We start from the raw sequence: 42888 nt of genomic DNA on the forward strand, positions 1-42888 counted from the left end.
GGAACCGCCGTACCCGCCGGGTGTACCGGTGCCACCGCCTGCGCCGGAGCCGCCGTACCCGCCGGGGCCACCTGGACAGCCGAATCCTCCGTGGCCTCCGGGGGTTCCGCTGCCCCCGTCGGAACCACCGCAGCCGCCGGGTACGCCTCCGCCCGGCTACCCGAACCCTCCGGTGCCGCCCGGTCTTCCGCAGCCGCCGGGTACCCCGCCTCCTGGGTACCCGAATCCTCCGGTGCCTCCGGGTGTTCCGCAGCCGCCGGGTATACCGGTGCCGCCGGGTACGCCCGAGCCGCCACCGGCGCAGCCGCCGGGTAGTCCGCCCCCCGGCTACCCGAATCCTCCAGTGCCCCCGGGGGTTCCGCTGCCCCCGTATCCGCCGGGTGCGCCGTGGCCTCCGGGGGTTCCGGTGCCTCCGCCTGAGCCTCCCGCGCCGCCGCAAGCGCCGGTGCCGCCGGGTGCGCCCGAGCCTCCCGCGCCGCCGTGGCCGCCCGGTACGCCTCCGCCTGGGTATCCGAATCCTCCGGTGCCGCCGGGTGTTCCGCTGCCCCCGTATCCGCCGGGTGCGCTGTGGCCTCCGGGGGTTCCGGTGCCCCCGTCGGAACCTCCGCCGCAGTTGCCGGTGCCGCCGGGTTATCCGAATCCGCCGGGTGTTCCTCCTGTGCCGTCGTGGCCTGCGGAGCCGCCTGGGCCAGGGGCTCCGGAGTCGCCGCATGCTCCGGTGCCGGGCGGCCCGGCGCAGCCGCCGGGCACGCCGCAGGAGCCGCACGAAGGTGCTCCGCCTTCGGGGGATCGTCCGCCGATTCCGTTGCCGCCCAGCGGGTCCGGAGGTTCGGGGCCTCCGGGGTGGCCGCAGCCGCCCGCGTCGTCCGGGGTGCCCGCGTCGGAGAGTCCGCTGCGGGACAATGAGCCCGGATGGTTGCCCGATGCCGAGCAGGGGCGAATGCCTTCGGGCCCCGTGGATTCCGGATCGGGCTACGGCCACCGTCCCGACGCCGGGACATCCGGAATGCCGAATCCGCCGGGCAACGGCGAAACCGGGGCATACAGCAACCCCGGCGCTCCGGGCGGGAATCACGGCACGCTGCCCGACCCGCCCGGGAACGGACATCGGGTCGGGGCGCCTGCGCCGCAACAGGATTCGGGCACACCCCCGCCGATGATGCCGCCACCCGGTCCACCCGGGATGCCCGCGCCACCCGCGGACAACGGTAAGCGCAGGCGGATGTTCACCAGCGCGCCGAAGCCCGCCGGTGCGGACATCCTGGTGCAGGCCTACGGCGGCTTCGGTGAGCTGTCGCAGTTCCGTCCCGCCACCGGAGGGCTGCAGCCCGCCGCGCTGGCCATGCAGGCGCCGGGGGGCGTGTACGGCGAGCTCGACGGGGTGTCGGTGGTGTTCTATCGCGGCGCCGCCGGACTGGCGCTGCGGGTGGGTGACCGGGCCGTCGACCTGGAGTCCGGCATGGTGTCGATTACCTGGGAACCGTTGGCGGAGGACCGAATTCGGTTCGCGGTCACCGTCGCGGGCACGGTCGAGTGCGAGTTGCGGTATCGCGCCGTTCCCGCGGAGTACGACGTGGGGCTGCTGATCCGCGACGTCTGCGCGGACCCGGTCCGGCGCGAGCGTATCTTCGCCCGATGAGGGCGCCGGCAAACGATCAGAGCATCGTGACAACGATCATGGCACCGCAGAGGAGGAACAGTGCGCGAGGAACGTCCGTCCGACGACGAACTGCGACGCAACTTCGAGCAGGAGTTGGAGTCGGTCTCCGGGGGCGGCGGCCTGACCTCGGAGACCGGCCTCGACACCGAAACCGAGGAGGCCCTGTGGGCCGTCGCCGACGCCCATCCGAACATCCCCGACGAGCTGATCGAGGCGGCCCGCCGCGCCTTCGCGGGCCAGCTCGACGGATCGCACGCCGCCGCCCGCCAGGCGGCCCTGGCCCGCAAGCTGGAACAGTTCGACCGGCGCGGTTAGTCCGTCGCGGCGGATGTCACCGGCGCGTTCCCGGCCGGTCACCGACAGTTCGCCTGGTCTGACGAAGCTGGTCCGGATACCGTTGCACCGGCGACCGCAGGTCCCGCCGGGAACCTCGAGGAGGCATCGTGCGCCTGAAACCCCCCACCCAGGCCGAGCTGCGCCGCAATTTCGAGGAAGAGCTCACCTCGGCGTGCGGCGGCGGCGGTCTGTCGTCGGACACCGGCCTGGACATGGAGACCGAGGCGGCCCTGTGGGATATCGCGCGGGCCTACCCGGACGTCCCCGACGCCCTCGTCGCCGCGGCACACCGAGCCTTCGCCGGGCAACTGGACGGTTCGAACCACGCCGCCCGCCGCGCCCGGACGGAGGCCATGTTCGAGGAGCACCGCCGGAACCGCACGACCGGCGACGCGGACAGCTGAGTTCCGCTGAGCGGAGGCCTGTTCTCATGTCTCCCAGCGGTAGCCGTGGCCGCGGATGGTGGTGATCAGTCCCGGCCGGTCCAGTTTGGCGCGGAGTGAGGCCATGTGAACGTCGAGGGCCCGGGAGATGGCCAGGAAGGCGTCACCCCAGATGCGGTCCATCAGCTGCTGCCTGCTGACCGCCGATCCCGGCTGCTCCACCAGAATCCGCAGCAGTTCGAACTCCTTGTGTGTCAACGTGATCGGCGTCCCGGCCACGTGTACCTCGCGGGCCGCCAGATCTACCCGCACGTCCCGGGAGATCACCACCTCCGGAGCGGGTGCGGCACGTACGGCCGTGCGCCGGGTGACCACCTCCAGCCGGGCCAGCAGCTCGGCGATGCGCGGTGGTTTGACGAGATAGTCGTCGGCGCCGGCGTGCAGGCCGCGGACGATCGAGCGTTCGTCGTCGCGTGCGGTGAGGATCACCACGGGGACCGAGCTCACCCGCCGCAACTGCCGCAGCACCTGCAGCCCGTCGATATCCGGCAGGCCGAGGTCCAGGATGATGACGTCGTAACCGCGGTGTGCGAGCAGGACATCCGCCCCGCGACGCTTGAGTTCCGCCTCGTGCCCGCGGGCCTGGAGTGCCTCGATCAGCGCCTCCCCGACACCCTCATCGTCTTCGACCACCGCGAGCCTCACGCGCCGATCCTTGCAAACCGCAGGGCTCATGCGCAGCTCTTTGCGGCAACGGCCGGGCCGCGGACCGGCGCCCGATCTTTAACATTCCCTTGAGCTTTCCCTGCTCGTAACCGATTTATAAGCCCCCGTTGGGATGTCAGAATCGCATAGAGGATGAGGGGAACGTGCGAGAGCAGATATCCACACCGAGTGGTCGGTTTGGTCTAGCAATGTTACGGTTATTCAGCCGACTTTCGATAGGGACATGAACGGTGTCTGAACGAAACGGTCGGGTGCAGGTTCGGGCCGGGGTGCGGCACCGCCGGCATGGCAGGAAGGGTGCGTGATGGGGACCCAGCGTTGGCAATTGGACCCGGAATCCTTCGGGAAGGCCGCCAGTAAGACGCAGCATGTCGCCGACCGGATCGGCGAGGTCTGGTCGACATTGGAGTCCGGGGCGAACGCGCTCGGCAGCCCGTGGGGGACGTGCCGGACCGGCGAGCAGTTCAGCAAGGGCGAGGACGGCAACGGCTACATCAAGACCCAGGAGAACGTGGGGAAGGGTCTCACCGGCGACAAAGGCATCGTCAAGAACGTCGGCAGCTTGGCCGACGGACAGCGCAAGACCGGTGAACAGGTGCGCCACGAGCTCGAGGAAGACAACCGCCGCCGCTTCCGGTCGAACGGGTAGGCGGCCATGTCGGGACGAATCGGTCCGGAGGAATTCCCGGACCTGATGGACGATATTCAAGACACCCTCGAGACCATTGCCCGATTGCAGCGGGAGCGTACGGCGCTCGTGGGCAAGGCGTCGGTGCGGCGCGGCCGGGTCTCCGCCGTGGTGAATGCCGACAGCGTGCTGGTCGATCTGAAATTCGGCCGCGACGTGGAGGAACTCGAGTATCCGGACCTGGCGCGCGCGGTGATCGAAGCCGTGCAGGAGGCGTCCGCGGACGTCAACCGCAAATCGCGCGAATTGATGTCGCCGCTGGACGAACAGCGGGCGCGGCTGCCCAAGCTGTCCGATATGGTCCCGGGCATGCCGGACCTGCGCGAACAGGTCCCGCCCCCGGAGCGTGCTCCCGTGACCAAGCCCGGCGCGCAGGAGATCTTCGGAGCCGCCGACGATGCCGGGCGCCCGATGACCTTCGACAATGTCGAGGTCGTCGAGAAGCGCGATTCCCGAGAGTCAGGGATCACCGATTCCGGCTGGTGATCGGGGAATGACCGCATATGGAGTTGATGAGCGCCCTCGGCTGGGTCGCTGGGTCGGAATGGCCCAATGGCGATCCGGACAAGATGCGCGCGCTCGCACAGCTCTGGCGTAATGCGGCAAAGGAACTCGAGGAGATCGAGAAGGATATCGACGCGGCCAAGAAGGCCGCCCTCGACGCGTACCCGGAAGGTAAGGCCCGGGACCAGATCACCGCGGCATTCGATTCGCTGCGCGACGGAAACGGCAAGGCGCTCGACGATCCGGAGAACGGGTCCGTAGCCAGGCTGGCACACGACTTCGCCAATATCGCCGACGGCGCCGACAGCACGGGTGACGAGATCGAATCCGGTCAGTGGATGGTGATTTCGTCGCTGGGTCTGCTGGCGATCGAGATCGCCGCGTGCTGGCTGTTCCCGCCGACCGCCCCGGCTGCGGAGGCGGCGGCGATCGCCGGTACCCGCCTGGCCATTCGCATGTTCATTTCCCGTGTGCGCGTGCGGATTTCGGAATGGGTGGCCACCAGGATCTCGAACGTGGTGCTCCGGTTCGTGATGCGGCACGTGCTGATCAATACCCTCATCGGGGCGGGCCAGGACGCCGTGATCCAGGCCATTCAGATTGCCCAGGGGCATCGCAAGCACGGATTCGATATGGATCGGTTCCTGGTGACCACGGTGTCGTCCGGAATCGGCGGCGCCGCGGGCGGGAAATTCGGCGAAGCCATCGGCGGCAGGCTCGCGAACACCGCGATGAACCCGTTCTTCAAGGACGTCATCGCCGCGAAGGCCGGCGGGCTGATGGGCGGCGGCGCCGGGTGGGTCGCCGGGCTGGGCACGCAGTTCGGTATCGACATGTACCGCAGCGGTGGCGACTGGGGTAAGGCCTGGAACAACCTCGAGCAGGGCGTGAAGAACTTCGACCCGCGCATGCTGACGGGCGGCGTCGCCAGTGGCTCGATCTCCGGCATGTTCAAGGGCTCGATCACCCGGCACTACGGGATGTCGGAGCACTGGGGCATGGGGCAGGACGCGGGCGTCTACTCCAACGCGCCTCGGGTGGGCGGCGAGGGTGCGGACTACGGCGCCGCCGGTGCACACGGGCCCACCGGGCTGGGTGGTTCCGATGGCGCATCGCCCAGGGCGGGCCTGCCCGGCTCCCCGGACGGTTCCGGTGCCTCGGCGCGTCCCTCGGGATCCGACGGCTCGTCGGTGCGGACGGAGACCCCGCCGAGCGAGGGTGACGGCGGCCCACCGCGGTCGGCATCCGGTGAGAGCGGTTCGCCTCGGTCGGAAAGCCCCTCCGGCGCAAGCGAACACGGCTCTACCAGACCGGCTGCCGCCGGTGTCGACCAGGCATCGGCCGACGGTGGCCGATCGCACGCCGGTGGGCCGTCGGATTCGGCTCGAGCGCATGCCGGTGGCGATGGTGGGCCGTCGGATTCGAGTCGGCCGCACGCCGGTGCGGAGGGCGGCTCGTCGGATTCCGGCAGGTCCCATGCGGGAAGCGACAGTGCCGCATCGGATTCCGGTCATTCGCATGCCGGGTCCGATACCGGGGGCGCGACCGGGGCCGACCGGAGTGCCCCCGCGCACGGCCCGGTCGCGGATCACGGCGCGACTCCGGTGCGGTCGGACCCCGGTGTGACGCCGGCTCGGGCGGATTCCGGAATGGCCACGGCACGACCGGATTCCGGCGGCTCCTCGCCGATACGATCGGATGCCCCCGGCAGCAGCGATGCGAGTCGGCCCGGCGGCGAGGCGTCCTCGCGTGCGGGCGATGTGCGCCCCGGCGCCGACCAACCTCGCCCGCAGGCCGGTGCGGCCGACGCGCGACCCGCGGACCGGGCCCCGATGTCCTCGCGCGCCGGTGTGGCGGATCCGAATGCCACTCGGGCACAGCCCGATTCGGCATCGCGGATGCGGGCGGAATCGAGTGGCGAACAGGCGCCGCGGGCCTCGAGCCGCGCGGTCGATCCGGCGGGCGAACCGATGCACGCGCGTCCAGGCGGGGACGAGAGTTCCCCGGTTCGCGGGGAACACGACGTGATTCGGGACCCGGCCGAGGCCCCGGACCGCAGCGCGGGAGTGCCCGACCGGGCGCAGGACCGTCCCGACCGAAGCGCGGGGGTCGCGGAGGAGTCGCAGGCGCGCCCAGTCCGTGGTGCGGGGGATGCGGAGTCGGAGGTGCGTCCGGTTCGTGGTGCGGGGGATGCGGAGCCGGAGGTGCGTCCGGTTCGTGGCGCGGGGGATGCGGAGGAGTCGCAGGCGCGTCCGGCCCGTGGCGCGGGGGTCGCGGAGGAGCCGCAGGCGCGGCCCGCCCGCGCTTCGGACGGCGAGCAGCGGCCCGAGGGAGAGCCGGATCGTACAGGCGCCCAGGACAAGTCGGGGGAGCAGCAGCGCGCACCGCACCGGGACGAATCCGTCGATCGTCCGGAATCCGATGCGTCGGAACAGAATCGGGCACAGCGCGGCCGGGAGTCGGAGGACGCCGACAGGCCGCGGCGGCCATACGGCGAAGACCCACCGTCTCGCGACGAGTCCGCCCGGCGGGACGAGACAGAAGAACCGAAACCTGTTCGTGTCGATGATGATTCGGCAAACCGTCCGCGCGATCCGGATGCGGTGCTGCTGCCCCCCGTCGTCCACCCGGATCCGCCCGCCCATACGAGACCCTCGGCCGCGGACGCGGGCGACGGGGCCGCCCGGCCGCGCGCCCTACCTGACAGCGAGAGATCCGCCCCGCGCGGCGACGACAACCGGGGACGCTGCGGCCCCCTGTCGATACGCGCGCTGATGGACCGGTTCCCGGGCCGCCCCTTCCGCCTGCCCGACCGCGAGGTCGGCGCCGAGGGGATGAGCACCCGCGAACTCGTCGCGGCCGCAGGCGGCAAGCTGCGCAATTTCGCGGGCGGGCACGCCGAGATCGCGAGCCTGCTGCGATCGATGAAGGACGGCGCCACGGCGCTGGTGGTCGACACCTATCGAGGCCCGACCGATAAGCACGGGGTGGGCGCCCACGCGTATCTGCTGGTGCGCGAGGGCGACCGGATCGTCGTCCATGACCTGGCCCGCGGCGCCGAGCACGGCTTCCCGCCGCGGTTGACCCGGGAACTGGCCCGCAGCCAGGCCATCGTCTTCGACCACAACGGCCGCGCGGTCGACCCGATCAGCAACCGCGCCCGTGACTGGATGATGCGGGACGGCGCCGAATCGGCGGCCGCGGCCCGCGAGGGCGGGCTCCGGTTCGACCTGAACTCGGAGCGGACGCGGGCGGTGCTGTCGCAGACCCAGCTGGGTCGCGAAATCCTCGAAGCCCTGGGCGATTCGGAGCAGAGCGCGCGGGCGCGGGAGTTCCTCGCGGCCACCGAGCGCGGCCGGGAGCTGCTGGAATCCCTCGGAGAGCCGGTGCCCGAGGTGTTCCGCCCGCTCGGCGACGACGCCGGTGGCCGATGCGGCGTCGGGGCATTGGGCGAACTGATCCGGATGTACAGCGGCGCAGACGATTCCGTGCCGCCGGGACGGATGGTGATCGACGAGAACGGTGAGCTGATCCGGCTGCCGGGCCAGGACACCGACATCCGGATGCCGGGCCGGGTGATCGACGAGCGGGGCATGAGCGAGGCCGAACTCGTCGCGGCGGCGGGCGGCAAGCTGACCACGTACTCCGATCACACGGATATCGCCAACCAGTTGCGGGAACTGGGTGACAAATCGTCGGCACTGGTGGTCGACACCTACGCCACGGCGGACAAGAAGACCGGGATCGGCGCGCACGCCTACCTGATGGTGAACGAGGGCGGCCGCATCGTAGTCCGGGACGTCACCGCTCCCACGGAACCAGGTGCCGTGCGCGTTCCGCCGGAAACCGACGGTAGACCTCGGGCGATCATGTTCGACGGACGCGGCCGCGCGACCGAGCCGGTGGACGCCGCGACGAGGCGCTACCTGGCGCAGCAGGAATTCGACCCGCAGGCGGCCGGGCGGATCGGGCAGTCGCTGGATCTGGCGCCCGATCGGGTGCTGGCACTGTTGCGAGAGACCGACGTCGGCAGCGCGGCCCTCGCGAGACTCGAAGCGCTGCCGGTCCACGAGCGCTTCGCCCTCATCAGCCGAGGCGGGACCGCCGCGGGCGAATGGATCGCACACGACCATGCCGCAACGGTTTATACGTCGGGGCACGATCACCCGAATCAGGCTGTGGCGTTGCTGCACGAGCTGGTGCACGCCGAATTCTTCGTCGAAGGACGCTCGGTCCACCACCGGCCGCTGTCGATGGGCCGCGAGCAATACATCCGTGCGATGGTTGCCGAGGAGACGGAATGTTTTCTCCGAGAGGCCGAACTGTCGAGAGAGCTGCGTGATCGCGGGTTCGAGCTTCCGCACTCGGCGACCGAGTTGGCCTACGACGCGGCGTACAAGCAGGCGGTCGACGATCAGGCAGGTTCCGGGCGCACCCGCGACGAGATTCACGAGCGGGCCCATGAAACGGCAGTAAGGGCCGCCGAGCAGCGGACCGCGACCTTCCCGTGGAAGAGCGGTCGCAGCTACGAGACGTTCTACGGCGAGGCATGGGACAGCGCCGCCGACCACGCCGCCAAGAACCCGCAGCCGCAGGCTGCCCCCGCACCGCCCCCGCACCCACGCGACTACGTACCGACTACCGAAGGCGCCCAACGGTTTCGGGAGGCGGAGCTGCACCGGAGTAATGACACGGTGCAGTCTCGCGACCTGGCCCGCACGATGTCGCGACTGGCGAAGGATCTGGGCGTCCCGATGGGCGCCACGCCGGAGATTCGGGACGCGGTGACCCGCCGGATCGCGACGCTGGACGGGGAACTGACCTCCGCGCCTCCGGAACGCGCGCCCGACCTGCGCCGGGAACAACACCGGCTGCGCGAACTCGCCGATCTTGCGGATCGGCGCGACCTGCTCGACGCCAGGATCGAGTGGGACCGCACGCAGGCGATGCACGATGCGATCGTCACCGATGTCATCGACCGGATGCTGCGGGACAACCCTGGCGCGCAACGCATTTCCGACGGCGCGGTGCTGCTGCCCGGATCGCCGAAGCGTCTGGTGATCGTGGCGGCCCCGGGAGACCATCACGGCATCCTGGCCGAGCCGCGGGTGGTCGAGGCGCAGCGCGACGCCCAGGTCGAGTACCGCGCAGTGAAGGTGCGGGACACCGGTGAGCTGCACGTGTGGGAACCCGCGGGCCTTGCCGAACCGCCCCGGCCCCCGGAGGTGAATCCGCTCCACCTGGTCGACGCGGCGACCCGGCGGCGCGTCGATTTCGTCCGGTCCGAACTGGGCGATACTTCCGTCGGCGAGTGGGCGTTGCGGATGCTGCGCGATGTGGAGATCGTGCATACCGCCGATCCCGCCGAGGCGGGTTTCAAACCGTCGAGCAATCGACTGGTGCTCGACGCCGGGCGGTCCGACGCACAGCACATGGCCGACCTGGTGCACCACGCGATTCACGCGGAGACCGCGCAGCAGCGGACGACCATCGAGGCGCTGCGCGACCTGCAGACGTTGCGGCGCGAGTCCTACATCAACCGGATGATCGGCGAGGAGACGCGGGCGCATGCGATGGAAATCCATGCGGCACTGCAACTTCGGGCCGCCGGGCACGATATCGCGGAGCCGGTGGGACTTCGGCCCTACACCGAGGCGTACTACCGGACGCGCGCGGAGCTGATCGAGAACATGGGCCTGCGGGGGCAGCCGATCCCGCCGCGGCTGGTGCCGGTGCTGGACCGGATGTCCAACGAGGCCGGGCTGGCGGCGCTGCGGCCGGAGATCGACGCGCACGCGCCGGACGGCGTGCGGTATCGGGATGTCTACGGCGAGGCGTGGGACGCCGCGCACGGCGTGCAGCCGTTCGCCGAACAGGTACAGGTCGCGCTGCGAACCGGTGAGAAGTCGGTGCGGGTCATCGGCACCGACACCACGGTCACCGGCGTCCGCAAGGTGGAGCTGGTCACCTACAACAACGGCGCGGAGTACATCCGCAAGACGCTGCTCAATGCGCGCGCCGCGCATGCCGAGGTGCTGTCGTCGGAGCTGGCCCGCGCGTTCGGTGTTCCGCTGCCGGAGGTTGCCGCGGTCGGCAAGGTGGTGTACCTGGCGAAGCCGAGTTCCGAGCTGCCGATCCAGCTGGCCCGCGAGAAGTTCGGCTCCGTCGGGCTCGGCCTGCACGATGCCCTGACCGGTCTGTCCGGTCGGCCCGAACACCGCATGGTGATCGAGCCCGGGGGCCGGCTCGGCTGGAGCAACCATCACGGCGCTTTCGAGTCGCACGTCCTGACCCGCGAAACGGTCACCCGGTTCGCGGAGCGGTTCCTGCGCGTACAACCCGACGGCCGTGTCGAATTCATCGATCACGACCTGACCCGCTCGGAGGTCGAGTGGGTCCGGGGCCGTGCCCAGCGGCTGCGGGCGGTGTTCGAGACATACGGGCGCGAACGCTGGCACGAGCAGATCATGGATCGGCTCGCGCAGATCGAGGCGCATGCCCGGCCGGACGATCCGGCCGCCGCCGGTCGCGACGGGCAGCCCCCGAAGTCGTTGCGCGGGAACGTACCCCAGGGCGACGGTGCGGTGCTCCGGCTGCGGCGGCTGCCCGAGGATCCCGGCGCGGCGGGTCCCGCGAACCGCCCGGACGGTGACGGAGGACCATCGCCGCATCCGCCGTCGCCGCCGCGGGCCGAACCCGGACCGCCTGATCCGCACGGTGATTCGCTGGACGTGGGGGGCGACCGCCGCGAACCGGCCCGGCTACCGGTGCAGGACAAGCCGTATTACGGCGATCCCGGGTTTCGTGATCCCGCCGCCGAGCATGCGATCGCGCAGGCGCGCAGGGCGAATCTGTTCGGCGACGTCATCGCCGATCTGCGCATGCGGCATACCGGCGACTATCCCGAGATCGCCCGGCTCGCCGGCGCCGATATCGACCTCATCCAGCGCAACCAGGGCTATGCGCTCAACGAGCAGGTCAACGAGGCCACCCGGGGTGGCGACGCCGAGGCTCTCGAACGCTACGACACCGAGATTCGCGCGCTGATCTCGATCTACAACAAGCTGCCCGATCACCACGGTGTCGTGTATCGCTCACTGCGCATCAACGACCCGGCCGCGCTGCGGAACTTCCTCGAGGAATACCGGGCCGGTCACATCGTGGTCGATCGCGGTTTCGCGTCGGCGGACCGAGAAGCGTCGATGGGCGACGCGAATATCGAGTTCATCATCGAATCCCATAGCGGCAAAGACATTTCGTGGGCCAGCAGCCAACAGGACGAGGTCGTCTTCCCGCCCGGCACCCGATTCCGGGTCGAGTCGGTGGCCTTCGAGAACGGCAAGTACATATTCCACCTCACCGATCTAGGGAGGACCCCCGATGTCCATCAGTCCGGAGGACATGGAGCAGATCGCGCGGGAGATGCTCGGGCCCGAGCTGCGGAGCGCGCTGGATTCTTCCGAGAGCCGGGAGGCGGTGCGGCGCATGGACTCACGCCGCGCGGAGCGGGAGGCGAATGGTCGGCGGCAGGCCACCGAGGATCAGATCCGGATCTGGCAGGCATGGGCCGACGCGGAGCTGCGCCGGATAGCCCGGGAGCGGGGCGATACCCGGCCGTAGAGCCGCACGCCGCGCAGGCGCAGACACCCGGCCGCGGTGGCAGGCGTTTCCTCGACAAGTTGCGCGGCGTGTTCGGGGGAGAGCAGAGCCGGATCGCGGCCGACGGTCATCGAGACCCACTGTGGGACACGGCACGTGGATTGCCGGAGGCGGTGGGCCGCGATGCCGTGGCGGGACCGGTCGCCGATGGATCGCAGTTCGCGCGGCCCGATTCGACGATGGCGCCCGGCGATCACGCGCCCTCCGACGGCCCTGGGTTGCGGGAGCAGGCGCCACCGGCCGAGGCGCACCGGGGGCGCTGTGGTGAATGGTCGCTGGGCGAGCTGCTGCGGATGTTCGGCGAACGGTCGGGTATCCGCATGCCGCGACGGCCGGTCGGATTCGAGGGCATGTCGCGCGAGGAACTGGTCGCCGACGCGGGCGGGTACCTGCGGCGGTTCGCCGATCACGGGCAGATCGCGGATCGGCTGCGGGGGTTGGGGATCGGCTCGGCCGCGCTCGTCGTGGACATGTACGGCCGCGGAACCGACCGCTACGGTGTCGGCGGCCACGCCTACCTGCTGGTGAACCGCGGCGACCGGATCGTCGTGCGCGACCTGGCCAACGGTTTCGACCGCAACGACCTGTCCGTACTCGCGCATGCGGGCAGTACCGAGGCGATCCTGTTCGACCGCAACGGTTCTCCGGTAGACCGGGTGGATCCGGTGACACGCGAGCAGCTGGCTCAGCAGGCGCTGCGTGATCTCGGGAGTCCGGACCGGGTGGGCGTCGGGCGTTCACTGGATTCGGCGCCGGAGCAGGTGCGGGAGTTGTTGCGGCAGACCAGAACCGGTCGCGAGATACTCGAGCTGTCGGATCTGATGCCGGTACGGGAACTGTTCGAACCCGCCAGCCACGGCGAATACCTCGAGGGCCAGTTCCGCCCCGACGAGCATGCCGCGGTCGTATTCACTTCCGGCCACAATCATGTGCGGCAGGCGCTGACTCTGGTGCACGAGTTGATTCACGCCGCCCACTTCGTAGACGGTCGTTCCCCGGACCCCGCGACCATGCCGCGCGAGGACTACATCCGCGCCGGCATCGACGAGGAATTCGCGTGCTTCCAGCGGGAAATGCGTCTCGCCCAGGAACTTCGGGCCCTCGAGGGCTACGAGGGCCGGTACCTGGTGGAGGCGAACGCGCTGGAGGCGAAGTACAACGAGCGGTTCGGCATCGAGCTGATCCGGCTCGACGCCGACCCGTCGCTGTCGCCGAGCGAGGCCCGGGCCCGGGCGGACGAGCTGGCGCTGGCGGCCGCGCGTGAGCACCTCGAGCACTACCAGTGGGCCGACGGCACCTACCGCGACACCTACGGGAAGTTCTGGGACGAGGCCAATCCCAGTGGTGTGCTGTCGAAACCGGATCCGGGGCACGAGCCCGCGGACCCCGAGGTCGCCCGCGCCGTGCACCTCGACGTGCTGCACTGGCAGCTGGAGGTCAAACGGGCCTGGGAGATCTCGGATCGACTCGACGCGCTCGTCGACCAGCACAACGATCATGCCGACACCGGGCGCCTCGATACCGACGTCGATCATCCGGATCTGCTGCGGCAGGTCGAGCGGGAGCTGGATGCGGTGCGGGACAAGCTGTCCGATCCGGCCGCCGACGCGGACCGCCGGGCGGAGTTGCGGCGCGTGCAGCGGCGGCTGTACGACATGGGTGACCTGGCCGACATCCGGGAGAACATCCACGCCGAGATCGACGAGCGCAAGGATGTGGCGCACCGGCGGGCTGTCGCCGACGTACTCGCCGCCCGCGCGGGGCAATTCCCGCACGCCCGCACGATCGCGGACCTCGCCGTGCTGGTGCCCGGCCGACCGGACCGGCTGATCGTTCCGGCGAAACCGGGCGGGCACGCGGAGGTGCTGGCCGATCCGCGCGTCGCCGAGATCGTGCGGCGGATCGGCCCCGACCGGGTCGAGTACGTCAATGTCGAGGTCGGCTCGAACGCACGGATCGATACCCAGACGGTCCCGGCACCGGACGAACCCGCGGCCCCGCACACGCTGGTGGAACCGCACCACTTCGCCAGGTCGGCCGACGAGCAGCGGATGGCGGCGATCCGGGAACGACTGGAGCCGTTGGACATCGGCGCCTGGGTGTACCGGATGTTCGACGAGCGCGGCGTGATCGTGTTGCACACCCTCGACGGCGACCACGGTTACCAGCCCTCGCTGCGGCGGCTGGTGCTGGAGGCGGGCCTGTCCGACGGCGAGATCGCGGCCGCGCTGGTACATCACGCCATCCACATCGAGATGTCCGAATACCGGGCGACACCGGGTGCCGTGCACGAGCGCATGACACAGCCGCGGCCCGACTACGTCGAGATGATGGTGGGCGAGGAGGCATGGGCGCACGCCTGGGAGATCTTCGCCGCCGAAAAGCTGCGCGCCGAGGCCGGATTCGACCTGCCGCCGCTGGTGGGGGAGCGGAGCTTCCTCAATGCGTACGACGCGGCGATCGACCGCGCCCGGGAGCGCGGCGTCACCGACCTCGCCGAATTAGAGGACATCGGATTCCGGGCGGGGATCGACGCGTTCGGCCCGGAGCTGGAACGGTATGCACCGCACGGTGAGACCTACCGGGAGATCTACGGCCGGGCATGGGAGGAGGCGAACGTCCCGGACGGCGCGCGCCCGGATACTGCGCCGCACGACTCGAATCCCGGTGCGGGAGACTCGCGTTCGCCCGGTTCGCCGAAATTGGCCCTGCGCCCGCAGGCGGAGACATACGGGCCGCCCGGCGAATCGTTCCGGGAGACGTACGGCCCGGCGCGGGACGATGGTCGCGGCTCGTCCGAGCTGGTGCCGCTGAGCGAGGCCAACCGTGGCCGCTGCGGCGAGTTGTCGCTGCGCGAGCTGCTGCGGATGTTCGGCGATCGGTCGGGTATCCGGCTGCCGCAGCGGCTGATCGGGTTCGAGGGGATGTCGCGCGGTGAGCTGGTGGCGGCCACGGGCGGGCAGTTGCGCGAGTTCACGGGTCACGAGCAGATCGCGGATCGACTGCGGCAGTTGCGCAGTGGGTCGGCCGCGCTCGTGGTCGACGGGTATCGCGGTGCGACGGACCGGTACGGGGTGGGCGGGCACGCCTACCTGCTGGTGAACGATGGCGGCCGGATCGTGGTGCGGGACTTGGCCACCGGTGCGGAGCACGCGGACCTGAGCCGCCTGCCATCGGATTCCGCCGTCGAGGCGGTGCTGTTCGATCGGGGCGGATCTCCGGTCGACCGGGTGGACGATGCGACGCGAGATCGGCTGGTGCGGGAGGCCGCCGGGAGCCTCGGCACATCGGAGTGGGTGGGTGTCGGCCGCGCGCTCGACGCCGCACCGGACCAGGTGCGCGAGCTGGTGCGACAGACGCCGACCGGGCGCGAGTTGCTCGAGCTGTCGGACCGGATGCCGATCCGGGAGGAGTTCGCGCCGGAAAGCCTGAAGCGGTCGGCCGATTCGGGCGAGTTCAACCCCGGCGTGCACACCGCGTTCGTATTCACCGCGGGCAACGACCACGTGCAGCAGGCCGTGACATTGGTGCACGAGCTGGTACATGCCGAACGCTTCGTGGCGGGACGCACCGGTGACCCCCGGATCATGACCAGACAGGAGTACGTCCGGGTCATGGTCGACGAGGAGGCCGCGTGCTTCCACCGGGAGATGCTCTTCGCCCGGGAACTGCGCGCGCTGTTCGGTGGCGACGTGCCGAAGACCGAATACGAGACCGCGTACACCGAGCGCCACGACGACGAAATCCAGCGGCTGCGTACCGATCCCGAGTTCGCGGCGCGACTGCGCACCGACCCCCTGTCGACGCTGGAGGAGATGGGATTCCGCGCGGATTCGGCGGCACGCGTCGCCGCCCGCGCCGCCATCGAGCACAGCCGGTGGGCCGACGGGAGCAGCTACCACGACGATTACGCTCGAAACTGGGACGCGGAGAATCCGAGCGGTGTGGACCGGGGGCGCATCGACACGCACAGGCCGACCACTACGGATGTCGAACAGCGACTGCGCGATGCGGCGCTGCGCTGGGGCGAGGCCGGCGGGGCGGACTGGGCGCTGCAGCGGGAGGTGCGCCGGCTGTCCGAGGCGCACGGTATCGAGCACGGGCTGCTGGCGCCGGATCCGCGGCCCCGGATCGCCGAGCGGATCGCCGACCTCGACGCCCGGCTGTCCGACCCGTCCGTGACCCCCGGCGAGTCCGCGAATCTGCGGCGCGACCGGTACGGCCTGCGCGAGTTGTGGGATGCGGTGGACGGGCAGCACAACACCGAGGCCCGTATCGACGCCGCCCGGATCGCGGTGCACGACATCGCGGTCGCCGACGTGCGGGCGGCATTGCTGCGGGACCATCCCGGCGCCGTGCTCGTCGGCGACCGCGCGGTACTGGTCCCGGGACCGCCGGAGCGCCTGGTGGTTCCGGCGATGCCGGGCGAGCATCCGGCGGTGCTGTCGCATTCGCGGCTCGCGCCGGAGGTGGCCCGGCTAGGCGCCGATCGAGTCGAACTGCTCGATGTCCGCGCCGATCCGCGCGGCAACGTCGAGGTGCGGCCGGTGTCGGAATCGAGCAGCCCGCTACCGCGCGTGCCGGGCGAGATCGAGCCGCGGCACCTGGCCACGACCGCGACCGAGCAGGTGCTGACCCGGGTCCGGTCGCGCCTGGAGCCGATTCCCGTGGGCGAGTGGGCCTTCCGCGTGCTGGCCGAGCGCGGCGTCACGATCGTGCACACCTCGGATCCCCGCACCCAGGGATATCAGCCGGCGCGACAGCGGCTCGTGCTGGACGCGGGTCTGACCGACGACGAACACGCCGCCGCTCTCGCGCATCACGCGATTCACGCGGAGATCGCCGCACAGCGGGAGACTCCCGGTGGTGCGCCGGAGCGGCTGGCGCTGGACCGCGAGGACTACATCGGCCGGATGGTCGACGAGGAGACCCGCGCGCACGCGATGGAGATCATCGCGGTCGAGCAGCTGCGCCGCGGCGGCTTCGACATCCCGGAACTACCGGGGGAGCGGGCATTCGCCGACGCCTTCGAGTTCGCGGCCGAGGGGGCGCGGCGCATGGGACTTCCCGGGCACGAAGGCGATCGGATCGGGGTCGATGCCGGTCTCGCGGCGCTGCGCCCGGAGATCGAGCGGCAGCCGTTGCACGGCACGACCTACGCCGAGACGTACGGCGCGGCGTGGGACCGCGCGCACGCCGTCCGGACCTTCGACGAGACGGTGCTGCTCGCACGGCGTTCCGGCGTGCGCTCGGCGGAGAACCTCGGTTTCGACCTGCCGTCCGCCGATCGTGCGGAGCTGCTCACCCACCACGACGGCACCGGGCTGATCGCGGTGGCGATGCGCGACGCCCGGTCCGCCGACGCCGCCGTCCTGGCGTCGCTGGTGGGGCGGGTGTTCGGCCGTGACATCTCCGCGGTGCACGCGGACGGGAATCTGCTGTACCTGGAGCGGCTGGCACCCGCGACCCGGGAGGAGTTGCTCGAGGACGAATGGACGGCGCGCGGTCTGGGTCTGCACGACGTGCTCGTCGGGATGCCGGCCGACGGGACGGGACGCTGGGTGTTCGATCCGAGGGACGGCCGGATCATCGGCGGCTTCGGCCCGCGCGCATTCGAATCCGACACCCTCACCCGAGAGACGGTCAGCGACTTCGCCGAGCAGTTCGTGCGGGTGAAGAGGAACGGCCGGGTCGAGTTCATCGATCACGATCTGCCCCGGTCGCAGCTGGAGTCGGTGCGAGACCGGCTGCAGGCGCTGCGGCCGGAGTTCGCGGCACGCGGCCGGATCGACTGGCACGACGTCCTGATGGATCGCTTGGCGCGACTGGAGGCCCACGCCGCCGAGCCGGCTCCGGTGCGTGAGATTCCGGAAGGTGAAGGTGCGCAACGGCCTTCGCGGGCCACGGCACCGTGGTCCGAGCGGCTGCCGGGTCTGATCGATATCCTGCGCGAGTTGCCGTCGACACCGGACGCGAGCGTGAGGCAGCGCCCGGAGGCAGCCCGCCTTCCCTTGCACGAGCACGGCGACCTCGCGACATCACACAGCGAGGCGGGCCGCGATATCTACGGCAGGGCGTGGGACGCCGCCGACGCGCAAGTCCCCGGCGGCGATCCGGGGCAGCGTGGGCCATCGGATATCGGCGACGGTTCCCAGCCGCCGGAACCGCGCCGGGATCGCACCGGCGAGCCCGGAGACCAGGGTCCGGCTCCGCGCATCGGGCGCTCCTGGGATCCGGTGCCCGCCCAGCTGCGAGACCTGTTGTCGCAGACCGAAACCGGCCGAAAACTACTGCGCACACTCGACAACGGGCTGATCCGCGAACGGCTGGAGTCGGCGACCGAGGAAGGGTTGCACGGTGCGTTCACCGCGGGCGATCTGACCGCCACGGTGTACACCGCGGGTCGTGACCATCTGGCGCAGGCGCTGGCCCTGGCACACGAGGTCGTCCACGCGGAGTACTTCCTCGAGGGCCGCACGGCACTGGTGGACGACCGCATCGAGTCCATGGAGAGCCACGAGTTCGTCGACGCCATGATCGACGAGGAAGTCGAATGCTTTGTCCGCGAGGCGAAGCTGGCGCGTGAGCTGAAGGCGCTCGGGTACGACGCGCGGACGGTGCCCGCCGACGTGGAGGTGGCCTACAGCGACCGGTACGAGCGCGCCCTCGACTATCTGAGCGAGGATCCGGAGCTGAGCCCGGAACAGGTGCGGGCCGAGGCCGAATCCGAGGCGGAGCGCGCTGTCCGAAACATCGTCGAGTACTACCCGGACCTGGAGGGCAAGACCTACCTGCAGATCGCGGCCGAGATCTGGGACGAGGCGCACCCGCAGGCCGACGCCGACGGCGAGCCGGCGCTTCGCCCGGATCCGGAGACGGGCTACGGGGTGCCCTATCGCCCGCAAAATCCCGAGGTCGCCGAGCGGCTGCGAATCGAGGCGCTGCACCGCCACGCAGACAGTCTGAAGTTGCAGGCCCTCGCGCAGGAGATCGACGGCCGCGCGGAACGGCACGACCTGGACTCCGCACAGGATCATCTGGCGCTGCGGCAGGAGGCGGCGCAGCGGGTCGCCGAATGCGACGCCGAACTGACAGATCCGGCGACGTCGCCCGAGCGCCGCGCCGAGCTCCGCCGCATCCAGCACGAGCTGCGCGAATTGGTCGATCAGCGGGTCGATTTCGAGAACCGCCGGGCGCGACTGTATTTCGCCAACGACGCGGTGAACTCCATTGCGGTCCGCGAGGTCCTCGAGTCGAGGCTGCGGGAAGATCCCGACGCGGAGCTGCTCGACGACGGCGCGGTGTGGTTGCCGGGACCGCCGGAGCGGCTGGTGATTCCGGCCGCCCGCGGCGATCACCACGAACTGCAGCAGCGAGAAGAGATCGCCGACGAGATCGACTATCTCGGCCCGGAACACGTGGAGTACGTCAGCGTCGAGGTGGACGGGATCGGGCGCATCCACCTGGATGTCGTTGCGGACCTGGGGGATCCGGCCGCCCGGCCGCAGGGCACCTTCCCGGTGGATATGGCGGGTTCGGCGTCGGCGCAGCGGCTGCGCGGCATCGACGAGGCGCTGGCGCGGACCCCGGTGGGCGAATGGGCCACCGGCGTGCTGCGCGGCGTGGAGATCGCCCACACCGCGGATCCGGGGGCGCAGGGCTACCAGCCGTATCGGAACCGGCTGGTGCTCGATGTCGGGATGTCCGATACCGAACACATGGCTGCGCTGGTGCACCACGCCATCCACGTCGAGACCGCGCGGGGCCGCGACGTCCGCGGTGCCGCCCGGGATCTGATGCTGCTGGAACGCGACGCCTACGTCGACCGCATGCTGGACGAGGAGACGCGCGCGCACGCGATGGAAATCGTTGCGGCGCTGCAGCTGCGGGCCGCGGGGCACGACGTACCGGAACCGGTCGGCACCCGCGAGTACACCGAGACCTTCTACGAGGCGCGGGCGGAGGCTCGGCGCAACGCCGGGCTCGCCGAGCGCCCGATTCCCGCGGAACTCGCGCCGGTGCTGGATCGCATCGCCAGCGACGCCGCCCTGGACGCCCTGCGGGAGCAGGTGAAAGATCATGCGCCACACGATGTCTCGCATACCGAGTTCTACCGTCGGGCTTGGGACGCCGCGCACGCGCGCGATGGGGACGACGACGTGGCCCGTCCGCCACGCCCGGATCCGGGCGACGGATCGCGCCCCCAGGACGGTCGTTCGGCGAAGCTCCGGGCTCCCGATCCGGACTGGGAGGCCCGCCGAGAGGCCGAACGTGCTGTGGCACTTCGGGACTCGGACGATGCGCTGCCGTCCCGAGACGCCCGGGCCCTGCTCGAGGAGCTGAACCGCGGCCGCTGCGGCGAGTTGACGCTGCGGGAGCTGCTGGAGATGTTCGGTGCCGAGTCGGGTATCCGCCTGCCCGACCGGATTATCGGGCCGGAGGGCATGACGCGCGGCGAGCTGATCGCCGACGCGGGCGGGTGGCTGCGCGAGTTCGCCGACCACGAGGCGATCGCGGCCGAGCTGCGGACGCTGGGGCCCGGGGCGGCCGCACTCGTGGTCGACATGTACGCGGGCAGATCCGATCGCCACGGTGTCGGCGGCCACGCCTATCTGCTCGTGCACGAGGGCGACGGCCGGGTCGTCGTCCGTGATGTCGCCGCCGGTGGCGAGCACGGCGACCTGTCCCGGCTGGCGCGGGGCGTGCGGAGCACCGAGGCGATCCTGTTCGACGGCACCGGGCAGCCCGTCGACCGGGTCGCCGAGACCACCCGCCGCCGCTTGGCGCAGGAGGCCCTGGCCGAACTGGCCACTTCGCGGCGGGAGACGGTCGGCCAGGCTCGCGAGGGCGATACCCCCGCAGACAGGGCAGCGCAGGAGGCGCGGGCGCGCGCCGAGCAGGCCCGCCGGGCGGCCGACGCGGATCCCGGCAGCTGGCTGAAGCGGCAGCTGGCCGAGCAGGCGGAGTGGTCGGCGCGGCAGCACACCGACCTGGCGGACTGGCTGCAGCGCACGACCGACCGGCCGCCGGTCACGCCGGAAGCGGGCGCGGAGCGGCCCCGGACCCCCGGCCCGGCCGGTGCCCGCGATGCGGAAAGCGTCGGTCGCCAAGTCGCGCGCGACCAGCTGGCCCGGGTCGAGCACGCGGCGCAGGAGGCGCGGGAGCGCGCGGTCGCGGCACGGGCCGAGGCCGATGCGGATCCCGGCAACTGGGTCAAGCAGCAGCTGGCCGAGCAGGCGGAGTGGTCGGCGCGGCAGAACGGCGAACTCACCGAATGGCTGCGCGACCATTCCGAGGGGGTGCGCGACAACGACGAGTCCGCCGCGCTGCCCGTACCGGAACGCGGTGGCGGCAGCGAGGATTCGGCCGCGCACGACCGCCGCCCGCTCGACCCGGTGCGCAAGTTCCTGGAAGCCCTGGCCGCCGAGCACCGCGACGACGCACCGCCGGAATCACGCACCGACGCCGACCGCGAGTACGCGCGCGACCTGATTCGCGCGCTGCGGCTGGAGGAGGCGCTCACCGGCCACCCCGACCCGCTGATCGCCCTGCAGGAGCTCGCCGAAATCGCCAGGGCGCGTGGCTTCCTCGGTGACACCCCCGGCGAACGGCCGCGGGCGATGCGCTATCCGGACGATATGGCCCGGGTGAACCTCGACGAGCAGTACGGCAGGCTGAACGAGGACGGGACGTACGCGGGCGAGCAGTACTGGCGGCTCGAGGCCGACCCGAACCTGTTGCCGCAGGTGGGTTCCGGGCCCGGGCGTGCCGAACTGCCCGCAGCCCCCGACCAGGCCGGAGGCTCGGCACGGCCGCCCGAATCCGGTGGCGCGTCGCGTCCGGGATCCGCGCCCCGGCCCGATACCGCGGAGCCGGGCGAGCCCCGCCTGCTGTCCGAGGCCGAGCTGCGCGAGGAGTTGCTGAACCGGTTCGGCCTGCGTGAGGAGGATCTGACCGGCGCCGAGCGCGACAGCATCCTGCAGCAGCGGCGCTACCGGAACGCGTTGCGTGCCGGTGCCATCGAGGCCCTGGCCGAACACATCGCCCGACTCGAGGCGGCCACGACTCCCGAGCAGCGCGCTCAGATCGAGGCCACCCGCAACGGCTGGGCGCGGGCACTCGGCATCGATCCGGAACACCTCGCCACCACGGAGGCCGCCGCGCGCACGCTCGCCGAACTGCGTACCGAAACCCTCAGGGAGGCCGTCGATCTCGCCGACCTTGCCGTCCTGACCGCACCGCGGCAGCAGCCGCCGGAGGGATCGCACGAGCTGGTCCTGGAGATCGGCTCGGATCGGGTGCTGCTGCGGGCGGAGCCCGACGGCGACGGCGGCTGGTGCGTGGTCCCGGCCGAGCGGACGCACCCGGCCGAATCCCCGGAACCGGACGCGGATCCGGCCGAGGCGAAGAAGTCGCTGCTGCGCCGCCTGTGGGAGTTCGTCCGCTCGCCGCGTGTCCTGGAAACCCCTGCGGCACCGTCGGGTTCGGCATCGGCGGTGCAGCAGCCGGAGTCCTCGTCGCCGGCGCCGTCCACCGCGCACCCGCCCGCCCAGCATTCGGGCCACGGGTACGACGTCGGCGACTACCTCGGCGGGCTGCACGGCGCCTCCGAGGTGATGAAGAAGCTGCCGATCGGTCTCACGGTCGAGGTGCTGACCTTCTTCAAGAACCGCGAGCGGCTCGGCGACTTCTTCCTCGGACGCCACCACGAGAGCGAACTGCCGCCCGCCCGGCGGCCGGACGGCACCGTGTACGAGCCCTGGCACGAGCAGGCCGACCCCAGGCTGGTCCGGCAGGTCGATCTGAGCTACGACCAGGCCGAGCGGTGGGGCCGCCGCGGCGCCGACGAGGAACCGCCCGCACCGCCCCAGCCGGAAGGACCCACGCCGCCAGAGCATTTCGCGCGTCCGGAGGCGGGTGAGCACTACCGCCCCGGCACCGAGGAAGGCGACGCGCTGCGGGAGTGGCTGAGCGATATCGATGAGCTGGAGCAGCAGCGGACCGCGGCCGCCGAGGCCATCGTCGAACTCGCGCGCGGCTACGGCCTGGACCTGCCGGACCTGACCCACGAATCGGTGCGGCGCGCGGTCGACCACCTCGAATATCAGATCTGCCGCCGGGGCGCGGCCACCGAGGGGCTGCTCGACGCGCTGCGGTGGTACAACGCCGAGGACGCGTTCATCCCCTACAGCCGCGAAATCAATTCGCACGCCGACGATCCGCTGGGCCGGCTGCTGCAGGAACTGGTGCGTGCCGACAACGGTGACCCGTTCCTGCTCAAATGGCTCGGGGTCAACAACAAGACCGCCACGCCGCCACCGCGCTGGTTCGAGCTGTTCGACGAGGACGGCAGGCCGAAACAGGGCGGTCTGCGGCTGCTGTTCGAAAAGGCGTTGCGGCGCGAGCAGATTCGCGATCAGCTCGCCACCTGGGAGGACCTGTTCCCCGACGACGTCTCCCGGGATCCGGTGCGGCTGGTGGAGACGGTGCAGGCGCTGCGCGAGGGCACCGAGGCGCGCAAACAGGCGCTGGAACGGATGCGGGCGCTGGCGCAGGAGTACCGCACCGCCGACGACCGCTACCGCGAGACGGGGACGGCGCTGATCGACCTGGCCGCCACCGAATGGCTGCAGCACGGGCAGGGCGCCCGGCAACTCGAGCCCGGGGTGTGGCTCGTCGACGGGGATCCGAGCCGTCTGGTCATCATCGATGCGGAACTGAACCACGACCAGGTGCTGGCCGGGGCGCTGACGGGGCACCCCGACCGGATTGCCGCGCTCAACTGCGGAGATCTCGTGCCCGACTACCGGATCGGGTGGGTGGAACCCGACGGCGCGGTGCGGATCGGCACGGTGGACACCCCGCAGGCGCGCTTCTTCGAGGGCGAACTCGACGGTCGTCCGCTGCAGACATTGCTGGTGCGCGAGGGCGACGGCCCCTGGCGGCCGGTGCCGCCGCGCGCTGCGGATCCTGGTGCGCCCGAGCCGGATCCGGCCCCCGCCGCCCGTTCCGAATCCGAGCCGCGCCCGCGCACCGAGGTCGAGCGGGAGGTGCGGGCGCTGGCCGAGCGGCTCGGCCTGGACCCGGAGACGCTGATGCGCGAGCCCGGTTCGGTCGAGAGCGAGCGGCGGCAGAACGCGGTGCGGGCGGTGCAGATCGAGGCCCTGGTCGACTACGTGCGCAGCGCGAGCGCCATCGAGGAGTTCAACGACATCGGGCTGGCTCGTGGCGCACTGGCCCGGCGCCTGGATATCCCTGCGGGCGAACTGAACCCGGAGCGTCTGGCGCGAGCGCTGAGCGATCCGGAGCTGAGCCCGACCGAGCGCAACCGGGCGGTCAAGGCGCTGACCGACTTCGCGACGCAGGCGCGCAAGGTGGACGCCGACGCCGTCGACGCCGCCCGGGATCGACTGGCCCGCAGGCTACTCGGGCGCGAGCACGACGAGAACGCGATGAGTCCGCTCAAATACGACGAGGACCAGGGCAAGATCGTGCGGGATCCCGACGGGATCGACCCGAAGAAATTGGCGCGGGCCATCGCCGATCTGGTGTACCGCTCGGCGGAGGTCGACGGCGTGCCGGTGCCGCAGACCGAGCGGCTGAGCGCCTGCCTGCGGGAATTCGCGGACGCACTGCTCCGGCTGGATCCCACCGACAAGGTGTGGCGGGGCGACCTGGCGGCGGACCCGCGGCTGGTGGGCGGCGGGTCGCCGATGCGCAGCGAGACCGCGTTCACGGACCTGCGCACGGCATTCGCCGAGCTGGCCGCGACCCGGGAGCTGACGCCCGAACGGATCGCGAGGCTGCTCACCGATCCGGCGCTGAGCAAGCAGGAACGAAATGTGTTGCTCGACAAGCTGACCGACTGCTTCTACGAGCTGCGGCAGGGAGATCGCGGGGCGGTGGTCGTCGCGCGCGGGCGGCTGGCGGAGCCGCTGGGCCTGCAGCCGAAGGATCTCTACGGCCGCCGCTACGACAGTGAATACCGGCGGCATCCGGATCCGCGCAGCATCGGTACGCGCAAGCTCAAGCGCGCCCTGAACAAGCTGATGCGCGGCGACGGGCCGCCGCAGGTGCTGGTCGACCGCCTGACCGAATTCGCCCGGGCGATCCTGGACTCCGAACCCGAGCTTCGGACCCGGCCGGAGGACTCGGGCCTCTCGGTGCGGGCCGAACACCCGATCCGCGACGATTCCGCCATCGCGCACCTGCGCGAGGTGGTCGGCGATCTCGTCGAGTTCGTCGGCAGGCTGGACGGTTCGTCCGGTCCGCCCACGAAGGACGGGGTGAACCGCGACTGGGCGCGGATCATGGGCCTGGACATCGGCGACCTGGCCGCGAAGGTCGAGGCGTACGACAGGTTCCGCGCGGGCGACAGCGAGGAGCATCGCGACCTCACCCCGGAGCAGCGCGAGGCGGTGGATCTCGCACTGCGCGAGGAACTTCAGCAGCTGGTGGAGAAGTACGTCGAAGTGTACGACGCCTTCCGCGACGGGGTGATCGAGGAGCACGAGCGCCCCTCCGCGGAACAGCTGGCCCAGGTGCACGCCGAACTGCGCGCCGAGGTCCGCGAGCGCGCCGAGAACCTGCACGAGCTGGCCGACCTGCTCGCCGAGCACCGGCGGTCCCTGGTGCAGGACGAGCGGACGCAGCTGCTGGAGGCGGCCTGGGCGCACAACGAGGCCGAGCAGCGCCTGCGGGCCGCGATGGACCGCGTGGAAGAGGTCGAGCGGGAGGCGCGGCGGCGCGGCGAGCGCGCGGGGCAGGAGGCGCCGACCTGGGATGTGGTGACGGATCCGGCGCGACTGGCCGACCTGCTCGGCAGGCTCCGCAACCAGACGATGGTCGTCGGCCCGCACGCCCGGGAACGACTGCTGGCATTCGACGAATTGGAAAGCGCCGCAGCCGAATACCGGCGCGCGGAACAGGCGTCGGACGAGGCCGCAGCCGCCCTGACCGGAGCGGGTGAGCGGCTGGCGAGCTCGATCGAACACGATGCGCTGGTCGAGGCCGGGGCGCACGTGCTGGTCGGCGAGCCCCGGGTCGGACTCATCGAGGGTGCGCCGCGCCGCGTGGCCGTCGCGGTGTGGGGGGAATCGGGTGACCCGCGCGAAGCGCTCGACCGGGCCATCGCGCTGGACCCGATGATCGCCGAGCTCGCCGGTCCCGACCGCGATCGGATCGTCGTGCTGCGGATCAGCGTCGACGAGGAGGGCCGGGTCACGGTGCGCCGGGAGGATCCGCCGGATGAACCGCCGCGGCTCGACCCGGCACCGGAGCCGGACTCGCCGAGTTCGGGCGGCGGCGTCAAGCATCCTCCCGAATCCGATGAATCCGACTCCGGCGCAGTCGAATCCGAATCGGTTGCGCAGGGTGGCCGCGACGACCAACCCGCATCGGGTGGCGACGGCGACCGCGGGGGCAAGCCGCCGACACCGCCGAAATCGCCTGGTCCCGAGGATGATTCGCCCGACGACGGCCCGCCGTTGCGGCTGGAGATCGTGGACGACCACCCGTACACGCCGACCATCCGGGTCGCGGAGTTCAACGCCGCCCTCGCCCGGGTGGCCGAACAGGGGGCGGTGTGCGATCGGCTGCTCGCGGAGGCCACCGACCTGGCGCGGTCGCTGGGCGTGCGCCCCGAGGACGCCCCCAGCGCCTTCGAACTGGATCGCGTGGTGCGCAGAGCCCAGGACGACCTGCTCGCCCGCGGCCGTGCGGCCGATGACGACGAGCACGTCCGGGCCGTGGCCGACAAGCTGTGGGAGCACAGCGGTGCGCTGCTGGAGGAGGCGCGGCTGCGCGACGCGGCGGCTCGGGAGGTAGCCCTCGACCTCCTCGCCGATGCGCAGGGCGCGCCGCTGCCGGGTCACGACCTGGTGTGCCGCCTGCCCGGCGACCCGCCCCGCGTGCTGCTGGTCGCGCCGGACCCCGAGGGCCTGCTGGCGGCCGACCCGGCGCTGCGAAATACTTTGGCGGAGTACGGATCCGAGGTCGAATACTGCCAGGTCCGGGTGGACGGCGAGGGCCGCGCCACCGTCTACGACCTGCGTGCGCCCGAGCAGTCGCCCGAGAGTGCCGCCCGCTCCGATGCGGACAATGCCGAAGCACGCGTGCGGCTCGAGGAGCTGAATCAGCGGCGGCAGGAGGCGATCCGGGAGCGGGAGATCCTGCTGCGGCGACGCAACACGCTGGCCGGGCTGCTCGACGTGTCCGCGGACGACGGCTGGGCGGCACTGCGGCCGGACCGGCTCGGCGACACGCTGCGCGAGGTGCGCGAGCGCCACGGCGTACAGGACCACGACGAGCTGGAGAACGTCGTCGAACTCATCCAGGTGTGCAACCGCCTCGACGGCGCCGAGGACTACCTCGCCTGGGTCGAGGGCGAGATCGTCGCGGTGCGTCGGGACGAATCGCCACAGGCCGAGCACGACCGGCTGGTCGAACGGTGGCACGAACTGATGCGCGAGCGAGAGTTCCTGCGCGCCAAGCGGGATGAGCGTGCCGAGCTGCGGGACGCGGCGGGCCTGACCGGCGAGGCGCTGGAGCGCAGGATCCTCGAACTGTTCGAGACCACGCAGGCCCGGACCGTCCGGATCCCGGGCACCCTCGACACCCCCGAGCGGGTCGTGCACGTGCAGATTCCCCCGGCCGAGATCGCACTGCGGCGCCGGGCGATCCGCAAACTGGTCGAGGCCGTGGAGGAGTTCAACCGCGTCGACAAGGCGGTGCGCGATATCGAGGCGCGACTGGCGGAGCTCGAGCGGGCCGGTGTGGGCGGTGGCCGGCCGCTGTCGCCGGAGGCGACCCGCGAGATCACGCGGCTGGAAGCCGAACGCGGCGAGCTGTTCCGGGACACCTACAACAAGGCCCGCCGGTCGATGATGGTGGATCTGTGCGAGCGGTTGAACGCGCACGGCGTACCCGTCGACCGCCGCAAACTCGGGCCGACTCCGGAGGACCTGAACCGGGAGCTGATGCGGTGCCAGAAGCTCGTCAACCGGCAGGACGAGGAGATTCGCGCGCAGAACAAGCGCTGGATCAAGGAATTGCGGACGGCCGCGCACGATGTGATCCGGGTCGACAACGCCATGGCCCGCCTGGCCGACGAGACCGGCCGGGCCGCCGGAACCTGGCGGGAGGTCCTCGAGGCGGAGGGCGCCCGGATGGCCACCGACCTGTGCGCGCTCGCAGACGGGCCCAAGATCATCGTGCTCGGCCCGCGCGCCGACTTCGATCATCCGTGGGCCGATTTCACCGCGACGCTGACCGACGCGATCCACACGAATCGCGCTGTCGCACATGCCATGACGCAGGAGCCGGTGATCGAGTACCGGCAGATGATCGGTGGCCCGGGCGCGGTGCGCTGCGTACCGCTGCGCAACAGCCCGAAGGTCGAGGTACACGACAGCGGGTGGATCCGCGGCGAACTCGGGACCAGGATCATTCGATGGGGCGAACCGGGCGACTGGCGCTATGTCGACCCCACCCGCCCCTTCTGGCGCACCAACCGGGACGAGAACACGCCCGACATCTACGACCCGGGTAACCCGGACTGGTGGGGCGGTCTCGTCCACTACATCAACACGCTGGCGCTGCCGTTCGCGGACATCCCGCCGGGCATGATCGCGAAGGATCTGCTGCCGTTCAACGCCATGAGCGCCGAGGGCTACTTCTTCACGGGCAACATCCCGGAGGAGGCGATCTACAGCCTGGATATCGGCAGCGAGATCAACTCGACCCAGCGCGCCATCCGCATCCTGCTCAGCACGCTGCAGGATCCGCGGGTCGAGGCGTGGATCCAGCGGCACCCGGAGATCGGCGACTACCTCGAGGCCCGGCCGTGGCTGAAGAAGATCCCGCCGTTCTCGACGGTGTGGTCCGCGGTCGAATGGCATCTGAAGTCCCAGTTCGAGAAGCAGCCGATGTTCCCGCGCCGCGACCCCGCCGAGCATTCGCTGGATCCGCAGCGCGCCGAACTGCCCGAGGCGACCCGGCGCGTCATCGATCGGACCGTCGAGGGACTGGATCGGTTCCGCGACGACCAGCGGGTGCGGTGTGCCGAGCAGGTCGTGGACCGCATCCGCCGGGAGTTGGTGGACGGCCTGTCGCGGATCGACCCGACCCGTGACGATCTGCCCGCGCAGGTCGAACGGGTCGACGGATTCATCGAGGCGGCCGCGCGGCAGCTGGCCGATGCCTTCCGCACCGACGACCACGGCGAGATGTGCCGGATCGTCACCGATGTGCAGCAGCGCCTGCTGCATCTGCAGGACGGCGGACGGATCGCGGACGCGGACCTCGAGGCGATCGTGTCGGATCTGCTTCCCCACGTGCGCAACGATTTCGCCGACGGGGACGAGGTCGCCGACCAGTGGCGGCTGCTGTCCTGGACGGACCGGCAGTACGAGCAGTTCCGCGCCGAGCCGCGGCTGGCCGACCAGATTCTCGAGGGTCTCGCGCAGCACCGGTGCAACGAGCAGGTGCGGGCCGCGCGCGAGGTGGTGCGCCGGGTCAAGGCGGACCTGATCGATGAGGTCCCCCTGGAACTCACCCGTCCCGATGCGGCGCAGCGGCTGGAGCGCTACATCGGGAAATACATCCACCGCGCCTCCGACAAGGATCTGCGCACGGTGGCCAAGGCCTTCGCCACCACCGATCGCAAGGCCTGCCGCGACGCGGTTTACGGCATCCGGTTGCGATTGCTGGAGCTGCAGGAGAACGGCCGCATCACCGACGAGGACATCAACCGGGTCGCGCAGGCCCTGGTCGACGACCCGGCGGCGCCCGCGCTGCGCGACGACTACATGACCGGCGCCGACGAACTGCGACCTCCGACGTTCACCCGCGAGCAGGTCCAGCAGATCATCGACCACCTGATGTTCGACAAGCACCTGGTTCGCGACCACGCGGACTCGGCCGGGCGGTTCGTGTGGCGGCGGATGAGCCAGGTGGCCGATGTGGCGGAGGCCTTCCAGCGGTTGCTGACCGTAGAACCGTTGCCGGACAAGGTGATCGAGCGGCTGCGCCATCCGCAGCAGCAGGATCTCGTGCTGCTGCACGACGCCCTGACCGAATCGGAGTACGAGCGCGATCCGGCGAACCGGCGGTCGGGTAAGACCTGGTACGACGCCAACGCGCACGCCATCGCCGCGGGCTACCACTGGGACGCCGCCCGGCCGCCGTTCACCGGCTGGCGCCGGGACCTGGAGTACAACTCCTACCTCGCGGACCTCCTCGCGCTGCCGCGGGCACAGGAATGCGCGGATCGGGCCGCGGATGTGCTGGCCGGGCTCGCCCGGGAGCTGAACTTCGCCCCGGACGACGCGCTGGCCGCGCACCGGTCCTCGGATCGCGATCAATGGCTGGAGGACCTGCGGGGACGACAGCCCGATGCCGCGGGCCGGGAGCGGGTCGACGCGCTCGCCCGCGCGCTCGTCGAATGCGCGGAGGCCGACGCCCACCTCGCTCGCGTCGAACGGGATCTGCGGCGGTCGGCGCTGTACAACGGGCAGCACGAACTGGCCGCGTTCCTGCCGCGGGATCGGTACCAGCTCGAATTGCCTGCGGCGCAACAGCGTTGGCGGGAGGCCTCGGCGGCGCTGGAGGCCGCGGCCGATCCGCTGCACATCGATGCGCTGGAGGCGCTGCTCGGGTGCGAGGTGGGTGGCGAGCACTGGTTCGAGTCCCTGCGTGGCCGGCAGCCGGATGCGGACGGGCGCGCACGCGTCGACACGCTCGAGCATGCGGTACGCGAATACACGGAGGCCGATGAGCATCTCGAGGCCCTAGAGCAGGCGCTGGAACGCACCGCCCGGGGCGACGAGCGGACCGCGCTGCTCGATCCGGGCGCGCCGGAGCTCGAAACGCCCGCGCCGCACGAGTCCCGGTCGTCGGGTCGCCCTGCGGGGGCGAGGGGCGGTGAGGGTGAATCGTCTGCGCCGCAACAGGAGTCGGGGCGGCGAACGGGTGACGACGACAACGCGACCGGCGCGCGCGACGATGAGCGGGGCGAACAACGCCCGCGCGGCGGCGAGCAGGATGAACAGCACACGCGCGAGGCTGAGCAACGCTCGCCGCGGTCCGAGGAGGAACGGCGGGCGGCGGCGCGCGACCGCGATGCGGCACTCGCGCGGGCGTTGCGCGAGGCCGAGGAGGTGCGTGCGCGTCTGGACGGGGAGCGGGACCGGTTGCGCCAGGCCGAGACTCGGCTCGACGACGCGGCGCAGTACTTCACCGACGACCCGCGTGCCGGGCTGACCGACGAGGAACATCTCATCGGATGGGTCGACGATCTGGTGGCCCGGACACGGCAGGCGCCCGCGACCGGTGGGCCCGACCTGTGGCGCGAGCGCGGTCGTGCGCTGGAGGCCGCCGCCCGCGAATGCCTGCGGGCCCGGAATTCGGTAGCACGCCTGGAAGAGGAACTGGCCCGGGCACTCTCGCGGACCGATGAGCTGGCACGGGATCCGGCCGCCGGTGGGCGCCCGCCGGTCGCCGATCCGGGCCTGCCCCCGAACGCGGGCGAGGCCGCGGGGCCCATCGTGACCGAGACCGGTATCGGGGTCTCCTACGTGCATCGGTACGGCGGCGACGACGACCACGGCGTGTACATGTGGGTGGACAGCGAGGGCATCCTGCGCGGCGAGGTCCGGGTGGGGCCCGGGACCCCCAACGGCGCAACGATGTTGCGTGACGTCCTGCGTGAACTCGGCGACCGCGTGCGACACCTGGAGGACGGCTGGCACGCGGGCGGCGTCCTGTCGGACAACCTCGACTCGTTCAACGCCGGTATCCAGGAGCTGCGGCTGCCGCCGGAGGATGCCGCCCGCAACACTTTCACCGGCCGCATCGTCGCCGAGTTCGGCCTCACCGAGATAACCTTCCGCGAGCTGCGCGGTCCACTCGGCGAAAACACCGCCGTAACAATCCTTTTCAGCCGCCCCGGCGGCACCCCCGACCCCGGCGCCACTCCCGACCACCCCGGCGAACCGACGGGCACCGAGCCACCCGCCGCCCTCCCGGAGCCACCATCGGACCAGGCCCCCCGAACATCGAACGACCCCCCGCCGAACCCGTCCGCAGACAAGGCTTCCCGCCAACCCGGCACAGAACAGGGCCGTGTCCTAGCCGCGGACGAAACGGATCCCACCGGAGCCGGGACGGATCGCGCCGCGGCCGAAACGGATCGCGCCGAGGATGGGACGGATCGCGCCGCGGACGAAACCGATCGCGCCGAGGGCAGGGCGGATCGCACCAGGAACGGGACGGGTGCCTCCAAGGACGGGACAACTCCCTCCGTGGATGGGGCGGGTCGCGCTGCGGATGAGACGGGTCGTGCCGGGAGCGGGGCGGATTCTGCCGGAGATGGGACAGGTCGCGCCGAGGACGGGGCGGATTCTGACGGGGACGGTTCGTCGTCGGCGGTGGAGGTGCGGTGGCGTCCGTCCGGTGACGATGACGGATTCGGTGGGTCGCGCACGGGCGACGATGGTGGTTCGGACGGGTCCGGGGGGAACGGCGACGGTGGGGGTCGCGGGCCGGAGGCGGGGCCGCCTGCGCCCGGCGGTTCGGAAAGCCCTGCGCCGTACCTGATGTCGCGGGTACCGCACCCGCCACATTTCTTCGACGTCGAGCTGCCCGACGGGAAGCTGCCGCCACTGCCTCTCCGCGCACCCGATGTGGACGTGTCACAGTGGCTGGAATCGTCGAACCCGCACCAGCAGGACCCGGAGACGCCACACCAGACCCCACCGCAACCGCCGCAGGACCCGCCACACCAGCAGCCCTCCACGCCGACCCCACCGCAGCCGCCGAGGCGCCCGGCCCCGGAGCCACCGGTCTCGACCCCGCCGATTCCCGCGGGAGAGTCGCCTCAGCCGGACACCCCGGCCCCGGCCCCCTCAACGCCTCCCAACGCAGGAGAACCGTCGACACCGCCGGACTCGCCTGTGCCCTCCACCCCGCCTGCGCCGCCGACCGTGCCTGTGCCGCCGACTCCGCCTGCGCAGCCGACCCCGCCGACCCCGCCGACTCCGCCTGTGCCGCCGACGCACCCGACACCGCCCGTTACTCCGGTGCCACCGACTCCACCATCGCTGCCGGAACCCCCTGCGCCACCGACACCACCCGCGTATCCGGAACCACCGCGGTGGCCGCAGGCACCGCAGTGGCCGGGAGGGCAGCACCCGCCCGAACCGCCCCAGTTGCCATGGCCACCGGGGCAGGCCGGTTCGCCCGTCCCACAGCAGCCGACCCTGCCGCCGTGGAACGTGCCGCCACCGCAGGCACCGTCACCGAACGGTCCGCAGCCACCCATGGCAACTCCACAGCCACCCGCCGACGGTTTGCTACCTCCCGTCGCAACTCCGCAGCCACCCGGCGACGGTTTTCTACCTTCCGGGGCACCGTCGCCGGACGTCTCCCCGGTGCCGCCGGGCCAGCCGATACCGCCGGGTGACGGTGTGCCGCCGGACTATCCGCCTCGGGCGTCAGCGCCCGACTCGATGTCGCCGTTCGCGCCGCCTCCGAACGGCCCTGCACCCCTTGGTGACGCGTCGCAGCCCGCTGGCTTGCATCCTGCCGAGCCGCGGGGAGACGGTGCGCTGCCTGCTGATCACCCGGCGGCCCCGGATGGTGTTGTGCCACCGGACTATCCGCCTCCGGCCTCGGCGCCCGGCTCGACGCTGTCGCCGAACGGTCCTGTGCCGACAGGAGATGCGCCGCATCTGACACCTGCGGGCTTGCACCCCGCCGGGGCGGCATCGCCGGACGGCTCGCAGTCGGGAGAACGGTCAGCGGAGCCGAATGACGGTGTGCCGGGGGACCAGCAATCCGTTCCGAACGGTGCCGGGCCCGGCCATCCGTACCTGCCAATGGCCTCCACGCCGCCGGGCGCCGCGCCCCATGTGCCCCACGGAGCGGTGCCCCCGGACGCGCAACCACAGGTTCCACCGGTAATGCCGCCTCCGGTGCAGCCCCCGGGCGCGGCGGGTGCGCCGCTCGGCGCAGATCGGCGGTGGGACACCGGAGTCCATCCGGGCGACGACGGTCGGATCGTGGTGCAGTCCGCCGACGGCAGTGGTGGCCCGGCCATGTTCGACCCGAATACCGGTGCCGTGCAATGGCTGTCGATGGTGACCGGGCCGGTGAGCGGCGTGTACGGGCGGCTCGGCGAGATCGCCGTGGTGTTCTACCGCCGCGACGGCCGGCTGTATCTGTGGGCGGACGGCCGGATCGTCGACCTCGACGACCCCGCGGTCGACGTCTACTGGGGCCGCACCGATCCGATCCGGACCTGGCTCCAGGTCGGCCGCGGCGGCGTGGCGGTCGTCGACGCCCGCTATCCGTTCCCCGGTGAGGGGCGCGACGTCGGACGCATGATCAGCGACATCCTGTCCGATCCCCGGCGACGAGAGGGGGTCTTCCGTCACTGATCATGTCGCAACCCGTTTCGAGGCCCCGATATTGTCGGCTGGTGCAGTGGATACCCGCACGGCAAAATTGCCGGTGCCGTGCACCCATCGCAGCGATGAGGAAGGCCTGACCGCATGAACGACCCGCAGCAGAACAAGCCCGAGGACGGCGAGGAGGCACCGGACCTCACCTTCCGGATGGCACCGGAGGATTCTGCGGAGGTCTCGGAGGCGGGGCCGGACCAGGGAGCCCCGGACGAGCCCGCGTCGCCGGACCCGGGCGAACCCACCCCGGAGGCGCCCGAGGCCGAGAAGTCTGTCGAGGCACAGGCCACCGAGCTCACCCACACCGTCGCGCGCGAACTCGCGGTCGCCGGGCCGGAGGGCTGGCGCAGGCTGCGGGCGGTCTTCTCGATCACCGTCGCGGGCGGGGTGATGTACGTGCAGTACTTCGACGAGGCCGACCGCGCGATCCGCGCCGACCCCTCGGACGAGGTGGTGGAGCTGGTGCGGCTGCAGCGCGAGGTCTCGGCCCAGCTCGGTGACGGTCCGTGGTGGCGGCTCGTGTTGCAGCTCGAGGCCACCGGACAGCTCGAGGCCGACTACGACTACGGCGACGACCCGTTCCCGGACGACGAACTGCTGATCCCCGAGGCCTACCGGGCCGACCTGGAGGCGTATCCGCGCAATCGGCTGCCCGTCTGGCTCGCCGCATATATAGGCCACGACAACCGGCAGTGGCGTTCCCCGCAGCAGGCGGCGCAGCAGGCGCGCGCCGACCGCGAGGCCGGGGTCGCCGCGGTGCCGTCGGCGGACGACTTCCCCGTGCTGCCCGTGCTGTGGGCGCGGTGGGCGACGGTCGCGGCGGCCTTCGTCGCCGTCGGTTCCGAGTGGGGTCCGCGCGTGCTGCCCGCACTGGGTGTCTTCGAGGGATCCTCCCGCAGCGGCTCGACGCTGTACGTGCTCCCGGGCGGTCGCGCGGTGCTGTCGGGCGGCGTCTGGAGCTCGCCCGAACTGGATTCGGCCTACAACAGCGGGGCCCCGCTGCCCGCCCTGTACGCGGGCGCTCCGGAGTGGGTCGCGAACCAGGTGCTCAACCCCCGCGCGGCCCGCGGCATGCTCTCCTTCTGCTACTGGTGGGAGCGCGGGAGCTGGTACCGCGGCGCGTCACCCACCTCCGACCGGATCAGCGCGGCCGTGCCCGGCATGTGGACCGCCGACACGGTCATCGACGTGGTGTGCGGCGTGCTGAGCGCCGAGCCCAGCGAGGAATTGCGTTCCACCGCAGCGAATCTGGTGGCCGCGGCCGAGGCGGGCGTGGTCACCCGCAACACCCTGACCGCGCTGTTCACCGATCCGTCGGACGATATCGACGGCGCCCTCTACCAGCTGTCGCTGGCGGGGCTGGTGACCACCGTCCCGGAACCCATCTCGGAGGAGCGCGCGATCACCCGCGTCCGCGAGCACATCCTGAGCCTGGACATCGATACCTCGCGCTACCCCGTCGACCAACTGGTCGCCGAGCGGCTCAGCGTCGGCTGGATGGTATTCGTCCCCACCCAGCCCGGCGAGATCGCGGTCGGCCGCGCCATCTTCTACATCGCCGACGACGGCGTGATCGAACAGTCCTCCTCCTCGGTAGCCCCGTCGATCTACACCGAGGGCTTCGAACAGCGCTTCCACCAGCGCCAAACCACCGCCGCCGCCGACTTCCCGATCCGATGAGGGGGCGAGGTAACTGCCGAAAGAGCCAACAGATGAACTCCTTTCGACCGATCGGTGGCGTCGCCGCGCACAGCCTGCGGCCACCGCCCGATCCGATATGCTGAACGACGTGAGCACGACCTTGCCGGTGACGTCGTACTACGACGCCGGTACGTGCGAGGGCGGGCGGGGGACCACCGGTGCGGTACTCACCCTGATCGCTCGAGGGCCGACAATTTTCCGAGTATCTCGTCGTAGAAGGACCGACCGATGGCAGACAGCGAATTCGACGGCCTGACCAAGGCTGCCAAGGGGAACTACATCCGGCTGAAGCCGGAAGCCGCCAAGAAGTGCGTCGAGCTGTGCGGTGACATGATCGACGAGCTCAACAGCGCGATCGGCGACGCCGACAAGCTCGCCGAGGTCAAAGGCTTCGGCGACGGCGCCGGCGACGCCGTCCCGAACGCGAAGCATCTCGCCGATCGCTACAAGTCCCGCGTGGACGGTGGCGATTCCTCGCTGAAGCACGTGCTGACGAAGCACCGCGACCTCGTCAACGACATGATGGAAACCTTCATTGCTGCCGGTCGTGCGTATTGGTTGAACGAAAAACACACTTCCGAAGACCTTGCCAATTACGACAAGGCGATCGATGGTTACCGGCCGAAGAAGCCGTGAGATTCCGGCTGTCCTTGCCACAGGGAGGTGAATGATGGGCGGCACAGATAAAGAAGAAGCAAAGCTGAACAAGTTCGAGCCGAAGAGCCCGAAGGCCGACAAGAATACCGTGCTCGGCACCGACAGCAAGATCGAGACCGAGGTCGGCGAGATCCGATGGGAGGTCTCCAACGCGACTCTGGCACAACTTGTGAAATTCCGTGATTCGATCGACCCCAAATCGGTCGAATCGCTGGCGGAGAAGTGGCGCGATCACGGCACCAAGCTGAATACGCTCCAAAACCGATTCTCGAATCAAGTGAAATCGACGATTCGCGATTCCTGGGAGTCGAACGCCGGTGCCGCCGCATCGTCGGCGGTGCAAAACTACGCCGATCAACTGGACCAGCTCCCTACTGTAATGACCGCGATCGCGAACAGCCTGGATTTCTCGGCAAAATTCCTCGCGGACACGCAAAACAACATTCCCGACCAAAACGGTCAGCTGGCCGACAAGAAGACGAACGTCGTGACCAAAGTCGTGAGAGCTAACGCCCCTGACTTCGAATTCGCCACCACGTCGGAAGACCCATATCCTACCTACTCGGCGGACGCCCAAAACCTCTCCGGCGAAGAACACAAGCGTGTGCAGGAGCAGCTCAGGCTGCGAGCCAACGACGTCGTGAACCAGATCTTCGTTCCTGGCGGGAAATCTGTGGACGCGGCCATGCCGATGTTCCCGCTCCCGACATCGGTGACGAAAGGGATCGACCCGACAACCGGCCAGAAGAAGCCTGGCGACCAGGGCCCCGGTAGCCCTACCAACCCCGGTAGCCCTACCAACCCCGGCAGCCCGGGCTCGCCGAGCGTCTCGCCGCTACAGAAGCAGCAGCAGAAGCAGCAGTTGGAGGCCCAGCGCCAGGCTCAGGAGCAGCAACAGAAGCTGCAGGAGGAGCAGCGCAAGCAGCAGTTGGAGGCCCAGCGCCAGGCTCAGGAGCAACAGCAGAGACAGGCGCAGCAGCAGGCGGCGCAGCAGGGTATGCAGGCCGCTCAGCAAGCGGTGCAGCAGGGTATGCAGGCCGCTCAGCAGGCGGCGCAGCAGGGTATGCAGGCCGCTCAGTCCGAGGCTGCGAAGGCCGGGTTGGCCGGAATGCCCAGCGTGGCCGGACTTTCGGAGGGACTCGCCAAGGGCGGACCCAAGGGCGGCGGCGCCGGAGGCGGTGCCGGTGGCGGGAAGGGCGGCGGTGTCGGCGTAGGCAGCGGCCCGGGAGCGGCCTTGAGCGGCAAGACCTCTCCCACGGCGGATCGCCTGTTCCCTCGTGCCAGCATGACCGATTCGGCGGCGACCGCCACATCGGGTCGGTCGGGTATGGCGGCGGGCGCGGGCGCCGGCGGCGGCATGGGCGGTCCGATGGGCGGCGGCGGTGCGGGCGGCGGCCAGAACGGCCAGAACAAGGAGCACAAGCGAGCCGACTACCTGGACTCCACGGAACATCTGGAAGAGGCCCTGGGCGACGCCCCGGTCGTCGCGAAGCCGGTCGTCGAGAAATGACCGTTCACCGTGGGCGGCTGACCTCGCTCGAGGTCGCGGTGTTGTGGGAGATGATGTCGGATGACAGCCTGCCGTTCCCGCTGACGCACTCGCCGACTCACCGATACGAGGACGACTATGTCCGCGCCAAAAGGGAGACGGCGGAACGGCTCTTGGCGAATCCGCCGCTCCGCGGGCCGCAGGATTGGGATTCCGCCGAGTTGCTGGACCTGTGGGAGGCCGCCGTCAATCCGGACATTGTCATTCGGGCGTCGGGCGAGGGACCCGGTGACGCGACGGAGAATCCGGTGGTGACGCGCGTGCTCGGATTGCGACGCGCAGGCTATGCGTTGGTTCTGGTGCAGCAGCACGGCGAGCCTATTGAGCGCGGCGGCGACGTCGACGTCTATGAAACCGATATTGTCGGGCTCGCGAAAGCCGTGATCGACCAGCTGCCGAAGGTCGGGCCCGGTAAGCTGCGCGAGGTTCCGATCGTCACGCAGGAGCAGGCCGGATTGGACCCCGACTCCTCGGGGGTGTTCGATTCGATGGACCCGGCCCCGACGTATCAGCGCTCCGAGCGCTGGCGCAAGGCGAAGTCGACCCATCACGGCGAACTGGTAGTCGAACCGGGCAGTGCCCCGCACTGGCTCCAGGACCGCAGTGGCTATCTCGTGCGCTGGCGTGACCTCGCCGACGACGGCCGCTACCTGATCGAGCCCAAGCCGAATCCGGTGGCAATTCCGGTGGACGGCAACGCGTTCGAAAGATTCGTCAACCAGCGAGTCGCCGAACTGGTCCGGCGGATCCGGGAGAACCGGCCGGTCGAACGTGACTTCCGAGTCTCTTGAGCATACGAGTACAGAAGTAGTGCGATGCTCGACGAGATGAGACGTGACGCGCTCGAGTTCCTCCTCGAAACGGAGTTCTACGAGCACTGTCTGCCCGGCCTCGGCGCGGTCGTCGAGGCTGGTGGTCAGCGATGGGAGCGTGCACTAGGCGTCTCGGACGTGACCACCGGCGAACCGTTCCGGCTCGGCGACCACTTCCGCATCGGCAGTGTCACGAAAACGTTCACCGCGACGGCTGTCCTGCAGCAGATCGACAGGGGCCGACTCGGTTTCGACGACACCCTCGAACCCTTCGTCCCGGGAATCCCGAACGGCGAGCGCATCACGATCAGACACCTCCTGAACATGACTTCCGGTGTCCCCGACTACGCCGATTCATCGGACTGGCTGCCGACGGTCGAGGGACTGACGCTCGACACCGCCGACGCGGACTGGCCGCAACAGCGCAAGATCGATGTGATGCGAAGCATGCCTGCGGCTTTCGAACCGGGTGCCAAGGCCCGCTACCACAACGGCCACTACATTCTGCTCGGACTCGTGCTCGAGCAGGTGACCGGCAATCCCGCGGCCGACGTGATCAACGGCGATGTCGTCGCGGCGGTGCCGAGCCTGAAGCACACCGAATTCCCCTCGGTCGCAAAGCTTCCCGACCCGCATCCGGCGGTCTACGCACTCGATCCCGACAGTCGTACGCTGCGCGAACTCGGCGACATGAACCCCCATGTCCTGTGGACGGCCGCCGCTATGACCTCGACGATCGAGGACCTCCTGATGTGGGTTCGTGAGCTCGCCGACGGCACGCTGCTGTCAGCGGACCTGCAGCGTGAGCGATTGGCGGCGCCTCGGCAAGTGGACGGGTGGCGGGGCGTGCACCGGTACGGGCTCGGGGTGCAGCGCCCCGGTGCGCTGGTCGGCCACGGGGGTATGACGCCGGGTTCGTCGTGCGCGGTGTTCCGCTATCCCGCCGAGGACGCGTCGGTCGCAGTCGTATCCAACGGGTTGGTGAACAATATCGTCGTCAGCCAGGCGATCGCCCTCGCACTCATGCGCGCGCTCTACCCGAGCTACGTCGACGGCTGAATTCACCCACGCCTCGGACGATCTCTGCGAAGCGTCGGAAAGAACGGCGGTCGTCGGCTCGTTCAGTTTTTGAGCGCCGCCGTGAAATTCACCGCAATCGAGAGGCTCGAAACGTCGCCGGTGGGATTGATGATCGTCGAAGTTTGCCCTTATTTTCGACCCGATAATCCCGGACATTGTCGACCTGCACAGCCCTGCGCGGTCGACTCCGCAGCGACCGGGCGGGCGCCGTGACCCACAGTCCGCACGCATATCCTGACACAGATCCGTGCCGGAAGCGTGCCACAGAAACCTCCGCTATCGACCGCGCTCGGATGCCGCTATCGTACGGTGCGGTACCGATCGATCGTCGGGACGGTCGGCGCCGGGCCTGGGGGCTGGGTAGGATATGTCACCTGGAGGGAAGGCAGATCGTGCAGGTTAACGCTGGGTTGCGGCAACGGTGGTGCCGCGCCGATAAGGGCCTTGACGTGCATGAGATGCTCTATGTGACACTTTTTTTCAGGAGGGCCCGAGGATGACTGCGCCGCAGGAGGGACAGGCACGGCCGGAGGACGAGTTCCCCGCCGAGTTCAGCGCGGCCTCTGTCACGGGGGCGGTCTCGGTGCGGACCACCGAACAGGGCCTGCCGCTGGGCATTCGGGTCGACGCCGACGAATTGCGCCGCGACCCGGACTCTTTGGCGGGGGAGATCCTGCGGCTGTGCCGCCAGGCGGCGAACCGCGCGGGGCTGCAACGCCGGAAACAGCTGCAGGAGGCGGGGTTCAGCTCCGACATGCTGGCGCTGACCGGGCTGCCCACCGAGGCCGATGTCGCGCGGCAGGAAATCATCGAGGAACAGGAATACGACACGCAGCCGCAGAGCTGGTTGCGCTCGGTCTGAGCGCGGATTCGGCCGACCGGTAAGGGGAACGCGAGGTAGCCATGGTCGACACGATGGACGAGCTGATCGCACGCGTGCAGAAACAGCTGTACCGGTTGCGTGATCTAGATGACGCGATGAAGGACGTGCGGGCCAGCGTCACCTCCGAGGACGGTGCGATAACCGCCGAGGTGGACGGCAACGGCGCACTGGTCGGGCTGAGTTTCTCCGGCCGGATTTCGAAACTCTCCCCCGAAGAATTCGAGAAAACGCTGGTCGGCACGGCCCGTGCGGCGGCCGAGCAAGCGTTCTCCGAACGCGCCGATCTGGTGACGGCCTACAACGAGGAGAACGCCGGGTAGTCACCGAATGTTAACCCCGCACGGATCGCAGCCTATGAACTTGTAAAGGTACCGTTGAGAACCGAAACGTCATGCGACGTTTTGAGATTGGATGAGGGTATGAATCACGTAGAAGTAGTGCCGGACGCGTTGCGCCGATACGGCGACACTTCGGCCGTGATGGCTTCCGAGGTCGCTTCTGCCGGGGCGGTCGATCAGTCGGCGACGATGGCCGCGGCGGTTCCGGTATTCGGGCTCATCGGCCAGGAATTCCTGCTGTCCTTCGCCTTCGCGCAGGCCAATCATCTGACCTCCGTGGCGCAACTGGCCGCCGTGCACGCCGGCACGGCCCTGACGTCGCATCAGGCCGCCGCCACCTACGAGACCACCGATGCCGCATCCGGCGCGGACATCGGGTCAGTCGGCACGCAGCAATGAGCCTGCCGGGGGTAACTCCGCCGCCGGGCGCGGAGCCACCGGATCCGACGGTGCTGGAGCTGCTGCGCGGCAGCGCCATGGCGCCCATGTTGGACAAGCCGGTGGATCACATCCTGCAGGACATGGGGCTGCCGGGCCTACCCGACCTGCAGGGGGTGCCGCCGCTGCCGGGCCTGCCGCCGCTGCCGGTGATCGATCTCAGCGCACTGATGCGACCGCTGACCGATCTCGCCTCGGCATTCGGCACCGGGCAGTTCGCGCCGACGCCCGCGGTGGCACCGGCTCCCGCGCCCGCACCGGAAGGTGGTGCGGCGCAGGGTGATCCGGCCGCGCCCGGCGCCCAGCCGGTGGCCGCTCCGCCGCCGGCGCCGCCGATGGACCCGACCCAGATGCTGTCCAACGTGGGCAGTGTGCTGCAGACGGTGATGTCGCTGGGCGGCTCGGCGCTGCAGATCGCCATGACCCTCTGGCAGGGTCAGGCGGCGCAGGAGGCGTCGAAGAAGGCCGCCGCGGCGGATGTGGATTCGGCCGCGCTGGGCACGCAGAGCGCCGGGCAGAAGGACGTGCTGATCGGCGCGGCCGGGAGCGTCGCCACGGGCCAGGTCCAGATCGGCGGTGTGGTCGCGAAGCAGGCGATGACCATGGCGATGGCGCCGCTGTTCATCATCAGCGGTGTCGGCCAGGCGTTCCTGGTGCAGCAGACCATCCAGTCGATCACCGAGGCGCTCGCGATCACCGCCAAGACCAAGGGTGAGCTCGCGGTACACGGTGGTCGAATGACCAAGGCGGGCACCAAGATTCCGATCACCGGTGCCCCGAAGGGCGTCAAGTCGTCGCAGGACGTCACGAAGATGCTCCAGCTGCTGGGGCCGCTGATGAGCATGGGCACCCAGGGCGCACAGGCGATCGGCCAACTGGCGAAGGCGAATACGTCGATGTCGGCGCCCACGCCGGTCGCGAAGCCGGAGGACGCCGCCTCGGGAGCGGGCGGCGGAATCGGCGGCGCGGCAGGCGGAAAGGGTGGCGGCGGCGTCGGTGGCGGCGGAGCCCTGG

16 protein-coding genes are annotated in these 42888 nt (G+C 70.4%); 15 read left to right on the forward strand and 1 reads right to left on the reverse strand.

Annotated features, from left to right (window positions below; genetic code table 11):
* The first annotated feature begins 940 nt into the window (after positions 1-940).
* From NM1_RS42765 to NM1_RS36475, 3 genes are all read left to right on the forward strand, one after another.
* Positions 941-1639, forward strand: a complete 699-nt coding sequence (locus NM1_RS42765; protein WP_157124068.1) for a hypothetical protein — start codon at positions 941-943, stop codon at positions 1637-1639.
* 60 nt (positions 1640-1699) lie between these two features.
* On the forward strand, positions 1700-1975 hold the full coding sequence (locus NM1_RS36470; protein ID WP_068031138.1) for a hypothetical protein: 276 nt from the start codon (positions 1700-1702) through the stop codon (positions 1973-1975).
* A 128-nt stretch (positions 1976-2103) separates the two neighbouring features.
* Complete coding sequence (locus tag NM1_RS36475; protein WP_084520384.1) at positions 2104-2400, forward strand: hypothetical protein; 297 nt, start codon at positions 2104-2106, stop codon at positions 2398-2400.
* Positions 2401-2424: 24 nt separating this feature from the next.
* Here NM1_RS36475 and NM1_RS36480 read toward each other — a convergent pair whose 3' ends face one another.
* The gene (locus tag NM1_RS36480) at positions 2425-3084 is read right to left on the reverse strand and encodes a response regulator transcription factor (RefSeq protein WP_068031143.1); all 660 of its coding nucleotides are present in this window, start codon (positions 3082-3084) and stop codon (positions 2425-2427) included.
* 325 nt (positions 3085-3409) lie between these two features.
* On the opposite strand from NM1_RS36480, the gene NM1_RS36485 reads away from it, so the two are divergent.
* From NM1_RS36485 to NM1_RS36540, 12 genes are all read left to right on the forward strand, one after another.
* Positions 3410-3754: a hypothetical protein gene (locus NM1_RS36485; RefSeq protein WP_068031146.1), complete on the forward strand. Its 345-nt coding sequence runs from the start codon at positions 3410-3412 to the stop codon at positions 3752-3754.
* A 6-nt stretch (positions 3755-3760) separates the two neighbouring features.
* Positions 3761-4279 (forward strand): YbaB/EbfC family nucleoid-associated protein, encoded by a 519-nt coding sequence (locus NM1_RS36490; protein WP_068031149.1) that lies wholly within the window; start codon positions 3761-3763, stop codon positions 4277-4279.
* A 17-nt stretch (positions 4280-4296) separates the two neighbouring features.
* Positions 4297-34392, forward strand: coding sequence for a WXG100-like domain-containing protein (locus tag NM1_RS36495; RefSeq protein WP_068031152.1), 30096 nt, complete (start codon positions 4297-4299; stop codon positions 34390-34392).
* A 114-nt stretch (positions 34393-34506) separates the two neighbouring features.
* The gene (locus tag NM1_RS36500) at positions 34507-36096 is read left to right on the forward strand and encodes a hypothetical protein (RefSeq protein WP_068031154.1); all 1590 of its coding nucleotides are present in this window, start codon (positions 34507-34509) and stop codon (positions 36094-36096) included.
* 249 nt (positions 36097-36345) lie between these two features.
* A complete protein-coding gene (locus NM1_RS36505; protein ID WP_068031157.1) occupies positions 36346-36753 on the forward strand; it encodes a hypothetical protein in 408 nt (135 codons plus the stop codon).
* A 34-nt stretch (positions 36754-36787) separates the two neighbouring features.
* A complete protein-coding gene (locus tag NM1_RS36510; protein ID WP_157124070.1) occupies positions 36788-38284 on the forward strand; it encodes a hypothetical protein in 1497 nt (498 codons plus the stop codon).
* Positions 38281-39114, forward strand: a complete 834-nt coding sequence (locus tag NM1_RS36515) for an ESX secretion-associated protein EspG (protein WP_068031163.1) — start codon at positions 38281-38283, stop codon at positions 39112-39114. The genes NM1_RS36510 and NM1_RS36515 overlap by 4 nt, the downstream gene beginning before the upstream one ends.
* A 36-nt stretch (positions 39115-39150) precedes the next feature.
* Complete coding sequence (locus tag NM1_RS36520; protein ID WP_169814387.1) at positions 39151-40194, forward strand: serine hydrolase domain-containing protein; 1044 nt, start codon at positions 39151-39153, stop codon at positions 40192-40194.
* Positions 40195-40711: 517 nt separating this feature from the next.
* Complete coding sequence (locus NM1_RS36525) at positions 40712-41077, forward strand: hypothetical protein (RefSeq protein ID WP_068031169.1); 366 nt, start codon at positions 40712-40714, stop codon at positions 41075-41077.
* 53 nt (positions 41078-41130) lie between these two features.
* Entirely contained in the window at positions 41131-41418 is a 288-nt protein-coding gene (locus tag NM1_RS36530; RefSeq protein ID WP_307719352.1) for a YbaB/EbfC family nucleoid-associated protein, read from the forward strand.
* Positions 41419-41517: 99 nt separating this feature from the next.
* Positions 41518-41835, forward strand: coding sequence for a type VII secretion target (locus tag NM1_RS36535; RefSeq protein WP_068031174.1), 318 nt, complete (start codon positions 41518-41520; stop codon positions 41833-41835).
* On the forward strand, positions 41832-42888 hold a 1057-nt coding region (locus tag NM1_RS36540), incomplete at its 3' end, for a hypothetical protein (RefSeq protein ID WP_068031177.1). The genes NM1_RS36535 and NM1_RS36540, both read left to right, overlap by 4 nt.

Origin of the sequence: Nocardia mexicana NBRC 108244 (assembly GCF_001613165.1) — a bacterium.
Classification (GTDB): domain Bacteria; phylum Actinomycetota; class Actinomycetes; order Mycobacteriales; family Mycobacteriaceae; genus Nocardia; species Nocardia mexicana.

Coding starts and splice junctions, on each gene's coding strand:
- NM1_RS36520 (WP_169814387.1), top strand. CDS start 39,151: ATGAGACGTGACGCGCTCGAGTTCCTCCTCGAAACGGAGTTCTACGAG.
- NM1_RS36505 (WP_068031157.1), top strand. CDS start 36,346: ATGGCAGACAGCGAATTCGACGGCCTGACCAAGGCTGCCAAGGGGAAC.
- NM1_RS36485 (WP_068031146.1), top strand. CDS start 3,410: ATGGGGACCCAGCGTTGGCAATTGGACCCGGAATCCTTCGGGAAGGCC.
- NM1_RS36535 (WP_068031174.1), top strand. CDS start 41,518: ATGAATCACGTAGAAGTAGTGCCGGACGCGTTGCGCCGATACGGCGAC.
- NM1_RS36500 (WP_068031154.1), top strand. CDS start 34,507: ATGAACGACCCGCAGCAGAACAAGCCCGAGGACGGCGAGGAGGCACCG.
- NM1_RS36495 (WP_068031152.1), top strand. CDS start 4,297: ATGGAGTTGATGAGCGCCCTCGGCTGGGTCGCTGGGTCGGAATGGCCC.
- NM1_RS36515 (WP_068031163.1), top strand. CDS start 38,281: ATGACCGTTCACCGTGGGCGGCTGACCTCGCTCGAGGTCGCGGTGTTG.
- NM1_RS42765 (WP_157124068.1), top strand. CDS start 941: ATGCCTTCGGGCCCCGTGGATTCCGGATCGGGCTACGGCCACCGTCCC.
- NM1_RS36490 (WP_068031149.1), top strand. CDS start 3,761: ATGTCGGGACGAATCGGTCCGGAGGAATTCCCGGACCTGATGGACGAT.
- NM1_RS36525 (WP_068031169.1), top strand. CDS start 40,712: ATGACTGCGCCGCAGGAGGGACAGGCACGGCCGGAGGACGAGTTCCCC.
- NM1_RS36530 (WP_307719352.1), top strand. CDS start 41,131: ATGGACGAGCTGATCGCACGCGTGCAGAAACAGCTGTACCGGTTGCGT.
- NM1_RS36510 (WP_157124070.1), top strand. CDS start 36,788: ATGGGCGGCACAGATAAAGAAGAAGCAAAGCTGAACAAGTTCGAGCCG.